General features: G+C 34.1%; 50 protein-coding genes, 1 pseudogene and 2 riboswitches (2 of these 53 cut by a window edge). Of the genes and pseudogenes, 10 read left to right on the forward strand and 41 right to left on the reverse strand.

Going from position 1 to position 57,671, the window contains the following annotated elements; genetic code table 11:
• From BDW31_RS00270 to BDW31_RS12390, 20 genes are all read right to left on the reverse strand, one after another.
• Positions 1-607, reverse strand: the 5' portion of a protein-coding gene (locus tag BDW31_RS00270; protein ID WP_053024573.1) for a CHAP domain-containing protein. Its footprint begins 185 nt before the window's first position; 607 of the gene's 792 nt are visible here — the first part of the coding sequence; it begins with the start codon at positions 605-607; its stop codon lies off the left edge, out of view.
• Positions 608-1,125: 518 nt separating this feature from the next.
• A complete protein-coding gene (locus BDW31_RS00275) occupies positions 1,126-2,496 on the reverse strand; it encodes a CitMHS family transporter (protein ID WP_053024574.1) in 1,371 nt (456 codons plus the stop codon).
• 344 nt (positions 2,497-2,840) lie between these two features.
• The gene (cysC, locus tag BDW31_RS00280) at positions 2,841-3,440 is read right to left on the reverse strand and encodes an adenylyl-sulfate kinase (protein WP_053024575.1); all 600 of its coding nucleotides are present in this window, start codon (positions 3,438-3,440) and stop codon (positions 2,841-2,843) included.
• 16 nt (positions 3,441-3,456) lie between these two features.
• Entirely contained in the window at positions 3,457-4,635 is a 1,179-nt protein-coding gene (gene sat, locus BDW31_RS00285) for a sulfate adenylyltransferase (protein WP_053024576.1), read from the reverse strand.
• Between the two features lie 51 nt (positions 4,636-4,686).
• Entirely contained in the window at positions 4,687-5,556 is an 870-nt protein-coding gene (locus tag BDW31_RS00290; RefSeq protein ID WP_011274744.1) for a sulfite exporter TauE/SafE family protein, read from the reverse strand.
• A gap of 20 nt (positions 5,557-5,576) precedes the next feature.
• Positions 5,577-6,188 carry an NAD(P)-binding protein gene (locus BDW31_RS00295; RefSeq protein WP_053024577.1) on the reverse strand — a complete coding sequence of 204 codons (612 nt, stop codon included), beginning with the start codon at positions 6,186-6,188 and terminating at the stop codon, positions 5,577-5,579.
• A 43-nt stretch (positions 6,189-6,231) separates the two neighbouring features.
• Positions 6,232-6,996 carry a uroporphyrinogen-III C-methyltransferase gene (gene cobA, locus BDW31_RS00300; RefSeq protein WP_011274742.1) on the reverse strand — a complete coding sequence of 255 codons (765 nt, stop codon included), beginning with the start codon at positions 6,994-6,996 and terminating at the stop codon, positions 6,232-6,234.
• Positions 6,997-7,032: 36 nt separating this feature from the next.
• Positions 7,033-8,754 (reverse strand): assimilatory sulfite reductase (NADPH) hemoprotein subunit, encoded by a 1,722-nt coding sequence (cysI, locus tag BDW31_RS00305; RefSeq protein ID WP_053024578.1) that lies wholly within the window; start codon positions 8,752-8,754, stop codon positions 7,033-7,035.
• An 18-nt stretch (positions 8,755-8,772) separates the two neighbouring features.
• Positions 8,773-10,641, reverse strand: a complete 1,869-nt coding sequence (locus tag BDW31_RS00310) for an assimilatory sulfite reductase (NADPH) flavoprotein subunit (RefSeq protein WP_053024579.1) — start codon at positions 10,639-10,641, stop codon at positions 8,773-8,775.
• Positions 10,642-10,814: 173 nt separating this feature from the next.
• Positions 10,815-11,546, reverse strand: a complete 732-nt coding sequence (locus tag BDW31_RS00315; protein ID WP_053024580.1) for a phosphoadenylyl-sulfate reductase — start codon at positions 11,544-11,546, stop codon at positions 10,815-10,817.
• A 197-nt stretch (positions 11,547-11,743) separates the two neighbouring features.
• Positions 11,744-12,541 carry a zinc-ribbon domain-containing protein gene (locus tag BDW31_RS00320; protein ID WP_053024581.1) on the reverse strand — a complete coding sequence of 266 codons (798 nt, stop codon included), beginning with the start codon at positions 12,539-12,541 and terminating at the stop codon, positions 11,744-11,746.
• Between the two features lie 192 nt (positions 12,542-12,733).
• The gene (locus BDW31_RS00325; protein WP_053024582.1) at positions 12,734-13,852 is read right to left on the reverse strand and encodes a hypothetical protein; all 1,119 of its coding nucleotides are present in this window, start codon (positions 13,850-13,852) and stop codon (positions 12,734-12,736) included.
• Positions 13,849-15,048, reverse strand: coding sequence for a 5,10-methylene-tetrahydrofolate dehydrogenase (locus tag BDW31_RS00330; RefSeq protein ID WP_110708889.1), 1,200 nt, complete (start codon positions 15,046-15,048; stop codon positions 13,849-13,851). The genes BDW31_RS00325 and BDW31_RS00330 overlap by 4 nt, the downstream gene beginning before the upstream one ends.
• Before the next feature lie 334 nt (positions 15,049-15,382).
• Positions 15,383-15,484: riboswitch (TPP riboswitch) on the forward strand.
• A gap of 342 nt (positions 15,485-15,826) precedes the next feature.
• Complete coding sequence (locus tag BDW31_RS00335) at positions 15,827-16,831, reverse strand: DUF4064 domain-containing protein (RefSeq protein ID WP_053024584.1); 1,005 nt, start codon at positions 16,829-16,831, stop codon at positions 15,827-15,829.
• 89 nt (positions 16,832-16,920) lie between these two features.
• Complete coding sequence (locus BDW31_RS00340) at positions 16,921-18,912, reverse strand: ABC transporter permease (RefSeq protein ID WP_053024585.1); 1,992 nt, start codon at positions 18,910-18,912, stop codon at positions 16,921-16,923.
• A 1-nt stretch (position 18,913) separates the two neighbouring features.
• On the reverse strand, positions 18,914-19,663 hold the full coding sequence (locus tag BDW31_RS00345; protein ID WP_053024586.1) for an ABC transporter ATP-binding protein: 750 nt from the start codon (positions 19,661-19,663) through the stop codon (positions 18,914-18,916).
• Between the two features lie 174 nt (positions 19,664-19,837).
• Positions 19,838-20,734 (reverse strand): sensor histidine kinase, encoded by an 897-nt coding sequence (locus BDW31_RS00350; RefSeq protein WP_053024587.1) that lies wholly within the window; start codon positions 20,732-20,734, stop codon positions 19,838-19,840.
• Between the two features lie 2 nt (positions 20,735-20,736).
• Positions 20,737-21,405, reverse strand: a complete 669-nt coding sequence (locus tag BDW31_RS00355; RefSeq protein ID WP_053024588.1) for a response regulator transcription factor — start codon at positions 21,403-21,405, stop codon at positions 20,737-20,739.
• Between the two features lie 29 nt (positions 21,406-21,434).
• Complete coding sequence (locus BDW31_RS12340; RefSeq protein WP_016930641.1) at positions 21,435-21,599, reverse strand: hypothetical protein; 165 nt, start codon at positions 21,597-21,599, stop codon at positions 21,435-21,437.
• A 185-nt stretch (positions 21,600-21,784) separates the two neighbouring features.
• Entirely contained in the window at positions 21,785-21,955 is a 171-nt protein-coding gene (locus BDW31_RS12390; protein ID WP_180529094.1) for a hypothetical protein, read from the reverse strand.
• Between the two features lie 72 nt (positions 21,956-22,027).
• Positions 22,028-22,128: riboswitch (SAM riboswitch) on the reverse strand.
• A 224-nt stretch (positions 22,129-22,352) separates the two neighbouring features.
• Here BDW31_RS12390 and BDW31_RS00360 point away from each other — a divergent pair.
• Entirely contained in the window at positions 22,353-23,828 is a 1,476-nt protein-coding gene (locus BDW31_RS00360) for an alkaline phosphatase (RefSeq protein ID WP_016930640.1), read from the forward strand.
• Between the two features lie 89 nt (positions 23,829-23,917).
• Here the strand turns inward: BDW31_RS00360 and BDW31_RS00365 are convergent, their stop codons facing one another.
• From BDW31_RS00365 to BDW31_RS00385, 5 genes and pseudogenes are all read right to left on the reverse strand, one after another.
• Complete coding sequence (locus tag BDW31_RS00365; RefSeq protein ID WP_110708891.1) at positions 23,918-24,853, reverse strand: LCP family protein; 936 nt, start codon at positions 24,851-24,853, stop codon at positions 23,918-23,920.
• Between the two features lie 20 nt (positions 24,854-24,873).
• A complete protein-coding gene (locus tag BDW31_RS00370) occupies positions 24,874-26,007 on the reverse strand; it encodes an aminotransferase class I/II-fold pyridoxal phosphate-dependent enzyme (RefSeq protein WP_309146101.1) in 1,134 nt (377 codons plus the stop codon).
• Positions 26,008-26,013: 6 nt separating this feature from the next.
• Entirely contained in the window at positions 26,014-26,634 is a 621-nt protein-coding gene (locus BDW31_RS00375; RefSeq protein ID WP_053024590.1) for an acetyltransferase, read from the reverse strand.
• Positions 26,634-26,897 (reverse strand): annotated as a pseudogene (locus tag BDW31_RS00380) (sugar transferase); the annotation flags it as partial. The pseudogene BDW31_RS00380 and the gene BDW31_RS00375, both read right to left, overlap by 1 nt.
• 88 nt (positions 26,898-26,985) lie before the next feature.
• Positions 26,986-27,087: an SE2200 family small protein gene (locus BDW31_RS00385; RefSeq protein WP_016930637.1), complete on the reverse strand. Its 102-nt coding sequence runs from the start codon at positions 27,085-27,087 to the stop codon at positions 26,986-26,988.
• Positions 27,088-27,306: 219 nt separating this feature from the next.
• Here BDW31_RS00385 and BDW31_RS00390 point away from each other — a divergent pair, with 219 nt between their 5' ends.
• The gene (locus tag BDW31_RS00390) at positions 27,307-27,933 is read left to right on the forward strand and encodes an FMN-dependent NADH-azoreductase (RefSeq protein WP_053024592.1); all 627 of its coding nucleotides are present in this window, start codon (positions 27,307-27,309) and stop codon (positions 27,931-27,933) included.
• A 62-nt stretch (positions 27,934-27,995) separates the two neighbouring features.
• Here BDW31_RS00390 and BDW31_RS00395 read toward each other — a convergent pair whose 3' ends face one another.
• Complete coding sequence (locus BDW31_RS00395) at positions 27,996-28,445, reverse strand: MarR family winged helix-turn-helix transcriptional regulator (RefSeq protein WP_053024593.1); 450 nt, start codon at positions 28,443-28,445, stop codon at positions 27,996-27,998.
• A gap of 151 nt (positions 28,446-28,596) precedes the next feature.
• Here BDW31_RS00395 and BDW31_RS00400 point away from each other — a divergent pair, with 151 nt between their 5' ends.
• The gene (locus BDW31_RS00400; protein WP_053024594.1) at positions 28,597-30,237 is read left to right on the forward strand and encodes an alpha-keto acid decarboxylase family protein; all 1,641 of its coding nucleotides are present in this window, start codon (positions 28,597-28,599) and stop codon (positions 30,235-30,237) included.
• 62 nt (positions 30,238-30,299) lie between these two features.
• On the opposite strand, the gene BDW31_RS00405 is transcribed toward BDW31_RS00400, so the two are convergent.
• Positions 30,300-31,382, reverse strand: coding sequence for a CapA family protein (locus BDW31_RS00405; protein ID WP_181414813.1), 1,083 nt, complete (start codon positions 31,380-31,382; stop codon positions 30,300-30,302).
• A gap of 259 nt (positions 31,383-31,641) precedes the next feature.
• On the opposite strand from BDW31_RS00405, the gene BDW31_RS00410 reads away from it, so the two are divergent.
• The gene (locus tag BDW31_RS00410) at positions 31,642-31,974 is read left to right on the forward strand and encodes an SdpI family protein (RefSeq protein ID WP_053024596.1); all 333 of its coding nucleotides are present in this window, start codon (positions 31,642-31,644) and stop codon (positions 31,972-31,974) included.
• An 87-nt stretch (positions 31,975-32,061) separates the two neighbouring features.
• Here the strand turns inward: BDW31_RS00410 and BDW31_RS00415 are convergent, their stop codons facing one another.
• The 9 genes from BDW31_RS00415 to isaB (BDW31_RS00460) form a co-directional block, all read right to left on the reverse strand.
• Positions 32,062-33,189 carry a zinc-dependent alcohol dehydrogenase family protein gene (locus tag BDW31_RS00415; protein ID WP_053024597.1) on the reverse strand — a complete coding sequence of 376 codons (1,128 nt, stop codon included), beginning with the start codon at positions 33,187-33,189 and terminating at the stop codon, positions 32,062-32,064.
• 24 nt (positions 33,190-33,213) lie between these two features.
• Positions 33,214-34,062: an AhlS family quorum-quenching N-acyl homoserine lactonase gene (gene ahlS, locus BDW31_RS00420; RefSeq protein ID WP_053024598.1), complete on the reverse strand. Its 849-nt coding sequence runs from the start codon at positions 34,060-34,062 to the stop codon at positions 33,214-33,216.
• 160 nt (positions 34,063-34,222) lie between these two features.
• Entirely contained in the window at positions 34,223-35,218 is a 996-nt protein-coding gene (locus BDW31_RS00425; protein WP_053024599.1) for a LacI family DNA-binding transcriptional regulator, read from the reverse strand.
• Between the two features lie 430 nt (positions 35,219-35,648).
• Positions 35,649-36,410 (reverse strand): alpha/beta hydrolase, encoded by a 762-nt coding sequence (locus BDW31_RS00435; RefSeq protein WP_053024600.1) that lies wholly within the window; start codon positions 36,408-36,410, stop codon positions 35,649-35,651.
• A gap of 194 nt (positions 36,411-36,604) precedes the next feature.
• Positions 36,605-37,288 (reverse strand): Crp/Fnr family transcriptional regulator, encoded by a 684-nt coding sequence (locus BDW31_RS00440; protein ID WP_110708894.1) that lies wholly within the window; start codon positions 37,286-37,288, stop codon positions 36,605-36,607.
• A gap of 34 nt (positions 37,289-37,322) precedes the next feature.
• Positions 37,323-38,753 (reverse strand): arginine-ornithine antiporter, encoded by a 1,431-nt coding sequence (arcD, locus tag BDW31_RS00445; RefSeq protein WP_011274694.1) that lies wholly within the window; start codon positions 38,751-38,753, stop codon positions 37,323-37,325.
• 168 nt (positions 38,754-38,921) lie between these two features.
• Entirely contained in the window at positions 38,922-40,157 is a 1,236-nt protein-coding gene (gene arcA / locus BDW31_RS00450) for an arginine deiminase (RefSeq protein ID WP_053024603.1), read from the reverse strand.
• A 356-nt stretch (positions 40,158-40,513) separates the two neighbouring features.
• Positions 40,514-40,978 carry an arginine repressor gene (locus BDW31_RS00455; RefSeq protein WP_016930627.1) on the reverse strand — a complete coding sequence of 155 codons (465 nt, stop codon included), beginning with the start codon at positions 40,976-40,978 and terminating at the stop codon, positions 40,514-40,516.
• Positions 40,979-41,164: 186 nt separating this feature from the next.
• Positions 41,165-41,740, reverse strand: coding sequence for an immunodominant staphylococcal antigen IsaB family protein (gene isaB / locus BDW31_RS00460; RefSeq protein WP_053024604.1), 576 nt, complete (start codon positions 41,738-41,740; stop codon positions 41,165-41,167).
• A gap of 385 nt (positions 41,741-42,125) precedes the next feature.
• Between isaB (BDW31_RS00460) and BDW31_RS00465 the strand changes: the two genes are divergently transcribed.
• The gene (locus tag BDW31_RS00465; protein ID WP_037558359.1) at positions 42,126-42,539 is read left to right on the forward strand and encodes a YolD-like family protein; all 414 of its coding nucleotides are present in this window, start codon (positions 42,126-42,128) and stop codon (positions 42,537-42,539) included.
• A gap of 110 nt (positions 42,540-42,649) precedes the next feature.
• Here the strand turns inward: BDW31_RS00465 and isaB (BDW31_RS00470) are convergent, their stop codons facing one another.
• Entirely contained in the window at positions 42,650-43,180 is a 531-nt protein-coding gene (gene isaB, locus BDW31_RS00470; RefSeq protein WP_053024605.1) for an immunodominant staphylococcal antigen IsaB family protein, read from the reverse strand.
• A 201-nt stretch (positions 43,181-43,381) separates the two neighbouring features.
• On the opposite strand from isaB (BDW31_RS00470), the gene BDW31_RS00475 reads away from it, so the two are divergent.
• The gene (locus BDW31_RS00475; protein ID WP_053024606.1) at positions 43,382-43,903 is read left to right on the forward strand and encodes a hypothetical protein; all 522 of its coding nucleotides are present in this window, start codon (positions 43,382-43,384) and stop codon (positions 43,901-43,903) included.
• A gap of 93 nt (positions 43,904-43,996) precedes the next feature.
• Here BDW31_RS00475 and BDW31_RS00480 read toward each other — a convergent pair whose 3' ends face one another.
• On the reverse strand, positions 43,997-46,813 hold the full coding sequence (locus BDW31_RS00480; protein WP_053024607.1) for a YhgE/Pip domain-containing protein: 2,817 nt from the start codon (positions 46,811-46,813) through the stop codon (positions 43,997-43,999).
• Between the two features lie 209 nt (positions 46,814-47,022).
• On the opposite strand from BDW31_RS00480, the gene BDW31_RS00485 reads away from it, so the two are divergent.
• Positions 47,023-49,185 (forward strand): amidase domain-containing protein, encoded by a 2,163-nt coding sequence (locus BDW31_RS00485; RefSeq protein ID WP_053024608.1) that lies wholly within the window; start codon positions 47,023-47,025, stop codon positions 49,183-49,185.
• A gap of 79 nt (positions 49,186-49,264) precedes the next feature.
• On the opposite strand, the gene BDW31_RS00490 is transcribed toward BDW31_RS00485, so the two are convergent.
• The 3 genes from BDW31_RS00490 to BDW31_RS00500 all read right to left on the reverse strand — a co-directional run bounded on the left by BDW31_RS00490 (position 49,265) and on the right by BDW31_RS00500 (position 54,034).
• Complete coding sequence (locus BDW31_RS00490) at positions 49,265-50,839, reverse strand: YfcC family protein (RefSeq protein WP_110708896.1); 1,575 nt, start codon at positions 50,837-50,839, stop codon at positions 49,265-49,267.
• Positions 50,840-51,212: 373 nt separating this feature from the next.
• Positions 51,213-53,306 (reverse strand): hypothetical protein, encoded by a 2,094-nt coding sequence (locus tag BDW31_RS00495; protein ID WP_053024610.1) that lies wholly within the window; start codon positions 53,304-53,306, stop codon positions 51,213-51,215.
• Between the two features lie 116 nt (positions 53,307-53,422).
• Positions 53,423-54,034 carry a metallophosphoesterase gene (locus BDW31_RS00500; RefSeq protein WP_016930621.1) on the reverse strand — a complete coding sequence of 204 codons (612 nt, stop codon included), beginning with the start codon at positions 54,032-54,034 and terminating at the stop codon, positions 53,423-53,425.
• Between the two features lie 151 nt (positions 54,035-54,185).
• Here BDW31_RS00500 and BDW31_RS00505 point away from each other — a divergent pair, with 151 nt between their 5' ends.
• The 3 genes from BDW31_RS00505 to BDW31_RS00510 form a co-directional block, all read left to right on the forward strand.
• Complete coding sequence (locus BDW31_RS00505) at positions 54,186-55,058, forward strand: LysR family transcriptional regulator (RefSeq protein ID WP_053024611.1); 873 nt, start codon at positions 54,186-54,188, stop codon at positions 55,056-55,058.
• Between the two features lie 331 nt (positions 55,059-55,389).
• Positions 55,390-55,557, forward strand: coding sequence for a hypothetical protein (locus tag BDW31_RS12395; RefSeq protein ID WP_162839002.1), 168 nt, complete (start codon positions 55,390-55,392; stop codon positions 55,555-55,557).
• Between the two features lie 301 nt (positions 55,558-55,858).
• Positions 55,859-57,671, forward strand: the 5' portion of a protein-coding gene (locus BDW31_RS00510) for an MMPL family transporter (RefSeq protein ID WP_053024612.1). 857 nt of this gene lie beyond the right edge of the window; 1,813 of the gene's 2,670 nt are visible here — the first part of the coding sequence; the start codon lies at positions 55,859-55,861; its stop codon lies off the right edge, out of view.

The raw sequence follows: 57,671 nt of genomic DNA on the forward strand, positions 1-57,671 counted from the left end.
TGTTATTAATTGTGTAGCCATCTGCAGCTGCTGCAGTTGCCCAGTTATTTGCGTTACCCCAAGTGCTACCAATTTTACCGCCTACTTTGTCATATACATAATACGTACATTGACCTGCAGTGTAAAGGTTAGAACCTCCACTTGATTTACCAGCTAATGCTTTGCTACTAGAACTTGAGCTAGCGTTTGAACTAGTTGATTGTGTAGTTGGTGCGTTTTGAGTTGTGACTTTAACGTTACGATCTGAAGTTGAATAACTAGCACCTAAACCACCGCCAGCATTATTGTTTGCTGTGTATGATTGAGTGTTTTGGTTTGATTGATTGTTATTGTAATTATAGTTGTAGTTATTGTTTGATTGAGTATTGTTTACTGCTTGGTTGCCAGTGTTTTGTTGACCACCTTGTTGAGCTTGAGATGGGCTCCAGTTACCTTTCCATTCATAATGATAATTACCTTGTTGGTCAATTGTGTAAGTGTAACTATATGAATATGGGTCATTAGGGTTATATCCATAATTGTTTTCCGCTGCGTCTGCATCTTGATGTGCTAATCCGAATGTTGCAATACCTGCTGTTGCAATTGTAGCTGTAGCGATCTTTTTCATAATAAAATATCCTCCTAGAATGTTTAAAGCTTATTTTTTCTCGTGGCTACCTGCAATTGACATATCAGAAATTTTAAATCATTTGATTCAAAATAGTTTTAAGAAATTTTTTCCTCGTTAAATAACGACAAGACATACTCTAACAGACACACAAGGGTTTGTGTGGAATGTTAAGGGTTTGTAAATGAATCATAATAATTTTACGTTTCATGTAATAAACATAGACTTATATTACAATTATAAAAACACTTCTATGACAGTGCTTATACTATATTAATCAACAATGTATATACCCGACTTGTAAAATATCTGATAATTTTAAAGATGTTTTATTTCATGAAAAGTGGGAAATATGAATCGTTTTCAAGGTTTGGCGAGGATATTTTGGAAGTATTTTTTATAATAGTAATGATAAAAATCAAATCCCCCTTATAAGACATCAGCGACATGCTTATAAGGAGGAATATGAGTTTAATTATTTAATTTAAATCTTTTAACAACGTACTGTATCTAGTAATTTAGATTGTAACTGTACCAATTAATACTGCTATGCCTAATAACACAATCGCAAATCCCCAAATCCAAAAGAATGCATACTTAATATATGTACCCATATTTGCCTCAGCGAGACCAATAGCTAACCATAATGCAGGAGAGAATGGGCTTACAAATGTTCCTACAATATTACCGATTACCATTGAATATGCTGTTGAAACTGGATTAATACCAAATTGACTTGCAGTTTGCTCTACTACAGGAAGTAACGCGAAATAATACGCATCTGTACTTGTAAGTAAATCAAGTGGAACACCAAAGAAACCAACAATGATATGTAAATATGGTCCAACGGCATCAGGAATGATCTTAATGAAATTTAAAGCAATTGACTTTAACATACCTGTCTCTTCTAAAACACCTAAGAACATACCTGCTGCTATAATAACTGCGGCCATCATTAATGCATTTGGTGCATGTGCCTTTAGACGGTTCATTTGTTCATCCACATTTGGGAAGTTAATCACTAATGCAATTGCAACACCAATCATAAAGGCAAATTCTGGCGGTGCAATGTTAGCTAACATCATAACTAATACGATAATCGTCAACAATACATTGGCCCAAATTACCCAACCATGTTTGAGCGCACGTCCTCTTACAGGAAACTTAATGTCTTGATCTCGTTCGTAATTTTTCACAAGTCGATGAATATCAATATTTAATGTAGGTTCTACTTCACCGTTATCGATTGCCTTCTTAATTCGTTTCTTTTCCTTAAACCCTAAATAAGTTGCGAAGATAAGTACTAACACGAAGCCAATCAATTGTACTGGAATGATGCCATACCATAATTCATTAACACTTTTCACTTTCAATACAGAAGCAACACGAGCCATTGGTCCGCCCCAAGGCACCATATTCATAATCGCAGCACTAATTGCTAGTAAAAGGATTAATAAGTATTTGTTCATGTTTAAAGCTTTATATAGTGGCAATAATGCAGGAATTGATAATAAGAAAGTGACAGCACCTGCACCATCTAATTGTGCAAACATACCAATCAATGCTGTGACAATACAAACAATGACTACATTACCGCGAGTCATTAATATAAGTCGTTTGACAATAGGTTTGAACAGTCCACTGTCAGTCATAATGCCAAAGAATATAATTGCGAAGATAAACATGATGACTACGCTCATCACAGATTCTAAACCACTATTAAAGAATTTAACTAAATCTTTAATGCCGTATCCTAATAGCAAAGCACAAATACTAGGAATTAAAATCATACCAACGACCGGACTAATCTTTTTTGCAATTAAAAGTCCAACAATTGAGCCGATAATGATTATCCCCATTATTGTTAACCACATACTATCCCCTTGCATGTGAATTCCCCCTTATTTCGAAATACGCTTTCCACTTATACAGAAAACGTTTTCATCATTTTATCAGAAATCTGACTTTAATTTAAGACGATATGAAAAAAAGCGTATGAGAGTGGGACAGAAATAATATTTTCTCAAAATTTATTTCGTTGTATCCTCAGCTTTCTTAGCCTGTAGAATTTCTTAATCAAATTCTCTTTGTTGGGGCCCCGCCTACCAGGCAAGGATGACTAGGTTTGAAAAAAGCTTGATTCAAGGTCAATTTCAAATCAGTCAACTACTGACAAAATGATAAAGTAGGCTGAGACATTTTATTTTGTCCCAGCCTCACACGCATAATACTTTTAAATAATTTCTTTATTCTTCAAATATTCAATAATAGTATTTACTGATTCTTCTACACTTTGATGTTCTGTATTAATCGTAATTTCTGGTTGATGTGGTGCCTCATACGGCGCACTTATACCAGTAAATTCTTTTATTTCACCAGAGCGCGCTTTTTTATAAAGACCTTTAGGATCACGTTGTTCACATGCTTCCACGCTACACTCTGTGTAAACTTCAATGAATTCTCCATCTTCTAAAATTTCACGAACTTCATCACGATCAGCTCTGTAAGGCGAAATAAATGCTGTTATAGCAATTGTTCCCGCATCTACAAGTAATTTACTTACTTCACCAATGCGTCGAATATTTTCCTTACGATCTTCTGGACTAAAGCCTAAATTCTTATTTAAACCATGTCTTACATTATCGCCGTCTAGTCGATAAGAATGTTTTTCTAATTGGAACAAAGCTTTTTCAAGTTCTACTGATACAGTTGATTTTCCAGATCCTGATAATCCTGTAAACCATATCACTACACTTTTATGACCGTTTTGTTGTTGTCTATCTGACTTAGTAACTTCAGAATCATGCCATGTAATATTACTTGATTGACTCATGCTAAATCCCTCCGAATTAATTTTGTTTTAACCCTTTGATTAAGACTTCAGCTACTTCAGGTCTAGAGAATTTTGTAGGTAATGATTCACCATTTCTTAGTTTTTCTCTTACTTTAGTACCACTTAAATGTACATGCTCTGATGCGTCGTGTGGGCATGTTTTAGCAGTAGCCATGTTGCCACATTTTTCACAATAAAATGCATGTTCAAATTTCAATATTTGAATATCTAGTTCATCTTCAAATTGAGAAATTAATTCTTGTGCTTCATATGTGCCATAATAATCGCCCACTCCTGCATGGTCACGTCCAACAATGAAATGCGTACAACCATAGTTTTTACGTACTGTGGCATGTAGAATTGCTTCACGTGGACCAGCATAACGCATTGCCGCAGGATAAATGACTAAGCGCGCTCTATCTTTAGGGAAGTAGTTCTTTAAGATAGCTTGATAACTTTCCATACGAACGTCCGCTGGAATATCATCTGATTTCGTTTCTCCTACTAACGGATTAAGTAAAAGACCATCTACAATTTCTAATGCAGATTTTTGGATATATTCATGCGCACGATGTACAGGATTTCTTGTTTGGAATCCAACGACAGTCTTCCATCCTAAATCATGGAATAATTGACGTGTTTCTGCTGGGTCTAAATGGAAATCAGAGAACTCATCATGTTTAGGTCGATTAATTAATTGGATTGGTCCAGCAAGGTAAACATTCCCTTTGTCATAAACTTTTTTAACACCTGGATGTGCTTCGTCTGTCGTACCATACACATTTTGAGCTTCTTTTTTCTTATCATATGTGTACTTTTCTTCTAATTTCAATGTGCCATATAATTCGCCATCTTCACCGTATAATGCGATGTCATCACCGATTTCTAATTTATCCGCTTCTTCTTCAGTAACTGGTAGTGTAATCGGAATACTCCACACTAATCCATTTTCAAGATGTGTATCTTCGACAACTTTAGTGTAGTCAGCCACACCCATAAATCCTGTTAACGGACTAAAACCACCAATACCGATTAATTCTAAGTCAGAAATTGACCAAGGATTTAAAGTAATCACTTTATATGATTGCGCTGCTTCTAAAAGATGATCTCTTTCTTCACCTTCTACTACGCGGTTAATTAATGTACCACCATGTGGTTTAATCGTATAATTAATAATCTGTTCATGTGTTGTCATTTTTGATAACTCCTTTTCCAATTAATTAGATTAGTTTACTCGGTTTTATTTTCAAGAAAAAGACAATTTTTTGTTGCGAATCACAGTGATAATAACAAGTATCACAATCGCACAAATAATTGCGAATCTTACAATATTTGAAATTGTGTCATCGTGTACGAAATAAGTCATTAATGCATTGCTATTTGTGAAGATGATTAAGCCACCAACACAAATGGCTAAAATATTAATTGGTAATATTTTTGTTAAATATGCAGAGATAGGTGCTGCAATCATACCGCCGACACTTAATGCAATAACAAACCACCAATTAATCTGAGTAATACCTAAGAAGATGATGAAACTCAATGACGTTGATAACGTTACAAAAAACTCACTCGCCGATACAGTACCAATTGCATATCGTGGTTGAATCTTATGACTAGCTAATAACAAAGGTGTATTTACTGGTCCCCAGCCACCTCCACCAATCGCATCTAAGAATCCGGCGATAGCACCTTGAGGCACAAGTTTGAAACCACTCAACTTACCAACATGTGTATGAATTTCTCTATTTCTTTTAAATAAAAATTGATACAAAATATATATACCCATTGAAAGTAAGAACAATGCGATATATGGCTTAATATAATCTCCATGTATTTGTGTAAGTAGACCTGCACCAATAAATCCACTTATAGCACCTGGAATAGCTAACTTTAACATGGTGGGCTTATGCACATTCTCAAATTTCCAATGTGATGTTCCTGATGCAGCAGTCGTAGCTATTTCTGAAAAATGTACAGTTGCCGATACAATGGCTGGTGCAATTCCATAAGTTAATAATATTGATGATGATGAGGCACCGAATCCCATGCCAAGTGAACCATCAACAAGTTGGGCTAAAAAACCAGCTAATGCAAATATAAATAATTTTCTCATATATCACATGCCCCCTGACATTAAACTTGTGATTGAAGCCATCGCTTGAATTCTTTTTGTTTCTCCTCATCCAAATAGTCCTCAGATAATACATGTTGTAATAACACTTGCTTTCTAGATGGCTCTATCGTTGATGCTTTAATAAGTTGTCTACTTTCATATAAAAAATCGATATAACTTTCATAACGTTCATCGTAAGTATCTTGCAATGTCGATATAATTTGTCGACCTAGTTTAGGACTTGCACCATCTGTAGATACACTAATAGTCAATTTGCCACGTCTAAGCATACTAGGAAACGTCACATTCCCCGCAGAAGCATCTGCAGCGTGATTTAACAATGTACCTTCTGGCAAACTATCTTTAACATGTTGATTTACCTCTGGTTGATTTGTCGCAATAATAACTAGAAATGCGTGACTAATATCTTGTGGTTCAAACATTTTTTCAGCCCAAGTCAATCCCTGTTGCTGAAATAAAGTATGTAATTCTTTGGTGATTGAAGGACTAACAATATGAACATGAGAACAGTATTCAACTAATGACTTTGCTCGTCGAGTTGCTACCTTCCCACCACCAACAATGACAATCTTTTTATTTTGTAAATCAATCATAAGTGGCATATTGCTCATATTGTATCCTCCTTTTATGATTATTCTTTTTTATTATTAATAATTAAGGTAAGGTTATTTCTAAATCCGTAGTTTGTTCTTTAAACCAACTAATTTTTTGTCGCATTTGGACAACATCGCCAATAATAATCATAGCAGGATTTTTTATTTCTGACGCTTTTTCAACGATGTTACCTAACGTACCATCAATTGTTTTTTGAGAAGTCGTCGTTCCTAAATGAACAAGTGCGACAGGCGTGTCTATTGATTTACCATGTTCAATAAGTAGATCACAAATTTCTGGTAATCGTTTAACACCCATATAAACACAAAGTGTTTCTGGACCATGCGCTAAATGTGCCCAATAATCATCTTTAGACATACCAGGTTTATTAACTGCTGTCACAAAAGCAACTGACGAACTATAATCTCTGTGCGTGACAGGAATGCCTGCATAAGCTGGTGCAGCAATGCCCGAAGTGATACCAGGCACAATTTCAAATGCAATCTGATGTTGTGCCAATATTTCTGCCTCTTCACCGCCTCGGCCAAAGACAAACGGGTCACCACCTTTTAAACGAGTAATAACATGTCCTTTTTTTGCTAAATTAACCAACATCCGATTCGTTTCTTCTTGTGGTAATGAATGTCTATTCGGGTCTTTACCACAATAAAAGAACTTTGTTCCTGGTTTAGCTAAATCTAATATGTCTTTATTGACTAGGCGATCATATAAAATCACATCTGACATTTGAATGGCTTTCATACCTTTGATAGTTAATAAATCTGGATCACCAGGTCCTGCTCCTACTAAATACACTTTCCCCATGTTGTCACCCCCGTTTAAAACAACTTATCTCAAACTTTAACTATGGAAGTCTTGTCCTCCATGAACTTTAGCAACAACGCCTGAACGTATGACAAAGTCACCAAAATGCTCACCTTCAAGGCGTTCTTTACCATAATCCATAAGAATTGGACGTAGACTTTCAAGAATTTCTTGTTCTCCAATATTCTCTTTGTACAATTTATTTAAGCGTTCACCTTTGAAGCCACCGCCTAAATACATATTATATTTGCCAGGTGCTTTACCTATAAATGCAATTTCTGCAAGTGCTGGTCTAGCACATCCATTTGGGCATCCAGTCATACGGATTGTGATTTCTTCATCATCCACACCCGCTTCATCTAATAAGTCTTCAATCTTAGAGATTAATGATGGTAAATAACGTTCTGACTCAGCCATCGCTAATCCACATGTTGGGAATGCGACACATGCCATTGAATTACGTCTTAATCCCGTATAATTTTTACCATCTGTTAAACCATACTGATCGATAAGATTTTGAATTTCTTCTTTTTTCTCTGGAGTTACATTTGCAATAATTAAATTTTGGTTAGGAGATAATCTGAAGTCGCCCGTATGTGTTTCTGCAATTTTTCGTAATGCCGTTTTCAATTGATAATCTTCTGTATCTTTAACACGTCCATTTTGAATGAATAAAGTATAATTCCAAACACCTTCGTCTCCCTCAATCCAACCTAGACGATCGCCATTATGTTCGAATTCAAAATCACGTGGTTCTTCAATTTCCCAGCCTAAACGTGTATTTAGTTCTTCTACAACTTTATCCACACCTAAGCGGTCAACTGTATATTTGAATCGTGCGTTCTTGCGGTTCTCACGATTACCATAATCACGTTGAATTGTTAAGATTTTCTCACAAACATCAACGACTTGTTCTTTAGGAACGAAACCAGCTAAACGACCAACTTGTGGGTACGTATCTGTATTTCCGTGCGTCATACCCATACCGCCACCAACTGTGACATTAAATCCGACAAGTGTTTCATCTTCAACGATACCGATAAGTCCGATGTCTTGTGAATAGACATCAATATCATTAGATGGTGGTAAGGCGATACCAATTTTAAACTTACGTGGTAAATATTTCTTACCGTACATTGGTTCAATTTCTTCTGAAGAATCTAATACCTTCTCTCCATCTAACCAAATTTCATGATAGGCATTTGTCTTAGGTAATAGATGGTCACTGATTTTAGTTGCATAATCATTAATCTCTTTATGAATATGAGATTGATATGGATTAGGATTACACATTGTATTACGATTCACGTCCCCACATGCCGCAATCGTATCGAGTACAGACTCATTAATTTTCTTCATAGATGTTTTTAAATTTCTTTTTAAAATGCCGTGAAATTGGAAAGTCTGACGTGTTGTTAATTTCAACGTTTGGTTGGCATAATTATTAGAAATGTCATCCATGGCAATCCATTGTTCAGGTGTAGCTGTTCCTCCTGGTAGACGCACGCGAATCATAAAGCTGTAAGCTGGTTCTAATTTCTGCTTGCGACGTTCGTCACGTAAATCTCTATCATCTTGTTGGTAGCTACCATGGAATTTCAATAATTTAGTGTCATCATCTGAAATAGCACCAGTAAGTGGGTCTGCTAAGCCTTGCTCAATTGTCCCACGTAAATAATTACTTTCGTCTTTTAAATACTCTAAAGCATCTAGCTTCTTATCAAATTCTTCTGACATTTGCTTATTTGTCTTAGCCATTAAGTACCACCCTTTCTATTAGTACACATCGCGTTGGTAACGTTTATCTTTCTTCATTTGTTTAAGGTAGGCTTCAGCATCTTCTTCAGATAAGTTTTGTTCTTTCATTAAAACATTGCGGATAGCTTGATGTACATCTTTCGCCATATGTTTTTCATCACCACAAATGTAAAGTGAAGCACCTTTTTGAAGCCATTCATTAAATTCTTTACTGTGTTCAGCAATACGATGTTGGACGTATACTTTTTCACCAGTGTCTCTTGAGAATGCAACATCCATTTTTCCTAGCACGCCGTCTTTCAACCATTCTTGCCATTCTGTTTGATATAGGAAGTCTGTTGTAAAGTGTTGATCACCAAAGAATAACCAAGTATTACCTTTAAATCCATGCTCTTCTCTTTCCTGCATGTATGCTCTAAATGGTGCAACACCTGTTCCAGGTCCAATCATGATAACTGGTGTGTCACCCTCTTTAGGGAATTTGAAGTTTGGATTGCGTTTCAAGTAAATTGGAACAGTGTCACCTGGTTGAATACGTTCAGCAAATTGAACTGAACATACACCTGATCGGTCACGTCCATGTGAGTTGTATCTAACCGCCCCAACTGTAATATGCACTTCATCTGGTAGCGCTTGATAACTACTAGATATTGAATATTCTCTAGGTGGTAATTTTCTTAATAATTGATATAAATTTTCTGGTTGAAGTTCTGTTGTCGCAAAGTCATTTAATAAGTCGATTAAGTCACGACCTTCAATGTAACTTTGAACCCATTCATTATCTTCAACCTTTTCATTAAGTTCTTCATTTTCAAAGAATGACGCCGCATTGATAAGAAGCGGTTTCGTTAACTTCGTAATTTCAAAATGAGTTGTTAAGGCTTCTTCTAATCCTAATGTGTCACCCTCATCTGAAATTTGAACTTGATCATTCGGATCCCAACCTAATGTGCTAATTAATAAATCAACTAAAGCTGGGTCATTTTGAGGTAGAACGACTAAACAGTCTCCAACTTCATAATCTTCACCGAAATTATCTAATAGAAATTCAATATGACGTGTTTCCTTATTTGAACCTTGTCCATTAAGGTTAATATTTTCTAAGACTTCTGCTTGATATGGATTTGCTTTAGAGAATTTCTTTTCTTTCGCAGACTTAATTGATTCACTTACAATTTGTTCATTTTGAGTGCCTTCTGGTGCAGTATCTATCGCATTGATTACATTTGCCATCCACTTTTCAGCGTCTTCTTCATAATCAACGTCGCAATCCACACGATCATATATACGTTCTGCACCTAATTCATCTAGTTTTCTATCAAAATCACGACCTGTTTGACAGAAGTATTCATACGTTTGATCCCCTAATGCTAGAACTGAGAATCTCACACCTTCAAGTTTAGGTGCCTTACGACCATGAATGAACTCATGCAATTCAGCTGCATTATCAGGTGGATCCCCTTCACCTTGAGTAGAAGTGATAATGAATAAATCTTCAACAATTTTTAGGTTCTTAGGTTTAAATTCGTCCATTGCTTTCAATGTCACGTTATGACCTATATTTGATAAGCGTTCTTCAAATATTTCAGCTAACCCTTGTGCATTACCTGTTTCAGAACCATATAAGAGTGTAATTGCTCGTTTCTCCGGCGTGATGACAGGCTCGTTTTGTTGAAGCATTGCTTCTGTGCCTTCAGTTAGACCATTTGCATTTGTTGAACTTGAACCTGTTTGTGATGGTACAGTTCCATTTGACGTCAATTGTTGATTAGCAACTAAGTATCCACTTAACCATACCTTTTGTTCAGGTGTAAGTGTTTGTAAGAGTTCATTAATTTGTGCCGCTTGTCCTTCTGTAAAAGGACTATTTGTAACACTTAAATTCAATTGTATCCACCTCTTATTCCGTAAAATAACAATCATTTTATAAAAGCTTTATACTACTTTTATTATGTAAAAAATATGTCCGTCTGTACACTATTGTCGGACATATTTGTAGATTTTGTTTAAAACATATCAGAGTACTATGTTTTATTGTTAAAAATTTTTATCCAAACGCATTATGGTTTATCAGCAACATGTAAGCCACATTCTGTTTTATCGAAATTCGACCAACGCCCTGCTCTAGAATCATCTGAGTCAAATACAGGAGCGGTACATGGGATACAACCAATACTAGGATAATGTTGATCATGCAATACATTATAAGGTAAATCATGTTTCTTAATATAGTCCCAAACTTCATCTTCTGTCCAGTAAATTAAAGGACACACTTTCACTGATTTGAAACGCTCGTCTTTATTAATAAAGTTCGTATTTGCACGTGTTGGCGATTGGTCTCGACGTAAACCTGAAACCCAAGCAACAGCGCCACCTAACACTTCTTCTAAAGGTTTAATCTTTCTTATATAACAGCATTGATTAGGATTATTCTTCCATAATGCCGGATTATATTTGTCAGCTTGTTCTTCTAGCGTTAAATCAGGCTTCTTCATTTCAATACGAAGTTTTGGAAAGCGTTCTTTCACTTTATCAATCAAGTCATACGTTTCTTGGAAATGTAAATCCGTATCTAGAAAGACAATTTGTGCATCTGGCTTAATCTGGTAAATCAAATCAATTAAAACCATACTTTCCGCACCAAAACTACATGAATAAACAATGGAATCACCATATGTGCGATACGCCCATTCTAATATTTCATAAGCGCCTTTAGTTGCATCGTCAGTAGAAATAGAATCAATGAAAGGGTCACCTTCAAAATTCTCATACGTAATTGTCGGTACTGACATAAACTTATGGTCCCCCCCTAAAATTTCACAAATTTATTAATCTAATACCTATCAGAATTGTCAGAATAATATGTTACTACTTTATCGAGATTTTGCTATAAAGTCAAGGTTCTGAGGAGAATTATATAAAGAAGTAGGGAGTAGGACATTGATTCAATTTTGCATCCGTCACACTCCCTAAACGTTTCAACTTTTCCCTAGTAATGATTTTCTGGAATACACTGAATCAAAGCAATTTTATCGTTCTTTGTAGTTACTAAAATTTCAAAGCCATTATTTTTCACGGTATTATAAATATAACTTCCAGCATCATTATTTTTTTCATAATCACTGTATTTACTAATAAATGTTTGCTCATCAACATTTGAGGGTGACACGCCAATTCCTCTTACTACTTCAGTATTACCTTTCAATTCATAGACCACTGCTAAATTACCATAAATGGTATATAGATTATCCATGCCCACTTTGTGAAAAACACGATTGGATCTGCCATATCTTTTTTCCACTTCTGCTCTGGTCATGCCAGGTTTAATTCCCATGTAAGAATCCCTTGTATCCCTTTGCATAAATGACTTATGGAAATCCTCACTCATGACATCAATTTTAGGTGCTTGTGAATGAGTCGCATCTTTGTCTTTTTCATCTTCACTTTGTTTCGCTTTTTGCTTTACTGCTTTAATAGGATCGTTAAACACTTTACCGTCATCCGTTGTTTCTTTATCTTTCTTCACATGCGCTGTTGTAGTTGTAGTCTGCTCCGTTTGTTTCCCTTCTTTTAAAAAGAAATGATAATAAACAAAACAGCAACTGACTATAATCCCAATAACAACTAAGCCAACTAATATAAATGGCCAAATGCTTGGCTTGCGCTCAGCTACCTCATATTGTGACTCAATTGAATCATCTTCAAATACGCGTAAATCATTGCCACATTTACTACAAAATCGTTGCTCTTTAGTTATTTTACTACCACATCTAGGACAAAAATTCATGATATTACCTTCCTTCACTTCATGTTGCTAAATCTAAGTAGTTGTTGTGAATTTAGGTCTCTTATTTATTTTGACACCTACATTATATTTAATTTTAAATTAAGCACCAATTATTTTTCTATAATTTTTTTATATAAATTTACCTAAAAAACAAAGCCGAAGAAAGCTTCACGCTTCTCGACTTTAATCTCGTTATCCTTCATCTTTATCTCTATCATCATATCGCATTTGTTGTCGGTAACCATAAGTACTTTCTTTGATTAGTTGATCATTTAATAATCCAGCACCAATCGCACCTGCAACAGTTGAAATAGAAGCAGCAAACCAAGGAATACTTAGATATAAATCAATTCCAGCCGGTCCCTTTAACCCTACCTGTTGCCCTAAGAAATCAGATGGTAATAACACAAGTTCTGCAATTAAAAATAATGTGTAAAGAATAATGTAATAAATGATAATAGCTACAAAGAGCGTCATCACTGTAGTTAAGTTATATAACCATGTAATTCGTTTATTACGACTTTGTTTGACAGATTCCCACAAATCATGAGACATCATAATCCAAAGTAACATACCTAAGACTGCGATAATAGATATTCCAAATAGACGCCACATTGAGAATTCCATACTCATCTGCCACATAGTCGTAAATATTAAGCCAAATGCGCCAGTGGTAAAAGCAATTGCCACAATATTACTAAGGCTTGCCATCATATTAAGTGGATTATTTGCAAATGTCATACCACTCACAAGCCGAACCATTCCCATTGACCTAGTATTGGATAAATAGCGTAAATGATCATTACCTGTTTCATCTAAATGTACTTCAGTTTTATCAATTTTAGATAATGGAAATTGTTTGTTAACTGCATATGTTACATGATTATTGTCATCATAATCATTCTTTTCAGCTTCAGAATGATGCACTTCATTGATTATCGCAACGATGGCGTTCTTAAAACGTTTCTTAATTGGGCGCCAACCAAATGCAGGATAAGAAAAGACAGCAGCACCATTCTTCTTATTGATGTCCAGTGCTAACACACGTTCATCATGAAACATAGGTAAATCTGTAATTGCAACGACATAATCCCATTCTCGCTTATCATGATAATCTTGTATCTTTTTAAAAATTTTGCCAACGGATTCTGCGTAGCCTGTCAGAGGATCAACCACGAGATCCACTTCCCAGTCATGTTGGTTGTTATTCTGGTGAGATAAGATGTTCGGAATATCATCCATTAAACTCTCAGCTAATTTTTCTGTAACACCAGGAGCAACAACTAAACCGATTGTTTTAGCTTCATTCATGCGTCATCCTCCTCTCTATGATCTTGTTTTTTACCTTCATATTGTTCATCATCATTACTTTCTTTGTTTGATGAAGATTGTTCCACGTCATGTTGTGATACATCTTGTGATTGTTGTTCTTTTTTCTCTTTTTCCTCTTGTTGCGCTTCTTTATAACGATGATATTGGCGATAAGAATACGTAATACGTCGTATCTTCTCTTCATTTTCTACAGTTGAGCCCATTGCACCCGCTAATAAACCAAGCGATGATACAAACCATAATAATTTCAAATAATTTATAAATGTGAAATCAGGATTTGCACTCGTCCAACTATTAAATAAACCTACAGGTACAAATAATGAAATACTAATAGATAGTAATACATATAAAACTACGTAATTCATCAATGTAATGATGACTAAAGTAAGTAATGTCGTCGCGTTATATACATAGCGATAAACACGTTGAGACTTTGATGTTTTTTCTTCAAATAACTGATGCGCGTATAATAACCATCCCGCCATACCTAATATAGAAATAATCATTAAGACAATAAATCTTAAGGTTGAATATTGAACACTTAACTCCCATGGCATAGAGAAGATAGAAACATATGTCCCTGTCGCAAATGCAACGGAAATAATCTTCTTAAAATTAAACAAATTTCTCCATGGCTCATTCGCTCGCGTTAAACCTAAAATAAGCTGCAGCCATCCTAATATAAAGTAGCGATTAATATAACGTCTTTTCGAACTTTCATCTTCTCGAGGATCAACAGCTTTAGGTTTAATCAGTGGATGCACTTTGGGGCGCTCTTTCGTATTATTGTGATATAACTGTTCAACTAGTGCTGTCATACTCTTCACTAACTTACGCTCTAAATTAATCCAACCTAACGCAGGTAATGAAAGCATAGAAACTTGCTTTTCACTATTAAAGTCACTAATCACAATTTTATTACCTGAGATACTTGGTAAATCTGTAATACAGATAACGAAATCCCATTCATGTTCTTTCTTCAATTCTGCAGCTTTATCTATACTCTCATGTACATCCTCAGCAGATCCTATTAATAAATCTACTTTACTCTCGAAATGCCATTCATCCACATCTTTAATCCGGTCATGTAAATGTTGTTGAATCTTTGGTATCGCATTATCGACGAGCTTATGTGCAACGCCTGGCGATGGCACTAATCCAATCGTAAAGGTCATGATTAACCTCCTTCCTCTTCTAATATTTGCTAAGTTAACTATTGATTATTTGTTTGAAAAAGTATTAATTAACGGGGTCAAAATTATGCAATGTTCATTTTATGATAATAACAATACTTTTTGCAATTAAGGGAGTTGAACAGAATTCATTTTTCACCCCCCCGTAAGGATAACTAGTACTAAGAAGAGGTTAATTTTAAACTTATTATCAGTTCAGTCAGCTAATGCAAATTTGTATTGTAGACTTAATCGGCTCTTCACATTAACTCTAACTAGTCAAATTACAGTCTTGACTTCTAAAATTAAAAATACTAAATTAAATATATAGTATAAAAATATGCACTAGGGGTGTTTTCAAACTGAGATGGAGTCTTACTCCAAACCCTTTGAACCTGAACTAGATGGTACTAGCGTAGGAAAGTGTGGACGAAATCGTAGATAACTTGATTAAGGTCTAGATATGTCATGCCTTATTTCATATAAACTAACATCTATCATTTACGTAACTTTTCTATAGTGAAGGTTACGTATTTTTTACTTTAAAAAAGTGACAGAGGTGACCGCCAGACAATTTTATCATAGTAGCAAAAATGTCATGTTGAAATAAGCATTGTCTGAGAGAAGCTTAGACTAGTAGTATTGTAGAAAATTCATTTTATTTATCCATATAATAGAAATTAACGTAAAGTCGGTGATGCTAACTTAGGGGCGTCACCGACTTCTTTATTGCAATTAAAAAGAGCGAGACATTCGTCTCACTCTTTAAACGACTCAACTATTAATATTTATATGGGTCGTTATCTTTTTTATCTTTCAATTTGTCCGCTTCATCACGTACAAAATCGTTATCTTTATGCTCATTTCGATCTTTATCAAAATCATTTAAATCTTTATGTGCTTTATCTTGATATCTATCACTACGAGAACCAAATTGACTACGTTCTTCATTGTTATGATTATGATTGTGCTCTTGATTTTGATTAAAGTTATTGTCTTTACGGTCATCTGAAGACCAATCTACATCATTACGACGGTTAAAGTCTTCATCTGAACGATGTAAGTCATCCCGACGATTAGACTCTTGATAATCATTACGCTCTAAATTAGAACGGTCATGATTATTATTGTCATAACGATTGTTATCATTGTGATTTGAATGGTTATGACTACCATTATGAACATCATCATTAGAATAATGTTCTTTAATATCTCTTTGTTCTTTCGCTTTATCTTCTTCATCTAAGATGAATGCATTGTTTTTAGTGTTAACATCTTTATCATCATGATGATTTTCACGACGGTTGTTATTGTCATAATAGCCATTAGCGTAATTATCTTTTTTCTTACCTTTTCTTACAAGTAGCATAATACCAGCTACGATCCAAAGAATAAAACTAATCCAGTTAGACAATAATGCAATTAGACCTGCAATAATTAATAAGATACCTGCAATTTTAGGTTTTTTACTAATTAAAATACCGCCAATAATCGCTAAAATTAGTGAAATTACAGCACCCCAAGTTAAGAAACTAATGAAACTACCTAAAACATCAATACCTTGATTCAATTCTGAAGTAGATACTGAGTTACCTTGCTTTTGAGATTCACTAATCATTTGATCTTTAAAGTTATTATTTCCCATTAAAGGTTTAAGAACTAAGAACATGATTGCAACTATTGCTTGCAATACAACCCCTAGCCAAGTAAGGATATGTTCAACCGTGCGTTTAATCTTGTTATTTTGCGTGTGATGTAATGTATGATCGTTTGTTTGATTAGCCATTTTTACGCCTCCTTTTTTTGTTGTATACCCTACCGATGATTAGGTTACACTTAATTTTTAAAAAGTATGGCAAATTTCTAATACTCTATCTAGTGATATCGATTAACAATCATGTAATAAATACGCGATGTAATCCAATACATCAACGCATACATAACAACAACCGTAATAATAACACCGACATAACTTGTCACAAACACACCAACATGATTAACATTCAGAATACCTAACACGTTATATATTATTTTTGAAGCAAAGATAACATGAATTGTTGCGACAATAATTGGCAATGCAAATATCCATATAATTTGTTTATTAATGGTATCTTTAATTCTGTCATTATCTATACCAACTTGTTGCATAATTTGATAATTCTTACGGTCCTCATATCCTTCTGCAACATTTTTATAATACATCATTAGAAATGTGCCAATGAATAAAATGATAGACACTACCGTTCCAATAAAGATAAGTCCTCCATTAATTTCATATAATGTGCCCGCCACTTCTTTTTTATCATCAATACTCACTTTATAGCGTTGCATTAATGTATTTTTCAACTTATCAAAGTCAGATGTATGCTTTGTCATGATATTAAAATGCATAAATGTATTTTGAACTTTCTGCGTGCCATGATGGTCGTTCTTATCAGCATTGACATAATAATTGGTTAATTGTTGGAATGTCTTATCATCTGGAGTAATAATAGTTAACGCTCCTGGAACTGGATACGAATAATTATGACCATTTAACTGTTTAATATTGAATTGGTCCCCCATCATTGTTGCAGTTATTAATTTTTTAAAAGGTTGATTTAAACTTTCAAATCCTAATTCCCCATGTTTCAACTTAACCTTCTTCGTATTTAGCTCATTATAATCGTGCTGTGTCATAATCACGAGATAGGCACTATTAATCGTCATATTATAATCTTTATTATTACGATGTTTAAATAATCCTGGTTGTTTGTAATCCACCGCAATCAGTGAAACTGCATTCTTCTTAAAGAAATCAACTTTAGCATGATCTTTAATATCACGTTCTAAATGACGTACTTTCTCCTGAGTCTTCTTATTATTGTGAAGGTTTCCATCTATTGAAACTCTATATTGATCCGACATAATAGAATCGACCTGATCCGATATCCCTCGATAAGTTGAAATCGTCATACCCACAGTAACAATTAGAAATGTACATAACATCGTGATGCTTGCAAGTCCAATCGCATTTGAATTCATCCTAGACTGCAATCCTGAAATGGTAAAAAAGTATTTGGGATTATAATACCATTTAGGGATTCGTTTTAACCAATCTAATAGTAAAACGCCTAACGATAAATATAAGCAATATGTCCCAATCATAACCAAGCCAATTGCACCGAACAAATCATATAACGAGCGTAATACCATTTGATTAGAGAGCGCAATGTGATAACTGCTAAATAACGTAACAACTCCAATAACTAGTAAAACGTATAATACAAATTTGGGTAACTTTCTTTCAGCTCTTTGACGTTGATGTATTAATTTAATAGGACTTTGGAATAATATTTTTAAATTGTTAATCAAGAAGAGAAATAACATTACCGCTGCTAAAATAATTAAAGTAATGCACATCGCTTTCACATCTAAAGGATAATCCAATAGCGACATGCCCGTTTGATGCATTAATTTATTCATAAGCATAAAGATTAATAGGCCAAAGAGATAGCCACCAGTTATACTGATAACCGCGATTAAAACATATTGATATACCATCTCGATGAGCATAATCATTCGGAAATGTTTCTTCTCCATTCCAAGTATCATGTTCATCGCAAGTTCCTGTTGACGACGTTTCATCATGAAGCGATTGGCATATAAAATAAATATAAAACCCAAGACACTCATAAAGAAATTTCCCACACCAATAAATATAGGTAATAGCTGACTTCGTTTTTGGACGTAGTCATTCATATTTAAAGATAATAGAATAAATTCCGTTGCGAACATGATGCTCAGTGCTAATATAAAGGGCATGATCACATGTCGCTGCATCTTGAAGTTTTGAGCAATCATCTTCCAGAGCATATGTATGGTCATGTTAGTACCCACTTTCATTCAGAATAGCCAAACTATCAGCAATACGCTTTTGAAAATCTTGTTGCGATTCTTCCCCTCGGTAAATTTCATGATACAAACGTCCATCTTTAATAAATAATACTCGTTTAGCATAAGACGCATCGATAGTTGAATGAGTTACCATTAATATCGTTTGCGTATTATCATTAATTTCTCGAAATAGCGTCATGATTTGTTTCGAAGTCTTTGAATCGAGCGCACCGGTCGGCTCATCGGCGAGCAGTAAATCGGGTTCATTGATTAATGCACGACCAATCGCAATTCGTTGTTGTTCACCACCAGAAACTTGATACGGGTATTTAGAAAGTAATTTCTCAATACCTAATTTAGAACTTAGCGCATTCATACGCTGTTCCATTACTTTATGAGAGCGGTTAGCAAGCACAAGTGGCATTAAGATGTTATCTTGATTCGTCATAGTTGGTAAGACATTGAAATCTTGAAAGACAAAGCCAAGATTATCACGACGAAAATGCGCAATTTGCTTATTACGTAACTTGCGAATATCTTGATTGTTAATAGTGATGTTGCCTTCAGACACTTTATCAAACGTTGCAATTAAGTTTAATAATGTGGATTTACCTGAACCCGACTCACCCATAATGGCTAAAAATTCTCCCTTATCAACTGTAAATGAAATGCCATTCAACGCAGTAGTCGCATTTAAACCTCTGCCAAACGTTTTCTTTACATTTTTGACGTCTAATAACATCGCTTCAACCTCGCTTTCTTTAATAATTTTTTACAAAAATGGTCACAATGAAGATGTAATCCAATAATTTAAGACCTCATGTTCCTTTTGTTATCTCTATCATAAAACAAAAAAATGCCAACAACATTGATAATTTCTTACAAATGTTGTTGGCTAGCTTACAATATTGAAAGTTTAATTATTTTTCGGGAAATAAATACTAAATGCCGTACCTTTGTTCAACTCAGACTGTACATCTACATGATGATGTAAATGTTGAGAGATATGTTTAACAATAAACAATCCAATGCCTGATGAATTAGCATTCAATCGACCATTATATCCTGAATAGCCTTTATCAAAGATCTTCGGTAAGTCAGCTTGACTAATACCGACACCATTATCACGAATAGTCAATACATGCTGTTGTTGGTCAAACGTAATCCAAATGTCCTTACCTCGCGCATACTTCAATGCATTATTTAGAATCTGTTCAATCATGATCGAACACCATTGTGCATCAGTCAGAACTTCATCCTCATACCGTTCATAATGAATCTTTGTCTTCTGATCAATAAATTGAATAGAATATTTCATAATTAATGGATGGACAAGGTCATTAATCTTTACTTTTGAAAAGGACATATCCGTTTCTTGGTTCATCAATTTTAAATAACTTAACGCTAAACTTGTATAATTATCAATTTGGATAATTTCTTGCCGCACTCGATTGACGACATTATCTTCATTACGCTCTAACAATAATTTAGATGCTGTAATAGGCGTCTTCATTTGATGAACCCACGTTAAGAAGTAATTCTCCACATTAGCTTGATATTCAGTTTGATCACTTTTCACCTGTTGCAATTCATGTTCTAGTTCATGAATAATGTCTCTCATCTGAACTTGTTCTCTAAACCCACTTAATTGTACTAACCAATAAATTATCATGATGAACAGCATTATTCCCGCACCTAATAGATACGCATTCAGTGGCAAATTAAATAGAAAGAAGATAAGTAAAAATAATAATATAAATGTGATAACTATAATAATTTCATTTAATATTGATTTAATAAAAGCTTTCAGCATAATTAAGACACCTTATATCCAACATTCTTCTTAGTTTCAATTAAATCTATAACACCTATCGATTGTAATTTCTTACGCAATCGTGTCATATTGACTGCTAAAGTATTATCATCTATAAAATTCTCCGACTCCCAACACTTTTCAATCAATGCGGTACGGCTGACATACTTACCTTCATTGCGGAACAACATATTTAAGATTTGTAATTCAGTAAAGGACAATTGAACCGATTCGTCTTCATGGTAAAGTGTTGCTTCATCTACAACAAGTTTGCAATTTTTAACAGTAATTTCATTATTAGACACTGCTAAATCATACGTTCTACGTAATAATGCTTGAATCTTAGTTACAGTTAACGATAAATTAAATGGTTTCTCGATAAAGTCATCGCCGCCCATTTGAATTGCCATAATTTGATCCATATTGTCGGTTCTTGAACTAATAAACATAATCGGTACATTAGAAGTCTTACGTATCTCCTGACACCAGTGATAGCCATTGAATGTCGGTAGATTGATATCGAGCAATACGAGTTGCGGTTGATTTGCATGAAATACGTCGATAATATTATCAAATTGTTTAGCCACGATGACCTCATAATTCCATTTCGATAACTCTTGCTCTAAACTTTCTGCAATGATAAAATCATCTTCCACGATGAATACTTTCATATTGCTCACCTTTCATTACTAATGATTTATTAAGCTTTGTGGTCGTCGTCATAATCAGGATTTGAAACTTTATTCTTTTCCTTTTCAAATTCTGCTTCTTTTTGTTCAGTTTTCTTTTTACGTTTACGTTCTTCCATTATTGATAATGCGATAAATCCAATGATGAGTAGTGGTGATAACATTACAAATATCATCGATTGAACACCTCTATATTTTATATTTGATTGATACATCGTCTTAGTCTTCATTTTACAACTTTACTTATAAAATGAACATCAAAAAACTGAAGCGATACCGAAATAATGACTATTTCAACGTACCGCTTCAATCATAATAAAGATTATAAATTTAATTGCGACTCATAAGTACAGATTAGACATTACTTTTTATTTAAGATGTAAGTTCTAATATCTTCTATTGAAATACTGTCGTATATTTGTGTTTTGACTTCTCCTATTTTGGCTACTTTCAACATACTTCCACCATAGCTCTTTGGTGAATATTGCTCCCAATAGTCTAATTGTTCAAATAGCTCTTTCAATGTTTCCATAAGATTTACCACCTTTTCTAAATTTGGGTAAATAAAATAGCCCTCCTTAAATAAGAAGCGCTCACGGACATCTTCTTATCTTTCAGGAACTCCTGTTGGATTTAGCACCTCACGCAAAGCGCAGTTGCTGGAGCTTCATAGGGCCAATTCCCTCCACTCACTCTTAATAAGACGAACTATTTTATTTATTGGTATTATAACTCACTTTTAAAAATTATAAAAGTAAAACGTTTACAACATATGGTAAAACTAAATATAAAATAAATTCTATTCATTAATAATTGTTTACAATTACTTTACTTAAAAATAACTTTATACTAACTGAAAATCAAATTAAATTTCTTAATATAAATAGTGTAACAACTACATAATATACATATTAGGGGGCTTTTTTAAAATGAGTTTCATCAACAAATTTGGTAAAACAACAGTAGCAAGTTCAATCTTAGCTGCATCTGTATTAGGGACAACACACGTGTCATTCGCGTCAGGTTCTGGCGAAGGTAACCAAGGCCAACAAGGACAAAATGAAGATTACATGGCCATTGGTAACACAAAGAATCCTAAAAACGTTATTTTCATGGTCGGCGATGGTATGGGACCTGCATACAATTCAGCTTATCGTTACTATGCTGACAATCCAAATACTAAAGAATTAGATCAAACTGCATTTGACAAATATTTAAAGGGTACTAACCGTACTAACCCTAATGACCCTAAAGAGAACGTAACAGATTCAGCTGCAGGTGGTACAGCCTTTGCAACTGGTCACAAAACATATAATGGTGCAATTTCAGTAGATAATAATAAAAAGCCATTAAAATCCGTTCTAGAAAAAGCGAAAGAACTTGGCAAATCAACTGGTATTGTGACAACTGCTGAAGTAACAGATGCAACACCAGCCGTATATGCTGCACACGTTGATGACCGTGATAAGAAAGACGAAATCGCGCAACAGTTTTACAATGACAAAATTAATGGTCAACATAAAGCTGATGTTATTTTAGGTGGCGGTTCTAAATACTTCGGTAAAGAAAATGGTAATTTAACGGATAAGTTCCAAAAAGACGGTTATGATTATGTAACAAACAAAGATGAACTTGCTAATTCACAAAGTGATCAAGTATTAGGTTTATTCTCTGAAAAAGATATGCCTTTACAAATCGATGCACCACAAAGTAATCCATTATTAGTAGATATGGAAAACAGTGCCTTATCTAAACTAGAAAAGAATGATAAAGGGTTCTTCTTAATGGTCGAAGGTGCGTCTATCGATAAATCAGGACACCCTAACGACATTACTGGTGTTATGTCAGAAATGGGCGGATTTGAAAAAGCTTTCCAAAATGCAATAGACTACTCAAACAAACACAAAGACACTTTAGTTGTAGCAACTGCCGATCATTCAACTGGTGGTTTATCAATTGCTAAAGGGAAAGATTACGTATGGAATCCAGAAGCAATTCATAAAATGAAACACTCTGGTAGCTACATGACTAAACAAATTGCTGATGGCAAAGACCCAGAAAAAGTTATTAACGACGGCTATGGTTTCGAATTCCCTTCTAAACAAATGGATAAAGTTAAAGACGCTGCTAAAGAATTGAAAGAAGCTCAAGATAAAGCTAAAAGTGAAGACGATGAAAAAGTAGCTGCAGCAACTACTAAACTTCAAGATGCGATTCAAAAACCAATCAACGATGAATCTCACACTGGTTGGACTACTTATGGTCATACAGGTGAAGACGTAAACACATATGCACATGGACCAGGTGAAAATAAATTTGCTGGTAATAATGATAATACAGATAGCGCAAAAAATATCTTTGATTTCTTTAATAACGATGTAACATCTAATCAAAACCAACAATAATTAAGACTAAAAATTTAAGTATAATAAAGGTTAATTGCAATTTAAAAGCACTTTGTCAATGATTTATATCATCGACAAAGTGCTTTCATTTAGTTAAGATTTAAGTTTTCTTTTAATTTCTCTTTAACTTCTTTTAGACTATTTTTATCAGGATAGAAGTAGTATAGATTGTCATCACCAAGTGCGTTTTGACCATTAATTGTTAAACGTTCTACATTGTCTTGTGCTTTATCATAGTCAGATTTAAAGCGATTTAACTGTACGAAGCTTAGGTCTGTTTTCAAGTTATCTTGAGCAGCTTTGAATATACCGTTTAATTTAGTTACTGAGTTAACAGAGAATGCTTCTCTAGCAACTGCAGTAATCACTTGTTGTTGACGCAATTGACGACCTTCATCGCCACCAGCACCATCTTCCTTACGACTACGCATGTAAGTAAGTGCTTTATCTCCATCCATATGATATTTTTGCCCTTTTTCAAATTTGTACCCATGGAATGTGAACGTAGCATTACTTGTAATATCTACGCCATTTAATTCATCAACAACTGTTTTAACTCCATCCATATTGATAGCTATATAATGATCAACTGGTACATCCATTAATTCTTCTAATGAATTTACAGCCATTTTGGGACCACCATATGCATAAGCATGGTTAATTTTTTCGGTAGTTCCATGTCCAACAATTTTAGCACGTGTATCACGAGGCACACTTACCATTACAGTTTTTTTATCCTCTGGGTTAATTGACATCAAGACGATAGAGTCACTACGTTGCCCGAGATTTTCTTGCTGTCTTTCAGCATCGTCATCTATACCGTAAAGCACAACCGTCATAGGGTCTCCCTCTTTTGCTGCCTTTTGTCTTAATTGGGAATGATCTCTATCTAAGGATTCATTAATTGAATTATTTAATGAATGTAATTTCGTAAAGACAAAAATAGCTGCAGCAACAATAAGTACTAATAATATAATCAATATTGTAATAATTACTTTAAAAGTAGTTGATTTCTTTTTTTTCATAATAATTAATCACTCATTTTTTATAGACTTTTAATAATTTCAATCACTCGTATTTGCTGCTCATCTGTCATATCAGAACCTGATGGTAAACATACTCCATGGTCAAATAAATAGGCACTGTTATCTACACCATCAACCATTATATAATCATAAGATTCAAAGTATGGTTGTAAGTGCATTGGTTTCCATACTGGACGTGCTTCAATATTATTTTTTTGAAGTACATCAATCAATTCTAACGCGCTAAAGCCTGTTTTATTCTCATCAATCGTTAATGCAGTTAGCCAACGATTGGATTTAGAATCGGGTAATTCTGGTTGGAAGTCAAAACCGTCTATATTACCAAAAGCTTCTTCATATTTTTCGAATATTTCACGGCGACGTTGAATACGTTGATCTAACACTTTCATTTGTCCTCTTCCAATACCTGCAGAAATATTACTTAAGCGATAGTTATACCCTAACTCACTATGTTGATAGTGAAGTGCTTTATCTCTCGCTTGTGTAGATACGAAAATTGCATGGGCAATACGATTTTCATCATTTGAGATAAGCATTCCACCACCACTTGTAGTGATGATTTTGTTTCCGTTAAATGAGAAAATTCCAAATTTACCGAAAGTACCACTTTTATGGCCTTTATAGTCAGCACCTAGTGACTCAGCTGCATCTTCAACTAAAGTAGTTTTGTACTCATCGCAAATTTCTTTAATTTCATCCATCTTAGCTGATTGACCATACAAGTTTACCGCAATAACTGCTTTAGGCGTAATTCCTTTTTCAGCGTATTTTTCAAAAGCTTTTCGTAAAGCTTCTGGAGACATATTCCATGAGTCCATCTCTGAATCAATGAAAACAGGAATAGCACCTTGATAGATAATAGGGTTAGCTGAAGCACTAAATGTTAAAGAACTACAAAATACGATATCATCTTTTTGAACGCCACTCTCAATTAACGCTAAATGAATAGCAGAAGTTCCGCTACCAACTGCAACTGCTGCATTAATTCCAACATAATTTTTAATACTATTCTCAAATTCTGTTACATTCTCACCTAATGGTGCAATCCAGTTTTTGTCGAATGCATCATGTATGTAATCTAATTCAGTACCACCCATATGTGGTCTTGACAAGAATATTCTTTCTTCTTCCACTTATATTCACTCCTTAATTTTTGCTGGCGTTCCTATGACTGTTGATTCTGTTTTAACATTATTTATGACTGTTGCACCTGCTCCCACAATACATCTTTCACCAATTTCAATCAACGGTATTACAGCAGCATTAATTGCAATGTGTGATGCCTCGCCTATTTTAACACCACCTGCTAATGTAGCATTAGGTGAAATATGAACATAATCACCAATTTGATTATCGTGTTCGACTATTGCGCCTGTGTTGATTATGACATGCTTTCCAATTATAGAGTCCGCATTTATCACCGCATTAGGCATTACAACCGTTCCGTAACCAATCTTCGCACTAGGACTCACAACTGCTGTTGGATGAATTAATGTTGCATATTGATCAATTTTAACTTCTAATTTATGAAAAAGTTTTTGACGAATATGATTACTTCCAATAGCAATAATAAATGAATACAAATCTTTATATTGTTTCATGTTATCTAAGTTGTCATAAAATATATCATTATCTGTGTAATATTCATCAATAGCGTTATCAAGATAACCTGCGACATGATATTGATTTGTCGTCTCAATTATATCTTTGATGACTTTTGAATGGCCGCCTTTGCCAATAATAATAATTGGTTTACTCATCATACATTACCCTTAAACTTTTCGGCGGTTACATGATTAGGCGCATTGATATCTTTACGTTTTAATATATTAATTATTGTCTTATAAATAATATACATATCTAATTTAAACGATTGATTTTCAGCATACAAAACATCTAATTTAAACTTTGCATCCCAAGTAATTGCATTGCGCCCATTGACCTGAGCCCAGCCTGTAATTCCTGGTTTAACATTATGTCGCTTTTTTTGTTCATCATTGTATAAAGGTAAATATTCCATCAATTATTAAAGTTTAATAATTTTTATGTATATTTAAGACATATAAAAAGCCAAGAGATTTTCATTTAAGAAAACCTCTTGGCTTCATTTATTAATATTCGATATTTGGCATTTCGTTTACTTTGTTTTGGTATTTTTTGAAACCAACATATGCAGCTACGCCTAAAACTACTGTAATTAATAATCCCTTCATGTCTGTCACTCCTTTAAGGTTCTACATTTATTAGATTTCTTAAATATTAAAATCTAAATTTACCTATATTATACACTTAAAATTGTTCATTTTTAAAGTCACGTTTAATTATCTTATACACCATTGGTCTGATTTTTCATGAAAAGTATTGTATTATTTTGAAAATCGAGTATATTAATTATATCGATTTCGAAATAAATATATATGAAGTGCACGACTGTGGCAAAATTATTATACATTACAGCACACCCATTAGATGAATTAGCTTCTAATTCTATGGCTGCTGGTAAAGCATTTATTGATTCATACAAAGATAATCATTCAAGTGATGAAGTGAAACACATTGATTTATTCAAAGAAGATATCCCTGTTATTGATAAAGATGTATTAACTGGTTGGGGTAAATTAAGAAATGGCGATGAACTTAATCAAGATGAACAACAAAAAGTTGATCGTTTAAGTGAAATTTTAGAAGAATTCCTTTCAGCTGATAAATATGTTTTCGTTTCACCAATGTGGAACTTATCATTCCCACCTGTATTGAAAGCGTACATTGACGCAATTTCAATTGCAGGTAAAACATTCAAATACACTGCAGAAGGTCCTCAAGGTCTTTTAACAGATAAAAAAGTATTACACATTCAATCACGTGGTGGGTTCTACTCAGAAGGTCCAGCTGCAGATGTTGAAAGTGGCGACCGTTACTTAAGAACAATCATGACATTCTTAGGTGTACCTTCATACGAAAATGTAATTATTGAAGGTCATAATGCGGAACCAGAGAGAACAGAAGAAATTAAAGCCGCTTCAATTACTGAAGCACAAGAAATGGGTAAAAATTTCTAATAAGCATATTAAAAGGCATTGCGTAGTCATTTACGCAATGCCTTTTTCTCATTCAATCCTATTTACCTCTCATCTTTCAAATGCTGAATATCTTGAAATCCTTCTCTGTAATTCGATAGTTCTTCCATGATGTCATACCAATCATGTCCTACCTTCTGAAAGGTACTCTGCATTAATTCATCTTGTGCTTTATTTAATTTATCAACTAACTTACTGCCTTTAGGCGTTGGAAATAATTGTTTCACACGTCGATCTTCTTCAGATGTTTGTTCAACAATTAACCCTTCTTCCTTCAATTTACGCAACGTCGCATGTGATCCTTGTTTAGAAATTTCTAATGTCTTTAATAATTGCTTAATGGTAATACCAGGCAATTTATTAATGAAGAACAAAAAGCGATGGTGCTGACGACTCATGTCGTATTTTTCAATAATTTCATCTGCCGTTTTTATAAATGTCTTATATGCGAAGTAAAATAACATATGTTCATAATCATTTTTATTACTATCCATAGACTTCTTTCCTTTTCCATTTATGAATGATTATACACATTATAATCAATTTTCAAAAAACAGTCGAAAAAAGGTCAACTAAATTGACTTTATTAGTCAATATAATTATATTGTAAGTGTATTCTAATTTATAAATAGAGGTGGAATGAATATGAAACAACGTGTAGGACAATACTTAATGGATGCAGTGCATCATGCAGGCGTCGACAAAATCTTTGGTGTGCCAGGAGACTTCAACCTAGCATTTCTAGATGACATCGTACGTCATGAAGGCGTTGAATGGGTAGGAACGACTAATGAACTTAACGGTAGTTATGCTGCAGACGGCTATGCACGTATCAATGGACTAGGCGTGCTCGTTACTACATTTGGTGTTGGTGAATTAAGTGCTGTTAACGGTATCGCAGGTTCGTATGCTGAACGTGTCCCAGTGATTGCGATTACAGGCGCGCCAACGCAAGCAGTAGAACAAGCCGGTAAGTATGTGCACCATTCATTGGGTGAAGGTCGTTTCGATAGCTATCAAAAGATGTTCGAACACATTACGACAGCGCAAGCATACATTACCGCTGAGAACGCAACAACTGAAATCCCTAGAGTCATTAATGCTGCTATTCATGAACGCCGCCCAGTGCACATTCATCTTCCTATTGATGTTGCAATGACTGAAATCGAGGTAGATTCAGAGTATGATGTCGCACCAATTCCAGACGTAAATGTTGATCGATATATTAATATGGTCGCTGACAAACTACGCTCCGCTTCACAACCAGTCATTATCACAGGTCATGAAATTAACAGTTTCCACTTACACAAAGCACTCGAGCAATTTGTTAATCAAACACACATTCCAGTCGCTCAATTATCATTAGGTAAAGGGGCGTTTAACGAAGAGAATCCATATTATATAGGCATTTACGATGGCAAAATTGCAGAAGACCAAATTAAAGATTATGTCGATAACAGTGATGCCATTTTAAATATTGGCGCTAAATTAACTGACTCAGCTACAGCCGGTTTCTCTTATGAATTTGATATTGATGATGTGGTTATGCTTAATCATCATAACTTTAAATTGAATGAAACGGTTGCTGAAGATGTGACGCTACCTAGCTTAATTGATGGACTTAATACCATTGATTATCGATATGAGGGCTCGTTCCCTACTTTTGAAAAAGGAGCATCAAAAGAAGTCGCATTATCAGATGATATCTTAACGCAATCAACTTACTTTGACATGATGCAACACTTTATTAAAGATGATGATGTCTTATTAGCTGAGCAAGGTACATCATTCTTCGGTGCGTATGATTTAGCTTTACCGAAAGACATGACGTTTATAGGACAACCATTATGGGGTTCTATCGGTTATACACTACCAGCTACTTTAGGTACGCAAATGGCTGATCCAAATCGCCGTAACATCTTATTAATCGGGGATGGCTCATTACAACTTACAGTTCAAGAGTTATCTACGATGATTCGCCAAGATATCAAACCGATTATCTTTGTGATTAATAACGATGGTTATACAGTAGAACGTTTAATCCACGGCATGGAAGAAACTTACAATGATATCCGTATGTGGGATTATAAAGCTCTACCTAAAGTGTTCGGTGGCAATAATGTTGTTGTGCATGACGTGAAGACTTCTAATGACTTACAGAACGTATTTGACGCCATTAACGCTGCTCCAGAGCAATTACACTTCACTGAAGTCACAATGAAATGGGATGACGCACCAGCTAAACTTCGCGACATTTCAAAAGCCTTTGCAGCACAGAATAAATAGGTCATCTACAATTATTAAAATAAGCCTGTCGCATGTTCTACCATGTCACAGGCTTATTTGCATCATATACTCTTTTCATCCAAGTATTCAGAATCAATGACATCTTTCGTGATATCTTGAAGATGTTTTATATCCCATTGACTTTTCTTATCGTTTCTTAATCCATGATCCTGCGCTAAATCCTCATTATAATCATCTAAATTATACACTTCAAAATCATGTCTCGTCTCTTTATTGGTAGGATCCCACTGTTGATAATGATTGACCATACTCGTCCACTTCACATTTTCAATATGTGCACCTTTAGGCGCTTTAACTATATCAAAATTTAGTCTTCCTAATAATTGATTATGTTCATCTCCAGTATCTTGTCCATTCAGAAAGTTACCTAATGAATATGCGACAAGTGTTTGATGATTATCACGCTTACTCTTCACCCATTTAACCGGTTGAATGACATGTGGGTGTGTACCAATGACAACATCTACACCCTCATCCGCAAATAATTGAGCGTATTTCTTCTGTGTCTTATTTGGTGTATGGTGATTTTCATTTCCCCAATGGGCAGACACTATCACTACGTCGCTTTGTTGTTTTGCTTTTTGTATATCCTGTTTAATAATAGCTTCGTCAAACGTTTTAATTGTGTAAGGATATTGTGATGTCATTTCATTTGTACCATATGTATAACTAAGTAAACTCACCTTAATACCATTCACAGTCATAACTGGTATCGTTTGAGCGTCCTTTTCCGAATTAAAAATACCTGTAAATAAAACTTGTTTATCAAACTTATTCCATGTCTTGAGGTGATTTAGGACACCTTCATCACCTTGATCTAATGAATGATTATTGGCACCATTTACCATATCAAATCCGGTTTCGACAACATCTTGAGCAATCTGACTCGGAGTATTGAAGTTCTTAAATCCTGAAAATGGGCGATCATCCCCACCTAATGGAGATTCTTGATTAATAAATGCAAGGTCAGGTGATTGTATGTCGTTCTTAATATGTAAATACATAGGCTTAAAATTGAATGACCCATCTTGTTGCAGTGCATCATTATAGACAACGGGGTGTATTAAATTATCTCCTACTGCAACCACTGATGCTTCATCAGTAACATCTTCAGCCAGTGCCATGCCACAGAGAATTGCAAAAGTGAAAAATAGTACTAAACAACTAACATAATACTTAATCACAAAGTACGCCTTCTTTCATCGAAGAATTTCAACGTCTTTTATATTCAAAACATATTTTAGTTGAGTTGCATAACATTTATTAACGAACTCTTTAATTTTCATTTTAGACAATTACTAATTTTAATGCAATTTGAATAAGAAAAAATTTTAATATACCATTTAGTTGTATAGTCGATAAATTATTAAGGGAGTTTATAATATGATATTATTGCCATTAAACTTTGTTATGTATTGCTTTGGTTATATCTTTAAATTCCATCCACCTACCGAGCGCAATCGTTGGTACGGTTATCGAACAACAAAATCAATGGTCAATGATCGTAATTGGATTAAAGCACAAAAACAATTTGGCATCTATTCTTTAAAATACTTATGGGTGTTATTATTGTTTGGAATTATCGGAGTAGTGATTGAAATTGTAGGTATGATGAGAAGTACTGACATTATCATCATGACTGGTTTAGGCATAGAATTGGTAGTAATGCTGTGGTATATGTTTATTGTGTATTGGAAAGTGGAGAAAGCACTTTAATTTTGACTTTATACAACAAAGGTCCTCTACTTCATTCATTTGAAATAGAGGACTTTTCGTTCTTCAGTCTCAAATTTTTAATTTCAATCAATGTATTTTAACAATAATTCTACCGACATCACCACTAGCTAATTTATCAAATCCTTCATTGATATCATCTAGAGTAATCACTTCACTAATGAGTGGATCAATGTTTAATCTTCCTTGTTTATATAAACTTATAAAACGAGGAATATCTCTATCAGGAACACAGCTTCCTACATAAGAACCTTTAACTGTCCGTTCTTCTGCAGCTAATGTTACTTGTGGAAATGAGAATTCATCTTTAGGATGAGGTAAGCCCGTTGTTACTGTAGTACCCCCTCGTTTAGTAATTTTATAGGCGACTTGCATTGCTGGAACAACCCCTGCTGTTTCAAATGCATATTCTACTCCGCCAGGCACATATTCTTTAATTTGTTCATCTATATCATCATCACTAGAGTTAAATGTCGCGGTAGCTCCAAACTGCTTAGCTAAATCAAATTTGTCTTCATTAATATCTAATGCAATAATTTCATTTGCACCTGCTAACTTAGCACCAATAATGGCATTTAATCCTATACCACCTAGTCCAACTACAGCAACATTACTACCTGGACGAATTTGAGCTGTATTCATCACAGCACCAATACCTGTAATGACAGCACAACCAAATACTGCTGCACGTTCAAATGGTATTTCATCACTGATTTTTACAATAGAATTTTCAGAGACAACTGCGTGTTCTGCAAATCCAGAGACGCCTAAATGATGATATACTTGTCCATCTTCATTAGATAATCGAATACCTCCTTCTAACATTTCGCCTTTTTCATTTGCTTTAGCTCCATTTTCACACAAAGCTGGACGTCCTTCTTTACATGGTATACATTTACCACAGCTTGGAATGAAGGTACAAACTACATGGTCACCTTCTTTCACCCTTGTGACACTACTTCCAACTTTTAATACTTCGCCAGTTGCCTCATGACCAAGTACCATTGGTAAAGATCGAGGTCTACTGCCGTTAATTACTGATAAGTCTGAATGGCATAGCCCTGCTGCATGTATTTTTAGCAATACTTCATGCTCATGAGGATCTTCTAACTCTAAGCTCTCAATTTTTAAAGGTTTCGATTCTTTATAAGGTTGAGATGCTTCCATTTCATATAATACTGCTGCTCTTGTTTTCATAATTAAACACTCCCTTGAAAGTCCCTATTCATAATATCCGTCTGTTGATTTTCGAAATTCGGCAAATTGTTCTCCATCGTGGCCAAACCAAATTTGTGCGTTTTTCTCTGCTGCTAATTTTTTTATCTTTTCTACAGAATTTGTCCAACCAACCGAATCATACAAGATACCTGGAGGTTTAAGTGTTGGTTCCATACTTTCTTTCGTATAAATAGCATCTGAGGCGAGAATAATTGTTCCAAGTTCTTCAGTTTCAATTTCTAAGCCAATCATTCCCCATGCATGACCACTGCCAAAATTCAAGACCTTAACGCCATCTACGAGTTTTAAATAATCTTCATCTCGTTTCATAGTCTTCCAAGTTAAATCGTTTTTAATCCATGCGTCTATATCCGCCCATATATACGCACCTTCTTTTTGGTTACGTGCATAAGATTGCATTGTCCCGTTGAGTTCATCGTTATGCACTATGACAGTCGCATTTGTAAAGTATTCAAGACATCCTGCATGATCTAAGTGCAAGTGAGAGGCCACAACAATATCAACATCTTTAGGGTCTATGCCAATTTGTTCAAGTCGATTAGGTAAATGACATGCTTCGTCAGCAAAGTATGGAAACGCTTTTTGTGTTACTGTAATCCAACGCCCATTATCTCCCATAGCATTTGGATTACATGCTGTATCGAATAAAATCTTTGCTTCAGGATGATCAATGAATACAGTGTAAATAGGAAATTCATGCATTTCATTAGGCTGATTTGGATTATCCATCGTCGCTTGGTTTGAATTAGCAATCATCAAGTTTTTATCCATCTTCATGCGTCCATTGTCTAGTACGTAAATTTTCATTCTTTGTTTTTTTACATTTACCATGCTACTCATCCCCTTATTAACTTTTGCATGTATTATACATAGATGTAATTTACATTTTACACATAAAAATAATTACTTACAATATTTAAGTATCCTTGTTTGATTTATAAATCAAAACAAGCCTTCCACTTCGTTTGAAATTCGAAATGGAAGGCTCTATTTATGTGCTTTGTCGTTCTACGATATTTAATTTTAATACATCATCGTTGATTTCAAATTCTGTCTCTTCAAGTAATGCCAATAAATAGTTAATCAATTGCTTACCAATGTCATTGACTGGTTGATTGACTGTCGATAATGGAATCTTCAATAAACTAGAAATGGGTTGATTATCATATCCCAAAATGGCGATTTGGTTAGGAATATCTATTTGATGGGCAGTCATAAAGTGCATTAACCCTAATGCCACTTCATCGCTACCTGTAAATATAGCATCTGGTAACTGTTCTTGTCGCAACAATATTTTCCCTATCTGCTCACCATCTTCAATTGTATGAACATTATTAAAAATCCATTCATTTCTAATATCTAGACCATTATCTTTCATCGCTACTCTAAATCCGACATTTCTAGGTTTATTGAAGCAATGATCATAGTAATTATTGTCCGTGCAATAAGCTATGTTTCGATATCCTTTATTAATTAAGTATTGAATGGCATCATACGTCGTTTGACGTTGGGTGGTATGTATAATCTTCACTTTATCAGACTGCATTGACTGATCTGCCGATAAAATAATAGGTCCATATTTCGTATACGTCTCTAAAACCTCTATGTCATTTTCAAGTGCGCCCATTATCACACCAGCAATTTGTCTTTGCTTAAACATATTTAATAATCTTAATTCCTCTTCTTTATCATTATATGTTTGCATAATTAACGTATGGTATGGTGTGCCTTTAATTTTTTTATCAATTGCATCAATCAAATACGCGAAATATGGATTCGTAATTCTAGGTACAATGATACCAATCGTATACGACTTGTTAGAACGCAATTGCATAGCGACTGAATTTGGCACATAATCAAGTTCATCCATCGCTTGTTGGATTTTAATTTTCTTATCCTCAGAAATATAAGGATGATGATTTAAATATCTTGAAACCGTCGATATAGATAACCCTGCTCTCTGAGCTACATCTTTTATTGTTGCCATAGTACCACCTTTAATGAAAACGTTTTCATTATTGATGATAGGTTGTTCCCTAGTTTTTGTCAATCACTCAAGTTAGATATTTATCAGTTTAAAAAATATTAAAAGCACGGGAGTGGGACAGAAATAATAATTTCTCAAAATTTATTTTGTCGTATCCCCAGCTTGCTTAGCTTGTAGAATTTCTTTAGGAAATTCTCTTTGCTGGGGCCCCGAACCTCAACTTGCTTAGCTTGTAGAATTTCTTTAAGAAATTCTCTTTGTTGGGGCCCCGCCTACCAGGCAAGGATGACTAGGTTTGAAAAAAGCTTGATTCAAGCGCATTTTCAAATCAGTCAGCTACTGACAAAATGATAAAGTAGGCTGAGACATTTTATTTTGTCCCAGACTCCTGCTATTATTCATCATTTGGATTCCAAATTCTTTTTCATTCCTATTCTTCTACTAACCATTCAATTGTGCGTTTGATGGCCTTATCCCAGAACGCATAATCATGTTCACCTGGACCTTCTTCATATTGATAGTCAATTCCTTTATCATCCAAATATGTCATAAATTGTTGATTATCTTCATATAAGAAATCTTCTGTACCACATTGAATCAACAACTTAGGTATGGTCAATCCTTTTTCGATTGCTTCATCAACTAAATGATATGTATCGAGTTCAGTACCCTTGATAGTTGTATCTTCTCCAGTAATTGCTTTTGGTGCGAAATCAGGATAATCAAGTTCCATTAACCCTTGCGCTTGAAAGACAGAAGACAATGGCGATGCTTTAGAGAAGAGTCTTCCTTGTGTTAATGCAAATTTCATCGTGCCGTAACCACCCATCGAATGACCTGCAATAAAATTATCTTCACGTTTTGGTGATAATGGAAGTAGTTTATGTGCGTAGTGATACACTTCCAATATATGGTCATAATAACTATGACCGTACGTCATATTTGCATAGCCACTATGATCTGCATTCGGCATAATAATGGCTAATTGATGTTCATCTGCATATCGCTCAACACTGGTAAAGCGTGTATACGACGTTGCATCACTTGATAATCCATGCAATAGCATAAGTGATTTATAAGATTTAGGTGATTGTGTTTCGTCGAAGAAACTGGCGTCTTCTGGAATAATTGCTACAAATGATTGTTGCATACCTAAAGATGGTGATAAGTAATTGATTGTCATGAGTGCCATGTTGATTGTCGCCCCTTCTAATAATAAATGATTATATCTATTTTACACTTTTTCTGAAAAAGGTGTTACCCAAACATGCAAAAAGACGTTAGTGATGTCACCAACGTCTTAAGTAGCAATTATTGTGTTTATATCGATTTGGTAGTTTAATATAAACGCTTTTTGTATATAAAGGGGTCTTTGTGTCTTATTTATTACTTTATAACCATCCAGTTTTTGCCATTTTTTATTAATTTTTTCTCTTCTTTTAATTCATGTACAATATGGCCAGTTGTTTCACGTGAAATACCTGCTAAATCACTCAGTAATTGAATGGTCATGATATGTTTAATTTCGTAGAATTCATCATGATCGTATCCTATTGCATGACATAAATAATATAGTACTTTCTCAATACGTTCTCTCGCCAACTTTGTGGTTAATGCCATATTGTATTCCATTAGCAGTTCAAGTTCGTTATTTAACTTTTCGAACAGTGTAACAAATATGTCTTCATGATTTTTACAAAGATATTCCAACATATCTTTAGGTATGCCTATTACATTACATGGTGTTATAGCTGTGCACATCTCGTTTAATTCAATTTTTCGAAAGAGATGATTTAACGGAAATAATAGTTGCTCTTTATTAAGCTTACAATAAGCGTCCCCATCTTCATTAATTGTTTCACGCAAAACAATACCGTCTAGTAACAAATACACATAGGTGGGCTGATCAGATGAATAATATATGATTTGTCCTTTATTGTAACGTCGCACGAAACACTCACTCTTGAATGCTTGAATGACACCCGTTGGAATATTTAAGTAAGACGCTAATTGTTTAAGCCCTTCACTTAAATCATTGTCTCTGTTGTTGATATATGTCTTTCCGGCCATTGAGATACACTCCTAAATCTTTTAAAACTTTTTATTAGAATACTGAAACGCTTCCCATCGCTAAGCGAATGATACCTATTATTGCAAGTATGATAATGACTGCAAACAAGATATAGTCACCTTTCGTTAATGGTTTATGGTTATTACGTTGTACGAAACGATAAACAAATAGACCAGGGATGTAGAGCAACATGGTTAATAACAAGTAATCAATACCTGCAGCGTACACAAGCCATATCGCATAGATTGATGCAATAATACCGATTGCCCATTGTTTCACTGTAGCGTGTCCTTTATGCTCAATTGTGTATTTTAATTGATAAAAGGCACTAAACATATACGGAATTAAAATCGCGCTTGATGCAAGTGAAAACGCAAATTGATATGCACTATCTGTAAATAACATGCTAATTAAGAATATTTGTACTAGAATGTTTGTAATTAATAATGCATTGATTGGTGCTTTATTTTTATTTTCTTTAGCAAACCATTTCGGGAACAAGCCATCTTTAGCCACTATAAATGGTAGCTCACCAGCTAGTAATGTCCAACCAAGCCATGCACCTAAAACAGAAATAATTAATCCAATGTTAACGAGTACTGAACCCCAATGACCAACGATATGTTCTAACACTTGTGCCATTGATGGGCTTGCAAGATCAGCAATTTGATTTTGTTGAATGACGCCTTGTGCCAATACAGTCATTAAGAAGTAAATAACAAGTACTGAAACAAGTCCAATTACTGTAGCAGTACCTACGTCTTTTTTCGATTTAGCACGACCTGAGAATACCACTGCACCTTCAATACCAGTGAATACCCATACGGTTACAAGCATTGTACTCTTAACTTGAGACATTGTATCGCCCCAACTAAATATACCTGTACCACCGCTTGTCATTCCGTAGAACCCTGCTTTAAATGTATCGAAATTAAATACTACAATCATACAAATGATGACTAAGAATATAGGAATTAACTTTGCAACAGTTACAATACTATTGATAAAAGCTGCGGTTTCAACACCTCTAAGTATTAAGAAGTGCACACCCCATAATAAGAAAGAAGCGACGATAATACTTGGTAGCGTATTACCACCTTTGAAGATTGGGAAGAAGTTACCTACTGCTGACATCAATAATGTTGCATAGGCTACGTTACCTAGAAACGCAGCAAACCAGTAGCCCCAAGCACTTGAGAAACCAATAAAGTCGCCAAATCCAGCCTGTGCATAACTGTAAATTCCACCTTCTAAGTCCGGTCTTACATTAGTGAGATTTTGGAAGACAAATGCGAGTGAAATCATTCCGATTGCGGTGATAATCCATCCAATCATAATTGCTAAACCACCGGCTTGACCACCCATATCAGAAATGATATTGAACGCACCGCCACCAATCATAGAACCAATGACTAAGCCAATAAGTGACGTTTTACCAAGTTTGTTTGTGTCTGATTCATTCATAATTCATTTCCCCTTCTAAGGAGGATTACTTTTAAATTAAGGGCTTGAAGCATCATTATTCAATTGTCTGGTAACCCTGCTTCAAACCCTTCTCCTTGTGTTATATTTCTACATCACTTTCCCTGCGATGTATTTTTCAAAAAAGTCCTTACGTTTGCTCGAAATACTTTAAATATCTTCTCTAAATAATGGTTGGCTCATACATCTTGGGCCCCCACGTCCACGAACAAGTTCACTACCAGTAATTTCAAGCACTTTAATGCCTTTATCACGAAGTAATTGGTTTGATACGTAGTTTCGGTCATAAGTAACGACCACACCTGGGCGTATACATAGCGTATTTGAACCGTCATTCCATTGTTCACGTGCGCCGTCTATCACGTCACCATTACCAGTTGGGATAAACTCGATTTTTTCAACGCCAAGTACGTCTGCTAGCGTTTCACGTAGTTTATTAGAATGTGTAATTTTGATATCATCTTTTGCTTCATCGTATTCAATCGTAAATAAATTCATGTTATTTTCTTCTTTGAAAATAGCTGAATGCACTGTGAATTTATCGTAGTCAATCATTGTGAATACTGTATCTAAATGCATGAACGTACGACTATTTGGAATTTCAATCGCAATTACTTTCTTGAATGTCGTAGATTCATCTTTAAATATATTACGTGCTAAGCGTTCAATTGCTTGTGCTGATGTACGTTCAGATATACCAATGGCTAAAGCTTCTTTAGATAGAATTAATTCATCTCCACCTTCGATATTAAATGGTGAGTTTCGGTCTAACCATACTGGTACATCTGCATCTTTAAATCTTGGATGATATTTTAAAATGTATGTCATAAATAGTGATTCTCTGCGACGTGCTCTCCAATACATTCTGTTAATTGTCATACCTCTACCTACTGATGCTTGAGGATCACGTGTAAAGTAAAGGTTAGGCATTGGGTCTAAATAGAATGGATATCTATCATCCATATATTCAACGAGATGTGTTGTTTTTAGTTCAATTTCTTCTTTTCTCACACCAGCCATAATTTTATCGATTAATTCTTGATCTGATAACTTCGCAAAAAACGTTTTAATTTCAGCTTCATGTCCTAATACTGTTTTTTGGGATTCTGCAAGAATATCGTCAATGAACTGTTCTCGCACGTCTATATCTGCAATTGCTTCAGCTGCTAGTTTTTCTAAATAAACAACTTCCACACCTTCATCACGAAGTGTTTGTGCAAATTTGTCGTGCTCTTCTTGCGCCACTTTTAAATAAGGAATATCATCGAATAGCAAGCCACTTAAGTGATCTGGTACTAAATTTTCTAATTCTTTACCAGGTCGTTTGAGTAATACTGTTTTTAATCTACCGATTTCACTGTTTACTTGAATAGGTCCTTGTGTCATATTCATTTCCTCCTTTATTTATCTACAATTAGAGTATAAAGCGCTTTCAAAAAAGTTTATGTGATTGTTTTCACAATATGAACGTGTGCTAGTTCATGCTTTCTGGTTATTCAATGCATATTTGTGATTGAATATACAAAATCATTAGGCATTTGGTGCTTTTTATGTATATTCCATTTATTTTCGTACGATAATATTTTTAAGAAAAGTTTTTTATGCATTATTCTGTATTTATAAACACCCGTAATTTGTATCTACAATTATATAACTACTTAGGTTATGAACATTATAATTTAGGTGTGTTACACTCTATTATAGATAATATAAAAAAGTAAATCCACATTATATTTTATACATTAATTTGAATATTTATGATTAAATAATTTATAATGCACATATTTAGCCATTTCTTCAGAATTAGTTAGTACCATCAATGTGTCATTGCCACCTACTGTCCCTAATATTTCATTAATATTCATTCGATCAATGAAATAATTAATGCATTGCGCAAATCCTGGAGATGTTTTGATAAGTATGTAGCTATCTTTTATTATGATATTTTTAATTTCACTGTCATAATAATGTAGCAGTTTCGTTTTAGCATCCATTTGTTGCGTATTATCTAACTTCTTATAATAGGATTGATTACTTACAGCTGGAACTTTAAAAATCTTTAATTCTTTCAAATCTCTTGAAATCGTAGTTACGCTATAGCGCACCCCGAAATGCGTATCGATGTAATCTGCAATCTCTTCCTTTTTGTTAAATCGGTTATTCTTAACTACCGTTGCGATGAGATCTAGACGTTTATTCTTTTTCATATTATAAACTCCCTCTATCCCTATACAGCCTACTGCTATATTTATGTTTTACTTTTAACGTATCATTTTTTTGTCTTTCTTTGTGTGGGGTATTTCATAAAATCTGTTATAAATCTAATTATTTACATAAAAACGCCCCAAAAGTAAGATTTATCATCCAACTATTGAGGTGTCTTTCAAGTTATGCTATTTTGATTCTTTCATAGCTTGTTTTACAGTGCTATAGCCTATTACCACGCGATCAACTTTACCGTTATCTACATCAAACCATACCGTCATTCCTTTTGAATTTGGTTGGTAGAAATAGATACCTGTTGTATTATGCTTTTGGTTATTTACCTTTTGTAAATCTTTACCGTAAGTTTTATTTAATTGATCCAATGTCATTTTACCCGTTACGTTTAAATCAAGTAATGATGCTATTTTACCATCTTTCGAAACGTTTCTAAAATATTGATCATATTTTTTCACATTTTTAGATGATGTTGTTGCTTTCAATTTAATACCATTGAATGTAACATTTTCAGCTTTTACCGCATTTTTAAAATGTTTATCTAATACAAAAGATACGTCTTGACCTGCATATCCTTTATAATTGTAATATGCAGATGTCGCATTCGCTTTAGAATGAGTTGTGTTTGTTGTAGCTTTAGATTCAGCATGTGCAATAGATGTTTCCGTCAATGCACTTGTAACACCTACACCAAATAATGTGCTTAGTGCTAATGTCGTTGCGACTAATGTTTTTGTAGTTTTTCTCAAATTAGAAGCCTTCTTTCTTTATAACTAAACATATCATACGCCATTCTTGATTGTTATACAATTTTGGTTAACTAATTAGAAGTGTTTAATATTTGATGTAATGTTGTTTATAATTACACAAAATTAAATTTCACAAATCGTTAAATAATTTTTTATATAAATTATGTTATACTAAATATAGGAGTAACATCCCCATTGACTCCTTCACAAAAAGTTATATTATGTAATAACTATAGCCATAAGTTTACTTCCCCTTTGTTAAACTTATGGCTCTTTTATATAGTCTTTTTTACTTTTCCAAAATAAATATAAAATTACTTTATATTGTAGAAAACCACTTCCAAAATGCGAACATATGTTCTATAATGAATTTGAGGTGGTTAACATGATTCCAAATCCTAATGCGCCAGATGAGTATAAATATGAAACAGATTATCGTAAAATACCAAGACAATATCTAGACGCTAACATTCCTCAAGGACGTGGCATGGTGAAGTGGGCTCCCTTTGCGACAATGCCAGAACAATATCAACGATTGAATGATTTTATTGAGGAACAGAATAAAATTGCCATGCCTTCATTGTCAGATGATCAATTCGAAAATATCAATCGACAGCTCACATATAAATTCACACAGCACCAACTGGCAATGATTAGTTATTGGAGAAATGGCTATATCCAATCAATTGCAGCGTATATACGTCGTATCGACTCGCTAAATCGCTGTATCACAATTAGTAACGAGAACGGTTCACAAACGATGAAACTCGATTTTGAGGTTATTTGTAATGTAGAGTAAGTGTGTTGCGTAATTAGTGACTCATATCACTGAAACATGAGTTTTATTTTAACTAGAGATAAATTAAAGCGCATAGATGAGGAAGTCCCATTTATGCGCTCTTCTAAATATTATTTACTTGTTGTAAAGCCTACGTAACTAATATCTACTTCTACAACTTTATTGTTATTAAGAACAAATGATGTTGCTAAACCATCTTTATTTGGTTTATAAACGTAAATACCGCTACCTTTAACATTATTGTTGCCTTTTATTTTTTTCAAATCTTTACCATAAGCTTTTTTAAGTTGACTGTACGTTAAATCGCCTTTAACTATAAATTGTAATTTATTCGCTTTTTTGCCATTGCTTGTTACGCCAGTAAATTTCTGATTATACTTTTCTTTTACAGTTGTGCTATTTGTTTTAGCAAGTTTGATACCATTAAATTTAATGTTGTCGTGTTTGATTGCGTTAATAAAGTTCTTGTCTGTTAAGAATTTAGCGTCTTTATCAACGTAACCATTATAAGAGTAGTAATACCCTTTAATTCGCGTTGCTGCATGGGCAGTATCTTGTACTGGTAATACAGCGCTACTCACTCCTAAAAGTGTTCCAAATGCTAATGTTGTTGAGGCAATAGTTTTAACTACTTTATTCATGTTAGTCCTTCTTTCTATATTAGAATTACACTTCATTTATATTATCGCACAATACATACAAACATTCACTGTACTTAAGATCTATTTATCAAAAATTTTAGTAAACAAAATTTAATATTATAAAATTGTGTAAATACTATCTATTTTATGAAGTTTTATTATAATAAGATAAAGAAATGAATTAAGGACGGAGGATACACCTTGAAAAAAGTATTGGCAGGTATCGTCATTTTATTACCTGTTGTTGCTTTAGGTTTTTCAATATTCTTTGCAGCAACTGGTACTAAACAATCAAATTCAAGTGATGATCATAAAACTGAGAAGCATGATAAAAAAGAGAAGAAAGATAAAACGAAAGAAGAACAAACTGATGAGCAATCTACTACATCTAATAATGGAGAAAATGCACAATCAGAACCAACGTCAAACAACACTGTAAACACGCAACAAAGTTATTCTACACAACAAAATAACTCGACAACTCGAACACAAGAATCTAAAACAAAAGAAAGCAGTTCAAGACAAAAGAGTTCAGAAAGTGCTACTTCAGAAAAAAATACTAAAGAAACTCAAACAACACAACAACCAAGTACACAACAACCTTCTACGCAACAGCCATCAACATCACAACCTAGCACACAGAATAAAACGACAACTAACAATAGTTCAACACAAAGTTCAAGTAGTTCTGGTAGTTCAAGTGATTCTAAAGATAAAAATTAAACATAGTAACAATAAATATATAGCACATAAAAAGCATTCTAGCCCATTTATAAGGTTAGAATGCTTTTTATAGTACAAATATCGTTTCCGTAACTACTCAGTTACTTTACTTTCAGCCACGCGTTTAGAAATTTTACGCATAATTGGATCTAAGACTGGTTTGACTAAGATGCCTAAAATAAAGAATCCTAGTCCAAATAGTATTAAGATAATCATTTTCGTAATTAAAATTTCTGGTACAATGCCACCTACCGTTTCACGTAAGGAATCTATCACATACGTGAATGGTAAATATGGTGAAATCGTTTGGAAGAACTTAGGTGCAGTTACAACTGGGAATGTTCCTCCACCACCAGCAATTTGTAATACTAGTAAAATGATTGCAATAGCTTTACCTGGGTTTCCAAGTAATGACACGCATGTGTACACAATCGTATTAAAGACAATAGCACCACACAGTGCGATTAAGATAAACAATGTCGGCGATTCAACCTGCGCTTTCAAAATAACCAAGTCACCAATCGTTACAATCAATGCTTGAATGATACCCATCATTATAAAGAAAGCACCTTTACCTAAATAAATTTGACGTTTCGTTAACTCATCTTCCAAGGCTTCATGTTTATTATCTACAGACAATAAACTTACTAGTAATAATGCCCCTACCCATATAGATAATGACGTATAGAATGGTGTCATACCTGAACCATAATCTTTAACTGGGAAGACATCTACTTGTTTCTTATGAATAGGATTCGCAACCACGTCGGCTTGTTTCTTCAAGTCATTCTTCAACGCATCAATCACTTTATCTACCGCATCATCTTCATCTAATTTTTTAAATATTTTATTCGCTTTGTTTAAATCTTTTTCAATATCTGGCAAACGGTTTTCAGAGAAATTAGCTACGTTTGCTAACGCTTCTTTCGCACGTGGTTGATTTTGATTTAATAAATCAACGGCATTGTCATACTTATTGAACAATGTCGGTAAGTTCGTATTTACTGTTGCTGTAGCATTCGCAAGTTGTTGCTCTAAATCTGGCAAATCATTACGAACAAAGTCAGCTGCATTCGCTACGTCTTTTTTCACTGTAGGGAAATATTTCTGAGCAGTTTGCATAGCATTAATATAGGTTTGTTCTAAAGCAGGTAATTCGCTTTGAATGTTAGCTATACGATTCTGTCCATCTGTAACTATATCCTGACCAGCAATGATAACACGATTAATCGTATTTAATTTAGATTGAACGTCTGATAACGTATTCTGACCTTTGCTTAATTCTTGTGTAATTTGATTAGATACAACTAACAAACGATTGTTTAAGTCGTTTTTAATGAAATCACGATAGTTACCTAACGCTTTATTTAAATCTGGTAACGAACGCAATACGTTAACTGCTTCTGCTTTACCTGAACTACCATTTTTTAGTGCATCAATGAGTTGATTCGTTGAACGTAATGAATCGCTGATACGATTATTGGCACTCTCAACTTGTTTAATTTGCGACGATAAATCGACATGTTCTCTTTTTTCTAATTCTTTTAATACGTCTATCAATTGTTGATTACTTTTCGAGCTATTTTCAAGACGTGTTTTTAAATTACGTAACATGTCATTAAATTCAGTCGGTCGATTAGAACCAATAACACCATAAGATATATCTTTCAAGGCTTTAATGTCTGACTGTGTTGCTTTCGTTTGATTATCAGAATTACTTGAAAGTGTTAATAATGCTTCTGCAAGCGCACTATTCATAGACTTCACGTCATTGTTTGAGACAATTTGATTATCATTCACAGTGTCCTGGCTACTATCTGTGCTCAACTTCTGAATTTGATATTGAGGAAGTCCCGACGTACTTTGTTGACGCAATGCACTATTGGCTTGGTTATTTACTTCTTGAGCACGCCCTGCCGCTTCTTGATAATCACCTACGCGTTGCTGAGCAGATGTAAGATAACCTTGTGCATCATTTAAACGCGTATTCGCTAAATCAAGCCCCTCACTAGCAATATCCACGCCTCTATTAATCTTAGGAAATTGTGCCGGTATATCATTAGAAGCTACATCTAATAGTTTCTCAATGTTCGGCATATATTCATTAAGTGCTAAGATGAGTTTTGCCTTTTCGTTAAGTGACGGAATGGCTGCATTCACATCATTAAGCTTTTGTTGGGCGTCTAAAATATCGCCTTTGTAACTACCTAATGCACGGAATTGATTTGCATATTTATCAAGATCATCCTGATGATCATTCAAATATTCAATACGATCCGCAATTTTATTGATTTGTGGTAATGAGTCATGTGCCGCATAAACTGCATTTTTTATTTTATTAATTGTAGGTACTTCATCTTCAAGTTGAATACCCACTTTGTTCGCTTCTTGTAGTAACGCTTTCGTGACGGTTTCGTTGAACTGTTTATTTGCTTCGTCAACGATGACCGTTGACCCTGTATCGGTCATTTTCGGTGCGACGGCATTGATTTTTTGATTAACTTTATATTCGATATCGGCTTTTTGTGGTTTCTTTCTTAATGTGCCAGTAATTTGATGCGAGAATTCTTTAGGTATGTATATGCCAGCATAATATTTACCCATTTTAATTTCATGGTCTGCCTTTTCCCGGCTAACGAATTGCCAATCAAATTTATCGTTTTTCTTAAGATTGTCTTCTAATGTATTACCAACATTAATTTTCTTGCCACGAACTTTGTCACCCTTGTCCTCGTTCACAACGGCAACCTTGATATGACCTGTATGGCTATAAGGATCCCACATAGCCCATAAGTTGAACCAAGCATAGAAAGACGGTAATATCGCAAGTCCTGTTAGTATAACCCAAACTGCTGGCGTCTTAGCAACTCGCTTCAAGTCCGTTATAAATAATTTTAGTGCGTTTTTCATTTTCACACTCCTAAAAATGAAATATTAAGATTTTATCTCAAAATGATATTAAGTATTGTTTTTTTCTTTATAGAGTTAGTATAATACTTTTATTGAGCAAAGTAATAATTAGTTGATACTTATCAACTAAAAATCATAATAAATATTATATCAAATTCTGATATATTCGCATACCACCATAGTTAATTTGATAGGAGGAAAAGAGCGTAATGTCGAAGCATAAATTCATGATTTACTTTTTAACAACAACGCTTGTATTGCCAACATTTACGACTAGCATTGCACATGCTGAAGACACAAACGAAGATACTAAGATGAAATCATCTAGCACACAAGAAGAACAGACTGATCATAATGAAGATGTAAATGACAATAATACTAATGAACCATCTCAACCAGACGATACTCAGTCCGATAACACATCTTCTGAAGCACCTACTAAGGAAGATTCGAAGAACAAGATAAAACGAGAAAAGTCTAAGTCATCAAATACGTCATCAGAGGAGAAAGATGATGACAACACAAGCGTATCTCGCAGTCATCAAAAGCGTGATAAAGATACAAATAACACTTACCGTACACCCCTTTCTCCAATCTTTGACGCAACTCATTCTAGTGGTTTACCTGCTTCTAACTTTTTAAATCCTGATTTATATCAAAACGGATTTAGCCTAACTCATTTAATTGCATCATTATTTAATTTCGATAGTGATATTTCAGATTATGAGCAACCCGCAAGCACTAATGAAACAGATGATGACACGCATTCTACAAATGAGCAAGATACTGATTCACAAGACCAAGATCAAACAGAACGTAGTGCTTCATCTTCTGACACAACGGATCGCGAACATGATGACATACAGCAAAGTAGTGAGCAAGCTAACCAATCAGATAAGACTTCACGACAAGATGAGATAGATACAAAACAACAATCAACTGCCAATCAAGATAAGGACGATGCAAGTGTTAGTAAAGCGTTAGATGCTATTGATGATTTCGTCTCAGATGAAACAGATGATGATAAAGATAATCAAGGAAGTAATAATACAGATACCACTAATCATCAATCAGATAATGACGACACAAGCACTGACTCAAAAAATGATTCTAGTAAAACATCATCTTCTGATAGTAATAGTCTATCTGAATCTGCCTTAGACACTGTGCTCGATAAGTATAGTGAAGATGCTAAAAAGACGCATCAAGATTTCGAATCATCTAAAAAGGATAACGAAACAAACACATCTAAGGGTAAAAAAACAAAAAACAACACGACTAAAGCAAGTAACCCTCAGTTGCCAACTAAGAAGGAGCTTGAACATAAAACTACACCTGCACAGTCATTTGAAGATGACTTTAAGCAAAGTAATACGCGTTCAACTAGTTTGTTCCAAACATTACCTCAACTTAATGGTAGTGACGTAACGGATGGCGATATAACAGTTGTTGAAAATAAAGGTACGCGTGACTTTATTAAGTCTATCGCTAAAGATGCACATAAGATTGGTCAAGATAAAGATCTTTATGCCTCAGTTATGATTGCTCAAGCTATTCTTGAATCTAGTTCAGGAAACAGTACCTTAGCACAAGCACCTAATTATAATTTATTTGGTATTAAAGGTAGTTATAAAGGACAATCTGTAAACTTTAATACGCTAGAAGCTGGTAGTGACAACAGTATGTTTAGTATTAATGCTGGGTTCCGTAAATATCCAAGTACTAAAGCATCATTGGAAGATTATGCTGATTTAATTAAAAATGGTATCGACGGTAATCCAACAATTTATAAACCTACTTGGAAGCATGAAGCTATAGATTATCGTGATGCGACACGACATTTAAGCCGTACGTATGCTACAGACCCTAACTATGCTACTAAATTAAATAGCTTAATCAAACACTATCACTTAACTGATTTTGATAAGAAAAAAATGCCAGATTTAGATCAATATACTAAACAAACATCTAGTGGAGAAGATACTTCAGGTAGTGAGTTTAAATCATTTGAAATCACAGATTCGTCATCACCTTATCCTCAAGGTCAATGTACATGGTATGTATACGAACGTGTTCAACAATTTAGTAAGAAAGTAGGTAGCGACTGGGGAGATGCCCATAACTGGGATAATCGTGCAGAACGTGATAACTATGATGTCAGTCAAACACCTTCTACACATAGCGCAGTCGTCTTTGAAGCAGGACAAGCTGGTGCGCATGATGTATATGGTCATGTTGCCTTTGTTGAAAAGGTAAATAAAGATGGCTCTATCGTCATCTCAGAATCTAATGTCAAAGGTTTAGGCATCGTGTCATATCGCACAATTGATGCTAGCACAGCTGAAACCTTACACTATATTCAGCCTAAATAATGCTGATGTGAGTTAAATAAGATAACATATAAAAAGGTGGTGCACCCGATTTGGGTGAACCACCTTTTTAATTCATCTATTATGAATAAATTAATACTTGAGTGATAAGCATGCCACCACCGAAGATGAATACGAAGGCAACGACTGGCCATACGAATTTCAACCAGTGAGAGTACTTCATGTCTAACATTTGTAATGTTGCCATTATCAATCCTGTTGGTGCTAAGAATAACATTGCATATTGACCAAATTGATATGCTGTTACGATAACAAATCTAGGAATACCTACTGTATCAGCAAGTGGTGCAAAGATTGGCATTGCAAGCACTGCTAAACCAGAAGATGATGGAATAATGAAACCTAGGAAGAAGAAGATAATCAACAATATTACAATGAAGATCGGTCCACTTACACCTTGTACAAGTGATGAACTGAAGTTCAAGATTGTATCTGAGATTAATCCATCATTCATAATCATATTGATACCACGTGCCAAACCAATGATTAGTGATACCCCTACCAAACTTGATGCACCTTCTACAAATGCATCTACGACCACTTTCTCGCCAAGTCCATCTTTACCTAATGCTACCATTAACATGATTACAATTGTAAATGCTAGGAACATTGAGGCCATGATTGGGAACCACCAACCTTGTGTCATAACGCCCCATACCATGATTGGGAATGGTAAGTTGAATAAAATTAAAATGATTTTTTTGCGTAGTGTAAAAGGTTTTTCTCCGCCATCATCGTTAATAACTGACCATTGATTTTCAAATTTAGTTTTATCTTCATATGTGTAAGATGCTTTAGGATCTTTTTTAATTTTTTTAGCGTACCAGTATAAATAACCTACTGTGAAAATTGTTGCCACAATTAAGCCAGCAATTCTCCAATATAAACCATCTACGAATGTTGTACCTGCTGCATTTGATGCGATAACAACTGAGAATGGGTTAACTGTTGAGAATGTACTACCTACAGAACTTGCTAGGAAGATTGCCCCAACACAGATAATTGAATCATATCCCATGGCAATAAAGATGGGTACGAGTATTGGATAAAATGCTACCGCTTCTTCCTCAATACCACAAAGCGTACCACCTAGTACCATTAATACTGACACCATGAATACAAGTAAAAATTCATGACCTTTAGTTTTTTTAGTAAGTGCTAAAAGTCCTGATTCAAATGAACCACTCTTTTGTACAACACCAATGAGTCCACCTAATACTAAAATAAATACCATTACATCGACTGCTTCAATTGTACCGTTAACCATGCTTGATGTAATTTGATCTGGTCCAGCAGGTTTTTGTTCTAATCGTTCGTATGTTCCAGGAATTGAGATAGGTTTATTGATGGCACCTGATTTAAATTGGTCTACATCAATTTTCACACCTAATTTATCTAATTGTTCTTGTGTTCCAGGGACTGTTTTTGATTTATTATGAGCATCGACAATTTTAAATTCATGAGCACCGCCATCATAGGATAACTTAGAGTATGCACCAGCCGGTATCATCCACGTTGCCATAACAGCGATTACAGTTAAAATAAATAAAATTGTAAATGCGCCAGGCATCTTAAGCGAGAATCGTTTTTTTCGTCCTTTGCCAGTGCTATTAGTAACTTCGTTAGTGTGTGTCATGCTTTTCAACCCCTTCAAGTATTTTTTTATCTATGAAAATGCTATACACATTTAAAACGTATACTTTGTGAAAATTTGTTAATTAAGCAACTTTGTGAAAAATTTCTCAATTTCTTTTTCCACTATTAGTGTATGTCTAATGCACTTTACAATCAATATGAATATTAAATAAAGTGTAAATATTTTAGATTATTCCATAATTATTTCACATAACTTTACCAATAATTTCTCAAAACTCACTTGCTATTTCCTAAGAATTGTGCAAGCGCTTTCCTAACCGATGTTGAGTCTCTTTTTCAAAAAACAGGCGTAGATAACATAAGTAAGTAATGATTACTCAGTTATCCACGCTTTAAGTTTGTATTTTTTGTATTTAATGTTTAGTGTTTTGTTGTTTACGACGACCTAACCCTATTAAAGTGCCCCCAGCAATCACTAATAACACTGTTACTGGTAGCCAAGACTTTTTAACTACTTCTCCAGTATTTGGTAAAGATAGATTCCCTTCATCATCAAATAAGCCACTTAAAAATCCATCATCATCGCCTAATTGTCCCAATGATAATCCTTGTACAGGATTAGGAATATCTTCAATATTGTCTAACAGACTTCCTCCTGAATTAAGACCATCTAATAGACCACCACCAGTTAGTCCATCTAGTAAATGAGACCCTTGATTAAGAAGATTAGAACTTGATGTACTACCATTAATGCGATCAAATAGTGAAGGTCTATTGGTAATAGGATCTAAGATATAATTCAAATTATTTTTTGCAGTGTCGAGTTTATTTTGCAACTGTAATAAATCACGACCTGTACCGTTTAATGCATTTTTCACTAAATCTAACGCATCAGCTTTATCCGTTTGAGCTCTAGCAATAAGATCTGCCAACGCCTTCGCTTGTGTTTGATTTAACTTTGTAGCTAATAACGTTTCAATGGTTTGTTTAGGGTCTGACGATTTATCTAGTACGTCTTTAAGAATATCATCAGCTGTTACTGACTGATTTGCATTAATTTTTTGCTTCACTTGATTTACTAATTCTGAACTAGATAAATTCTCTTTAGCAAGCTGTTTAGCTATTTGTGATGCCTCATTATTTCCTAAACGTGTTGAAAGCAATGTTTTGATTAAAGCCTCTTTATCAGGTGCTTGATCAAACATGGATGCCAAAATATCATCACTTGTTGTCGTTTTGAGGTTGTCAATATGTTTCATCATTTGATCTGTTATTTGCTTATCTGACTGACCGTTAGTTTTAATCTGCTTGGCTATCTTTTGAGCTTCGTTTTTACTAAAGACACTTCCTAAGATTTGTTCGACTGTTGCTTGCTTATTTGAAGATTGTTCTAAGCGGCCACTTATTTCATCTCGGTTCGCTTTAACATTTTGTCGAACATTTCTAATATCTTTTTCAATATTTTGCTTTTGCTCATTAGTTAAACTGTTGTTTTGTTTTACTTGTTGTTCTAACTGTCTCAATTGCTCAAGTTTATGGTCACTATAACGTTTCGATGTGTTATTTTGTTTATTTTCAACTTTTGTAATGGCTTGATCAATTTTTTGATTAGCAGATAATTCGTCAGTTAATGCATCAATATGACCCTCTTTTGAATCAATCTTGTTTGACTTATGGCTGATCTCATCTTTATCTATCTGTTTGATACCACTTAGAATACTTTTATCTGATGCAGTATTAGTATTATCTTTTGAATGCGATTCTGTTGAATTGTCATCTTGAATGGATGAGTCAGTTTGATCTCGAATATCTTCTACAGATGAATGTGCACTTTCTTTAGTTGATTCTATGTCATTTTTAACATTATCCATTTCATCCAATATTGAGGTATCATCATTTTCTTCATTCATGTGATTCGTAATGTCTTGAGAAGATACTGATTGTCCACTACTTATTTGGCTATTTTCACTATTATTTGTGGAACCTTGTTCCGACTTCATATCTTCACTTTGTTGATGGGTATCAACCTTTTCAGATAGAGAATCTAAATCGGCTATTATTTTATCTAATTCATCTAGCTTATCTTCTTCATTCGTTGATGATTGCTCAGCAGTTGAGAGTGAAGATTCATTAGAAGTGCTTGCTTTTTCACCAGTTTCTCTAGCACTTTCCTCATTTGATATACGGTCTTCTTCCTGTGCATCCCTTAAAATTTGATCAATTTCAGACTGATTACGTGCATCTTCAATATCTTCTTTATAACTCTTAATATCAGTGGCTTGTAGGTACTTCAAACGGTCAATTTTTGTTTTCGCTTTATCTATCGCTTTATCAAGTTTATTTTGAACAGATGTCATTTCACTTGAAACGTTGTCGATGCGGTCATTTGATTGTGCAAATCCATCTTTGGTAAATCCATAACCCACTAATGTTCCACTCATTAACAACACTGAACATGACACTTTTAAATACGAATTAAATTTAGAATGTTGTCTAAGCTTCTTCACGCATATCACCCTTTTTATTAATATTCCACTTCATTATATAACATTTAATTTAAAACTTATACTTCTGTTTTTTGAAAATTAATTAAAGGTTCCAAACATTGACCAGTCATAGATTTTTATAATTTTATACGTTTAGTGTTGATTTTTTTAGTATCTGTAACCTTAACAGAGTATTGGTATGCATTAGTTAAATCAATAAGAGATAAGAATTTATTATGACCAGCACCTGTATCAATATCTAGTATATTTTTCTTTTTATATAATTCATCGTTTTTTAACCCATAGCGATAATTAGGAATATGTCCATGTATCAAATATTTATTTTTAGGGATGTTTCTATTTAAATTATGGTTATAATGACCAGTAGTATATTCCTTAATCTGTTTATTTAAAGGTTTAGACGTATCTATACCAGCATGCGCAAATATGTAATTATCTATGACCTCGATTGTCGACAATTCTCTTAAAAATTTGTGCCAGCGTTTGATTTTTTTATCTTTACTTTCTAACCAACGCATCTCATGATTGCCAGCCAAGGCAAGTGCACCTCGACGTTTTAAGCGTTTCACTAACTTCAAAGTCCCAAATGAATCGGGTCCATTATTAACATAATCTCCCATTAAAACGAGTTGATCTTTCCTCACATTAAAATTAACTGCCTTTAAAAGAGTGACGAGTGCCTTCCGATGACCGTGTATATCAGAAACCACAAGTATCCTTTCTTTCATACTTCCTTCTCTCCTAACCTACGACTTATTGCATATTAATATAAATCCACTGTTTAACTAACTTTAAACAAATTATTAACGTATCCTCAAAATTCTTTATTTATTATAGAAAATAGTATAAACAAAATATATATTTTGGGGAAATCAATTTATGAATACAAAGCAATTACTCATCTTTAAACATTTCGTTGAGGCACAAAACGAAAACGCCGTCGCTGAAAAACTTGGTATCACACAACCAACGGTAACTTTTCATTTGAAAAACTTAAGCAAAGAATGTGGATTACCTCTATATTTCAAAAAAGGTAAACATTTCAACCTTACTGAAGCTGGTGAATTACTCTATCGGAATGCGAATAAAATGCTTAATTTAATAGAAGAAACAACAGATATGATGGAAGATTTCAAACAATCTAAACGAGGAACTTTAAGAATTGGTGCGAGTCACGCTCCAATCTATAGCATTTTACCGTCAACATTTAAAAACTATATGCATGAACATCCAAATATAGATATTAACTTAACAGTAGATACTGCGCCAATTATTATCGAGAAAGTTAAAAACCGTAAGATTGATATTGCTGTCATAGCTGAAAAAGGTTTTAACGAGGGTGAACTACAAGTCAAACGTCTTCATGAAAATCCATTAGTGCTTGCTATGGACAAACGTCACCCACTTGCTCAAAAAGATCATCTTACTTTAGAAGATATTAGTAGTTACCGTTTTATCATTCATAATAGCGGAGCAACTCGAGACAGTATAGACGAATGGCGTAACAAGAACTTTATCAACTTAGACGTTCACATGGAAACCAATAGTATTAGCAGTATCCTTACAACAATAAAAGATTCAAATTACTTAAGTTTAGTCAGCAAAAATGCTATGAGTCATCATCCAAGCATTATTAGTAAGACTTTGCCTAATGCCCCAACCACAAGTTACATCTCACTCATATACCGTAATGATAGACATCTCACTTCTATTATCCAAGATTTCATCACATTAATATATAACACTAAATAGTTCCTGCAAATTTGAGCAATCACGTTGATTAAATATTTATTAACATGATTGCTCTTTAATACTATCCGCCCTTCTACAGTTGCTTTCTGTTTCTTTTCTCAAAATAATTCAAATACGTATAGTTTGAAAAGTCAGTTTTATTATTACCTTTATAAAATATTAAGAATGTATAAATTTTGTTAATAAACATTCCGAAAAGTTATAACAATTTTACAATATATTAATAAATCGCTATAAAAAAATACGCTTACATAATATAATAAATTTGAAAGAAAGATATACATATTAATCAATTTGCTATTTGTACTTTTTTGATTAGGAGGTACGGTTAATGCTCGTTCTTTCCATCATTTTATTACTTTTAGGTCTAATTTTAATCGGTATTAGTAGATTTGTTGCATACCAACGTGATATTGACCTCAGAGAAAAAATTTATATTCCTGGCGTAATTTTTGTCTTAATAGGCGCATTACTTCTCCTGTTTTATTTAATGAACTAACTACATCGCAAGTCTACATACCAAATTATTTTCAGGTATACCATCATCACGAGGTTACCTGTTTTCTTATATATCCCCTTAATACACGCTATTTTCACCAACAATTTTTCCAAAGTGTTGCATTTTCCAACGACGTAAAACTTTTAATGGTACCGAACGTGGGTATAACTTGTTACATTATCAAATGTAACATTTTAAATATGCTTAATTTAAGGTATCGATTTAATGTAATTGCTCACAAATCATCAACACATTACCCATACTTTAAGCGATATAAATTAATGAAATAGGGGGAAATGTCTTGGCAAAGCTATTATACAAACTAGGAAAATTTATAGCTAAGAACAAATGGCTAAGTGTTATAGGATGGCTTGTTATACTAGGTGTCATTATCACGCCATTAATAATAAACTCACCGAAGTTTGACAGTGACATCACTATGAACGGCCTTAAGTCATTAGACACAAACGATAAAATTAGTAAAGAATTTCATCAGGACAGTGAGAAAGCCTCGATGAAAATAGTCTTCCATTCTAATAAGAATGATGGACTCAATAATAAAGATACGAAGAAAGATATTGAAGATGCTTTAGACAATATCAGACAAAATGATGATTATATCCAAAATATCTCTAATCCATATGACAGTGGACAAGTTAACGATGAAGGCGATACCGCTATCGCTAACGTAAGTTATGTAGTTCCACAAACTGGATTAAAAGATTCTTCTAAACATATCATCGACAAAGAATTAAAAGATGTAACTGACAACCACAATGTGCAAATTGAAAAAACTCAAGGTGGCGCTATGAATGCTGAACCTGGTGGTACATCAGAAATTGTCGGTATTGTCGTAGCATTCGTAGTCTTACTTATTACCTTTGGTTCACTTATCGCAGCTGGTATGCCAATTATTAGTGCAATCATCGGTTTAGGTTCAAGTGTTGGTATCATCGCATTATTAACATATATCTTTGATATTCCAAACTTCACTCTTACACTAGCTGTAATGATAGGTTTAGCTGTTGGTATTGACTACTCACTCTTTATTCTATTTAGATTTAAAGAACTTAAGAAAAAAGGTGTCGATACTGTAGAAGCTATCGCAACAGCAGTGGGTACAGCAGGTAGTGCTGTAATATTCGCTGGTCTTACAGTTATGATTGCTGTTTGTGGTTTATCACTTGTAGGAATCGACTTCTTAGCGGTTATGGGATTCGCTTCAGCGATTAGTGTGTTATTTGCGGTATTAGCAGCATTAACACTATTACCTGCCCTAATCAGTATCTTCCATAAAAGTATTAAAATTAAAGATAAACCATCTAAAAGTAAAGACCCTAAAGATCATCCTTGGGCAAAATTTATTGTTGGTAAGCCAGTTATCGCTGTTATTGTAAGTTTAATTATTTTAATTTTAGCTGCTATACCAGTCAGTGGCATGCGTTTAGGTATTCCAGATGATAGTTTAAAACCAACTGACTCATCAGAATACAAAGCCTATAAATTAATCTCAGATAATTTTGGCGAAGGTTATAACGGACAAATTGTCATGTTAGTAAATACAAAAGATGGTGGAAGTAAAAGCACTATCGAACGTGACTTAAATAATATGCGTAGTGATTTAGAAGACATTGATAATGTTGATACAGTTTCAAAAGCACAACTAACTGACAACAACAATTACGCATTATTCACAATCATTCCTGAAAAAGGACCGAACTCACAGTCAACAGAAAATCTAGTATATGATTTACGTGATTATCATAGCCAAGCGCAAGAAAAATATGACTATGACACTGAAATTTCAGGACAAAGTGTTATTAACATCGATATGTCAGAAAAACTAAACAACGCTATTCCAGTATTTGCAGGCGTTATCGTTGTATTAGCATTCTTCTTATTAATGATTGTGTTCCGTTCAATCTTAGTTCCATTAAAAGCAGTACTAGGCTTTATTCTTTCATTAATGGCTACATTAGGTTTCACAACATTAGTCATTCAACATGGCTTTATGGGTAGCTTATTTGGTATTGAAAACACAGGACCATTACTTGCATTCCTTCCAGTAATCACAATTGGATTGTTATTCGGACTTGCCATCGACTACGAGCTCT

Source organism: Staphylococcus sp. AtHG25, from assembly GCF_003217445.1.
In the GTDB taxonomy this organism is placed as follows: Bacteria; Bacillota; Bacilli; order Staphylococcales; family Staphylococcaceae; genus Staphylococcus; species Staphylococcus haemolyticus.

Bases quoted from the DNA above. Each gene is read 5' to 3' on its own strand.
- BDW31_RS00290 (WP_011274744.1), bottom strand. From the start codon at position 5,556: ATGAGAAAATTATTTATATTTGCATTAGCTGGTTTTTTAGCCCAACTT.
- arcA (WP_053024603.1), bottom strand. From the start codon at position 40,157: ATGACACAAGGACCTATTCAAGTAAACAGTGAAATCGGTAGATTAAAA.
- cobA (WP_011274742.1), bottom strand. From the start codon at position 6,996: ATGGGGAAAGTGTATTTAGTAGGAGCAGGACCTGGTGATCCAGATTTA.
- BDW31_RS00355 (WP_053024588.1), bottom strand. From the start codon at position 21,405: ATGAAAGTATTCATCGTGGAAGATGATTTTATCATTGCAGAAAGTTTA.
- BDW31_RS12390 (WP_180529094.1), bottom strand. From the start codon at position 21,955: ATGGAAACATTGAAAGAGCTATTTGAACAATTAGACTATTGGGAGCAA.
- BDW31_RS00320 (WP_053024581.1), bottom strand. From the start codon at position 12,541: ATGAATTTTTGTCCTAGATGTGGTAGTAAAATAACTAAAGAGCAACGA.
- BDW31_RS00485 (WP_053024608.1), top strand. From the start codon at position 47,023: ATGTCGAAGCATAAATTCATGATTTACTTTTTAACAACAACGCTTGTA.
- BDW31_RS00505 (WP_053024611.1), top strand. From the start codon at position 54,186: ATGAATACAAAGCAATTACTCATCTTTAAACATTTCGTTGAGGCACAA.
- BDW31_RS00395 (WP_053024593.1), bottom strand. From the start codon at position 28,445: ATGGATAGTAATAAAAATGATTATGAACATATGTTATTTTACTTCGCA.
- BDW31_RS00345 (WP_053024586.1), bottom strand. From the start codon at position 19,663: ATGTTATTAGACGTCAAAAATGTAAAGAAAACGTTTGGCAGAGGTTTA.
- BDW31_RS00410 (WP_053024596.1), top strand. From the start codon at position 31,642: ATGATATTATTGCCATTAAACTTTGTTATGTATTGCTTTGGTTATATC.
- BDW31_RS00335 (WP_053024584.1), bottom strand. From the start codon at position 16,831: ATGGCTAATCAAACAAACGATCATACATTACATCACACGCAAAATAAC.
- BDW31_RS00490 (WP_110708896.1), bottom strand. From the start codon at position 50,839: ATGACACACACTAACGAAGTTACTAATAGCACTGGCAAAGGACGAAAA.
- BDW31_RS00375 (WP_053024590.1), bottom strand. From the start codon at position 26,634: ATGAGTAAACCAATTATTATTATTGGCAAAGGCGGCCATTCAAAAGTC.
- BDW31_RS00330 (WP_110708889.1), bottom strand. From the start codon at position 15,048: ATGACCTTTACGATTGGATTAGTGCCATCGCCAGGCGTTGCACATAAG.
- BDW31_RS00360 (WP_016930640.1), top strand. From the start codon at position 22,353: ATGAGTTTCATCAACAAATTTGGTAAAACAACAGTAGCAAGTTCAATC.
- BDW31_RS00415 (WP_053024597.1), bottom strand. From the start codon at position 33,189: ATGAAAACAAGAGCAGCAGTATTATATGAAATGGAAGCATCTCAACCT.
- BDW31_RS00425 (WP_053024599.1), bottom strand. From the start codon at position 35,218: ATGGCAACAATAAAAGATGTAGCTCAGAGAGCAGGGTTATCTATATCG.
- BDW31_RS00340 (WP_053024585.1), bottom strand. From the start codon at position 18,912: ATGACCATACATATGCTCTGGAAGATGATTGCTCAAAACTTCAAGATG.
- BDW31_RS00365 (WP_110708891.1), bottom strand. From the start codon at position 24,853: ATGAAAAAAAAGAAATCAACTACTTTTAAAGTAATTATTACAATATTG.
- arcD (WP_011274694.1), bottom strand. From the start codon at position 38,753: ATGAATGAATCAGACACAAACAAACTTGGTAAAACGTCACTTATTGGC.
- BDW31_RS00295 (WP_053024577.1), bottom strand. From the start codon at position 6,188: ATGAGCAATATGCCACTTATGATTGATTTACAAAATAAAAAGATTGTC.
- BDW31_RS00350 (WP_053024587.1), bottom strand. From the start codon at position 20,734: ATGCTGAAAGCTTTTATTAAATCAATATTAAATGAAATTATTATAGTT.
- isaB (WP_053024605.1), bottom strand. From the start codon at position 43,180: ATGAATAAAGTAGTTAAAACTATTGCCTCAACAACATTAGCATTTGGA.
- BDW31_RS00315 (WP_053024580.1), bottom strand. From the start codon at position 11,546: ATGTCAGTACCGACAATTACGTATGAGAATTTTGAAGGTGACCCTTTC.
- BDW31_RS00465 (WP_037558359.1), top strand. From the start codon at position 42,126: ATGATTCCAAATCCTAATGCGCCAGATGAGTATAAATATGAAACAGAT.
- BDW31_RS00405 (WP_181414813.1), bottom strand. From the start codon at position 31,382: ATGGCACTGGCTGAAGATGTTACTGATGAAGCATCAGTGGTTGCAGTA.
- BDW31_RS12340 (WP_016930641.1), bottom strand. From the start codon at position 21,599: ATGATATTTGTAATGTTATCACCACTACTCATCATTGGATTTATCGCA.
- BDW31_RS00400 (WP_053024594.1), top strand. From the start codon at position 28,597: ATGAAACAACGTGTAGGACAATACTTAATGGATGCAGTGCATCATGCA.
- cysI (WP_053024578.1), bottom strand. From the start codon at position 8,754: ATGGCTAAGACAAATAAGCAAATGTCAGAAGAATTTGATAAGAAGCTA.
- BDW31_RS00325 (WP_053024582.1), bottom strand. From the start codon at position 13,852: ATGAATGAAGCTAAAACAATCGGTTTAGTTGTTGCTCCTGGTGTTACA.
- BDW31_RS12395 (WP_162839002.1), top strand. From the start codon at position 55,390: ATGCTCGTTCTTTCCATCATTTTATTACTTTTAGGTCTAATTTTAATC.
- BDW31_RS00480 (WP_053024607.1), bottom strand. From the start codon at position 46,813: ATGAAAAACGCACTAAAATTATTTATAACGGACTTGAAGCGAGTTGCT.
- BDW31_RS00500 (WP_016930621.1), bottom strand. From the start codon at position 54,034: ATGAAAGAAAGGATACTTGTGGTTTCTGATATACACGGTCATCGGAAG.
- BDW31_RS00455 (WP_016930627.1), bottom strand. From the start codon at position 40,978: ATGAAAAAGAATAAACGTCTAGATCTCATCGCAACGGTAGTTAAGAAT.
- BDW31_RS00435 (WP_053024600.1), bottom strand. From the start codon at position 36,410: ATGGCACTCATGACAATCAATTACTTATCACCATCTTTAGGTATGCAA.
- cysC (WP_053024575.1), bottom strand. From the start codon at position 3,440: ATGAGTCAATCAAGTAATATTACATGGCATGATTCTGAAGTTACTAAG.
- sat (WP_053024576.1), bottom strand. From the start codon at position 4,635: ATGACAACACATGAACAGATTATTAATTATACGATTAAACCACATGGT.
- ahlS (WP_053024598.1), bottom strand. From the start codon at position 34,062: ATGGTAAATGTAAAAAAACAAAGAATGAAAATTTACGTACTAGACAAT.
- BDW31_RS00275 (WP_053024574.1), bottom strand. From the start codon at position 2,496: ATGCAAGGGGATAGTATGTGGTTAACAATAATGGGGATAATCATTATC.
- BDW31_RS00440 (WP_110708894.1), bottom strand. From the start codon at position 37,288: ATGGCCGGAAAGACATATATCAACAACAGAGACAATGATTTAAGTGAA.
- BDW31_RS00385 (WP_016930637.1), bottom strand. From the start codon at position 27,087: ATGAAGGGATTATTAATTACAGTAGTTTTAGGCGTAGCTGCATATGTT.